Origin of the sequence: Arthrobacter sp. fls2-241-R2A-200 (assembly GCF_030209745.1) — a bacterium.
In the GTDB taxonomy this organism is placed as follows: Bacteria; Actinomycetota; Actinomycetes; order Actinomycetales; family Micrococcaceae; genus Arthrobacter.
Genome location: NZ_JARVRJ010000011.1, coordinates 172,200 through 213,097, shown reverse-complemented (window position 1 = coordinate 213,097; position 40,898 = coordinate 172,200). Strand labels below are relative to the sequence as shown.

At 61.6% G+C, this 40,898-nt stretch carries 35 protein-coding genes and 1 tRNA gene; 25 read left to right on the top strand and 11 right to left on the bottom strand.

The window, feature by feature from the left end:
* Positions 1-275 precede the first annotated feature (275 nt).
* Positions 276-349, top strand: a tRNA-Met gene (locus tag QRN42_RS14185).
* 151 nt (positions 350-500) lie between these two features.
* Positions 501-1,295 carry a GntR family transcriptional regulator gene (locus QRN42_RS14180; RefSeq protein WP_284979782.1) on the top strand — a complete coding sequence of 265 codons (795 nt, stop codon included), beginning with the start codon at positions 501-503 and terminating at the stop codon, positions 1,293-1,295.
* A gap of 103 nt (positions 1,296-1,398) precedes the next feature.
* Here QRN42_RS14180 and QRN42_RS14175 read toward each other — a convergent pair whose 3' ends face one another.
* Together QRN42_RS14175 and QRN42_RS14170 are read right to left on the bottom strand one after the other, a co-directional pair.
* Complete coding sequence (locus tag QRN42_RS14175; protein WP_284979781.1) at positions 1,399-2,187, bottom strand: PspA/IM30 family protein; 789 nt, start codon at positions 2,185-2,187, stop codon at positions 1,399-1,401.
* A 96-nt stretch (positions 2,188-2,283) separates the two neighbouring features.
* The gene (locus QRN42_RS14170; RefSeq protein ID WP_284979780.1) at positions 2,284-4,350 is read right to left on the bottom strand and encodes a TPM domain-containing protein; all 2,067 of its coding nucleotides are present in this window, start codon (positions 4,348-4,350) and stop codon (positions 2,284-2,286) included.
* A gap of 333 nt (positions 4,351-4,683) precedes the next feature.
* On the opposite strand from QRN42_RS14170, the gene QRN42_RS14165 reads away from it, so the two are divergent.
* The 6 genes from QRN42_RS14165 to QRN42_RS14140 all read left to right on the top strand — a co-directional run bounded on the left by QRN42_RS14165 (position 4,684) and on the right by QRN42_RS14140 (position 11,274).
* Positions 4,684-6,414, top strand: coding sequence for a S1C family serine protease (locus QRN42_RS14165; RefSeq protein WP_284979779.1), 1,731 nt, complete (start codon positions 4,684-4,686; stop codon positions 6,412-6,414).
* Between the two features lie 284 nt (positions 6,415-6,698).
* Positions 6,699-7,502, top strand: a complete 804-nt coding sequence (locus QRN42_RS14160; RefSeq protein ID WP_284979777.1) for an electron transfer flavoprotein subunit beta/FixA family protein — start codon at positions 6,699-6,701, stop codon at positions 7,500-7,502.
* 13 nt (positions 7,503-7,515) lie between these two features.
* On the top strand, positions 7,516-8,469 hold the full coding sequence (locus QRN42_RS14155; RefSeq protein ID WP_284979776.1) for an electron transfer flavoprotein subunit alpha/FixB family protein: 954 nt from the start codon (positions 7,516-7,518) through the stop codon (positions 8,467-8,469).
* 5 nt (positions 8,470-8,474) lie between these two features.
* Entirely contained in the window at positions 8,475-9,254 is a 780-nt protein-coding gene (locus tag QRN42_RS14150; RefSeq protein WP_284979775.1) for a PIG-L deacetylase family protein, read from the top strand.
* Positions 9,255-9,328: 74 nt separating this feature from the next.
* A complete protein-coding gene (locus tag QRN42_RS14145; protein WP_284979774.1) occupies positions 9,329-9,874 on the top strand; it encodes a gluconokinase in 546 nt (181 codons plus the stop codon).
* Positions 9,871-11,274: a GntT/GntP/DsdX family permease gene (locus QRN42_RS14140; protein ID WP_284979773.1), complete on the top strand. Its 1,404-nt coding sequence runs from the start codon at positions 9,871-9,873 to the stop codon at positions 11,272-11,274. The genes QRN42_RS14145 and QRN42_RS14140 overlap by 4 nt, the downstream gene beginning before the upstream one ends.
* A 122-nt stretch (positions 11,275-11,396) precedes the next feature.
* On the opposite strand, the gene QRN42_RS14135 is transcribed toward QRN42_RS14140, so the two are convergent.
* From QRN42_RS14135 to QRN42_RS14120, 4 genes are all read right to left on the bottom strand, one after another.
* The gene (locus QRN42_RS14135) at positions 11,397-12,224 is read right to left on the bottom strand and encodes an anti-sigma factor (RefSeq protein ID WP_284979772.1); all 828 of its coding nucleotides are present in this window, start codon (positions 12,222-12,224) and stop codon (positions 11,397-11,399) included.
* Position 12,225: 1 nt separating this feature from the next.
* Positions 12,226-12,831 carry an ECF RNA polymerase sigma factor SigK gene (gene sigK / locus QRN42_RS14130; protein ID WP_284979797.1) on the bottom strand — a complete coding sequence of 202 codons (606 nt, stop codon included), beginning with the start codon at positions 12,829-12,831 and terminating at the stop codon, positions 12,226-12,228.
* A gap of 207 nt (positions 12,832-13,038) precedes the next feature.
* Positions 13,039-13,506 carry a tRNA (cytidine(34)-2'-O)-methyltransferase gene (locus QRN42_RS14125; RefSeq protein ID WP_284979771.1) on the bottom strand — a complete coding sequence of 156 codons (468 nt, stop codon included), beginning with the start codon at positions 13,504-13,506 and terminating at the stop codon, positions 13,039-13,041.
* Between the two features lie 72 nt (positions 13,507-13,578).
* Positions 13,579-14,532, bottom strand: coding sequence for a J domain-containing protein (locus QRN42_RS14120; protein WP_284979770.1), 954 nt, complete (start codon positions 14,530-14,532; stop codon positions 13,579-13,581).
* 151 nt (positions 14,533-14,683) lie between these two features.
* On the opposite strand from QRN42_RS14120, the gene QRN42_RS14115 reads away from it, so the two are divergent.
* Together QRN42_RS14115 and QRN42_RS14110 are read left to right on the top strand one after the other, a co-directional pair.
* Entirely contained in the window at positions 14,684-15,403 is a 720-nt protein-coding gene (locus QRN42_RS14115) for a helix-turn-helix transcriptional regulator (protein ID WP_284979769.1), read from the top strand.
* Between the two features lie 9 nt (positions 15,404-15,412).
* Complete coding sequence (locus QRN42_RS14110) at positions 15,413-16,642, top strand: cysteine desulfurase family protein (protein ID WP_284979768.1); 1,230 nt, start codon at positions 15,413-15,415, stop codon at positions 16,640-16,642.
* A 34-nt stretch (positions 16,643-16,676) separates the two neighbouring features.
* On the opposite strand, the gene QRN42_RS14105 is transcribed toward QRN42_RS14110, so the two are convergent.
* Positions 16,677-17,912 carry an NAD(P)/FAD-dependent oxidoreductase gene (locus tag QRN42_RS14105; RefSeq protein WP_284979767.1) on the bottom strand — a complete coding sequence of 412 codons (1,236 nt, stop codon included), beginning with the start codon at positions 17,910-17,912 and terminating at the stop codon, positions 16,677-16,679.
* A 170-nt stretch (positions 17,913-18,082) separates the two neighbouring features.
* Between QRN42_RS14105 and mnmA the strand changes: the two genes are divergently transcribed.
* From mnmA to QRN42_RS14080, 5 genes are all read left to right on the top strand, one after another.
* Positions 18,083-19,222 carry a tRNA 2-thiouridine(34) synthase MnmA gene (gene mnmA, locus QRN42_RS14100; protein ID WP_284979766.1) on the top strand — a complete coding sequence of 380 codons (1,140 nt, stop codon included), beginning with the start codon at positions 18,083-18,085 and terminating at the stop codon, positions 19,220-19,222.
* A gap of 176 nt (positions 19,223-19,398) precedes the next feature.
* Positions 19,399-21,027, top strand: coding sequence for an ABC transporter substrate-binding protein (locus tag QRN42_RS14095; protein ID WP_284979765.1), 1,629 nt, complete (start codon positions 19,399-19,401; stop codon positions 21,025-21,027).
* A gap of 125 nt (positions 21,028-21,152) precedes the next feature.
* Positions 21,153-22,244: an ABC transporter permease gene (locus QRN42_RS14090; protein WP_284979764.1), complete on the top strand. Its 1,092-nt coding sequence runs from the start codon at positions 21,153-21,155 to the stop codon at positions 22,242-22,244.
* Positions 22,245-23,252: an ABC transporter permease gene (locus tag QRN42_RS14085; protein ID WP_284979763.1), complete on the top strand. Its 1,008-nt coding sequence runs from the start codon at positions 22,245-22,247 to the stop codon at positions 23,250-23,252.
* Positions 23,252-24,958: a dipeptide ABC transporter ATP-binding protein gene (locus QRN42_RS14080; RefSeq protein ID WP_284979762.1), complete on the top strand. Its 1,707-nt coding sequence runs from the start codon at positions 23,252-23,254 to the stop codon at positions 24,956-24,958. Before QRN42_RS14085 ends, QRN42_RS14080 begins: the two co-directional genes overlap by 1 nt.
* A 91-nt stretch (positions 24,959-25,049) precedes the next feature.
* Here QRN42_RS14080 and QRN42_RS14075 read toward each other — a convergent pair whose 3' ends face one another.
* Positions 25,050-25,706, bottom strand: coding sequence for an NADPH-dependent F420 reductase (locus QRN42_RS14075; RefSeq protein WP_284979761.1), 657 nt, complete (start codon positions 25,704-25,706; stop codon positions 25,050-25,052).
* A 130-nt stretch (positions 25,707-25,836) separates the two neighbouring features.
* On the opposite strand from QRN42_RS14075, the gene QRN42_RS14070 reads away from it, so the two are divergent.
* Positions 25,837-26,226 carry a chorismate mutase gene (locus QRN42_RS14070; protein ID WP_284979760.1) on the top strand — a complete coding sequence of 130 codons (390 nt, stop codon included), beginning with the start codon at positions 25,837-25,839 and terminating at the stop codon, positions 26,224-26,226.
* Positions 26,227-26,229: 3 nt separating this feature from the next.
* The gene (locus QRN42_RS14065; RefSeq protein ID WP_284979759.1) at positions 26,230-27,264 is read left to right on the top strand and encodes a uroporphyrinogen decarboxylase/cobalamine-independent methonine synthase family protein; all 1,035 of its coding nucleotides are present in this window, start codon (positions 26,230-26,232) and stop codon (positions 27,262-27,264) included.
* Here the strand turns inward: QRN42_RS14065 and QRN42_RS14060 are convergent.
* Entirely contained in the window at positions 27,261-27,986 is a 726-nt protein-coding gene (locus tag QRN42_RS14060; protein ID WP_284979758.1) for a DUF4166 domain-containing protein, read from the bottom strand. The two genes, QRN42_RS14065 and QRN42_RS14060, sit on opposite strands and share 4 nt — an antisense overlap.
* Before the next feature lie 279 nt (positions 27,987-28,265).
* Between QRN42_RS14060 and mtrA the strand changes: the two genes are divergently transcribed.
* From mtrA to secA, 7 genes are all read left to right on the top strand, one after another.
* Entirely contained in the window at positions 28,266-28,940 is a 675-nt protein-coding gene (gene mtrA / locus QRN42_RS14055; protein WP_284977137.1) for an MtrAB system response regulator MtrA, read from the top strand.
* 97 nt (positions 28,941-29,037) lie between these two features.
* A complete protein-coding gene (mtrB, locus tag QRN42_RS14050; RefSeq protein WP_502869508.1) occupies positions 29,038-30,891 on the top strand; it encodes an MtrAB system histidine kinase MtrB in 1,854 nt (617 codons plus the stop codon).
* 23 nt (positions 30,892-30,914) lie between these two features.
* Positions 30,915-32,597, top strand: a complete 1,683-nt coding sequence (locus QRN42_RS14045) for an LpqB family beta-propeller domain-containing protein (protein WP_284979795.1) — start codon at positions 30,915-30,917, stop codon at positions 32,595-32,597.
* Between the two features lie 80 nt (positions 32,598-32,677).
* Positions 32,678-33,691: a ComF family protein gene (locus QRN42_RS18035; protein ID WP_350224884.1), complete on the top strand. Its 1,014-nt coding sequence runs from the start codon at positions 32,678-32,680 to the stop codon at positions 33,689-33,691.
* A gap of 162 nt (positions 33,692-33,853) precedes the next feature.
* Positions 33,854-34,585: a ribosome hibernation-promoting factor, HPF/YfiA family gene (gene hpf, locus QRN42_RS14035; RefSeq protein WP_284979756.1), complete on the top strand. Its 732-nt coding sequence runs from the start codon at positions 33,854-33,856 to the stop codon at positions 34,583-34,585.
* Positions 34,586-34,612: 27 nt separating this feature from the next.
* On the top strand, positions 34,613-35,851 hold the full coding sequence (locus QRN42_RS14030) for a winged helix-turn-helix domain-containing protein (protein ID WP_284979755.1): 1,239 nt from the start codon (positions 34,613-34,615) through the stop codon (positions 35,849-35,851).
* Positions 35,852-35,986: 135 nt separating this feature from the next.
* Positions 35,987-38,728, top strand: a complete 2,742-nt coding sequence (gene secA, locus QRN42_RS14025) for a preprotein translocase subunit SecA (RefSeq protein WP_284979754.1) — start codon at positions 35,987-35,989, stop codon at positions 38,726-38,728.
* Between the two features lie 99 nt (positions 38,729-38,827).
* On the opposite strand, the gene QRN42_RS14020 is transcribed toward secA, so the two are convergent.
* Both QRN42_RS14020 and QRN42_RS14015 read right to left on the bottom strand, forming a co-directional pair.
* A complete protein-coding gene (locus QRN42_RS14020) occupies positions 38,828-39,244 on the bottom strand; it encodes an Rv3235 family protein (protein ID WP_284979753.1) in 417 nt (138 codons plus the stop codon).
* Between the two features lie 163 nt (positions 39,245-39,407).
* On the bottom strand, positions 39,408-40,124 hold the full coding sequence (locus QRN42_RS14015) for a LysM peptidoglycan-binding domain-containing protein (protein ID WP_284979752.1): 717 nt from the start codon (positions 40,122-40,124) through the stop codon (positions 39,408-39,410).
* Positions 40,125-40,320: 196 nt separating this feature from the next.
* Here QRN42_RS14015 and QRN42_RS14010 point away from each other — a divergent pair, with 196 nt between their 5' ends.
* Positions 40,321-40,893, top strand: a complete 573-nt coding sequence (locus QRN42_RS14010) for a hypothetical protein (RefSeq protein WP_284979751.1) — start codon at positions 40,321-40,323, stop codon at positions 40,891-40,893.
* Positions 40,894-40,898: the final 5 nt, after the last annotated feature.

The following is a 40,898-nucleotide window of genomic DNA, read 5'->3' as shown; positions in this document are numbered from 1 at the left end:
TCGCTGGGCTCATAACCCAGAGGTCACAGGTTCAAATCCTGTCCCCGCAACTGAAGAAAAGGTCCGGATCACATTGGTGATCCGGACCTTTTTGTTTGCCCTCGTTCGACGTGATGCCCTTGTCGCCGTGCTTCACGAACAAGTGCGGAAACCGCGACGCCGGAGGTCGCTTTGAGTCGGCAGGGGAGGCCCTTGGCGCGTTCGAGTGATCTCGAGCACCTTGCCCGCATATCGTCACTTGCGCCTCCCAGGGTGGGGTAGAGTAGTTCTTGCGACGCGGGGTGGAGCAGTTCGGTAGCTCGCTGGGCTCATAACCCAGAGGTCACAGGTTCAAATCCTGTCCCCGCAACTGAAAAGAAGGTCCGGATCACATTGCTGATCCGGACCTTCTCGTTTATCTAATCCCGGCTCCTTCTTTGCATCGATAGTGACCGCCAACCCAAAGCGCAGTGCTAGCATCGAACGCGGATTGGCGGCGCGCAGAATTGATGGGATCCAACATGGTCAGCGAAGACTACGAACTCGGCAACGGCCGGCAAGTCCTCCAGAGAGACGGCCCCATAGCTGTGTATCAGCAGGTGGCGGATGTCCTCATGGAACAGGTGAACCGTTTGGAGCCAGGCGCACGGCTTCCTACTGAAGAATCGCTGATGGATCTGTATGGGGTCAGCCGCACCACCGTCCGCAAGGCAATCGAGGGCCTGGTGGTAAAGGGCCTTGTAGTGCGTAGGCAAGGCAAGGGCACCTTTGTCATGGCCCAGCGCCCCGTGCGCATGCTCAACCGACTGGCGCCTTTCATGGAAACCTTCACCGCGGCCGGAATGAAGACCGTGAAGGGTCTCATTGAGTACAAGTGGATGGAGAAGGACCGGACGGTTCCTGCCAAGCTGGTGTCCGATGACAATCTGGTCTTGGTGATCCGCCGATCCTATTCGAGCGCGGGGTGGCCGTATGCCATTGCGGAGATCTTCATACCCTCGCACATCGGCCGGCACATCAGCCTCGCCGATGCAGAGCGGAACTCCATCTACCAGGTCATTCAAGATCGGACCCGCAAGCCCCTGCAGCGGGCCGAAATCACGGTGACAATGCAAGCACCTCCGGACCACTTGGCAGACGCCCTCAATGTTCGTGCATTCCCGGTGGTGCCTCGTCTGGAGCGAACCACCCTGGGCGCCCATGGCGAAGTCTTGGAGTGCACGGTGACGTACTTTCATCCAAAAGGGTTCGAGATCAGGGCCGAAGTGGCCACAGATACAAGCACCGGTCCGTCCGCTACGAGCGCTCCGGCTTAGACTACGAGCGCTCCCGCTTAGACAGGAGATGGTCGGACCCGAACAGGATCCGACCATCTCCTTCCTGCAGTGCGGGAATGCCTACGCAATTCCCCAAGCTGCCCTACAGCTTATCGAAGTCGGCTTCGTCGATGGTCGCCTCGGAGGCGGCGGGGGCGCCGGCAGAAATCGCGGGCTTGGAGCCGCCAGACTTCAATGCGGCCAGGCGGGCCTCGATCTCGGTCTGCTCTCCAAGATCCTCCAGCTGGTTGAATTGCGCGTCGAGGCTGGAGCTGGCCAGCTCCTGCTGGCCGAGTACCTTTGCCTCTTCGCGACGGATCTTCTCCTCGAAACGACCCACTTCGCTGGTGGGGTCCATGATGTCGATGCTCTTGAGGGCATCGTGGACCTGATTCTGTGCCGCGACCGTCTTGGAACGGGCCACCAGCTCGTTGCGCTTGGCAGTGAGCTGGTTCAACTTGTTCTTCATCTGGTCAAGGCCGGTTTTGAGCTTGTCCACAACCTCGGACTGGGAAGCGATGCTGGGCTCTGCGGTGCGCGCTTCAGACTCAGCGGCCATCTGGCGTTGAATGGCCACCTTGGCGAGGTTATCGAACTTCTCGGCGTCTACTGGGTTTCCAGCGGAGCGGTACTCGTCCGCTTTCCTGGACGCAGCCAATGCCTTGTTGCCCCAGTCTTGGGCGTTCTTGATGTCCTCGTTGTAGTCCGCTTGGAGCATACGGAGGTTACCGATAGTCTGCGCGACCGCCGACTCGGCTTCGGCAATGTTGTTTGTATAGTCGCGAACCATCTGATCCAGCATCTTCTGGGGGTCCTCAGCCTGATCGAGCAATGCGTTGATGTTCGCCTTTGCGAGCTGAGAGATCCGGCCGAAAATGGACTGCTTAACCATGGTGTTGCCTTTCGTCCTGCTCAGTTTTTTTACTGAAGTCAGTGATCAGTTGTTGTACCGCGTCGAGGTGGGCGAAGGACCCACGTGGTCTGTTGGTTAGAAGCTGCCGGAGTCACCGCCGCCGAAGTCTCCGCCGCCGCCGCCGAAGTCGCCACCCCCGCCGAAATCTCCGCCGCCGCCGAAGTCTCCGCCACCGCCGCCGAAGAAGCCTCCGCCGTCGTTGTGACCGCCGCCCCAGCCGCCACTTCCACCATTGAGGATGGAGTTAATGAGGATGCCGCCGAGGATCGCTCCGCCTAGACCACCACCACCACCGCCAAACATCCCTCCGCGGCCATAACCTTGGCCGGCGTAGCCGAAGTGGTCTACGTCTGCCTGGGCCAGTTGTGCCGCTTGCGCCGCTAATGAGTGCGCTTGTTGGGCATAGGTCAATGCGGTCACGGGGTCGTTGCGCGAGATGGACAGCGCGTAGTCGACGTTGCGTTGTGCCTCAGCAAGACGCGTGCGAGCTTCAGTGCCGACACCTCCACGCCGGGCCGCGATGTAGTCGGACGTCGCGCTGATCTGCGACTGCGCAGCCATGATGGTTTGTTGCATGGCGGCCTGCGCGCGCCGTGCCTGCTCTTGCTGGTCCCGGATGCCGGACAGCGCCTGATCCAAAGCCTGATGCGCCGAGGACACGCGCGCGAGGGTCGCAATGGGATCGATCTTGCCACCTTGAATCTCGGCCTGGACCTGGGCCAATGCAGCCTCGACGCCAGCAACAGGGCCGGCCAGTTCAGGGTGTTGCCCCGACTGAATCATTGCCCGGGCTTGAGCCAAGTCCTGGCTTGCCTCTGCCACGGCACCTTCGAGGGAGTTCCTTGCCTCATCGAGGCTCGCCGCTGTCTTGGAGATCGCATCGATCAGGACTGTGGTTTGATGCAGGCCCTGCTCTGCTGCACGGACGGCGACGGCGGCCAGGCTGTTCTCACCCGACGCCAGCTTCTCTTGGGCGGTCGCGGCAGCGTGCTGCACAAAGGCCAGACGCTCTTTGGCCTGCAGGATGTTATCCGAAACTTGGGTCAAAGCCGACTCTGCGTATTTGGTACGCAGGTTCTCAAGGGATTGCTCTGTACCGGCGATCCTGGCCTCGGCGTCCCTGGCGCCGCTCGTCACGGCGGCGAGGGCTTGAGGAGCGTTCTTCTCCAACTCCCGCAGGGAGTCAAAGTCTGCCTTCTGGTCACGCAGCGAGCTGAGGGCGGCTTCCGAACGACGGATGATTTCACCGAGCCAGCTACGTTGCTGCTCTTCTGTGTCCGGGATGTGGTCATCAAGCTGTTGCTGCAGCTTGAAAGACTCCGTCATGTGGTCTTTTGCCTCTTGGAGGGCTTTGGTGAAATTGACGACGGAGGCATCACCGTATTGGGCCTGGGCGAAGCCCAGTTCCTGCTCGCTGGACTTGATGGCATCATCGGCTTCGATCAGGAGGGAGCCGCTCTTTTGGCGCAGCTCAGGAATGCTGAGGCCGGCAAGCGGATCGAGTTGTTGCCCTTGGGGGCCGTAGCCGGCACCGGTTGCTGCGCCGTTCTTCTTGCGTCGGTTGCGCGAGTAGAGATACGTACCCGCACCGCCCGCGGCAACGACGCCGACGCCGACCAACACACCGACGCTTCCGTTTCCGCTGGGCACGCTTCCGCTTCCACCGCCGGCCGCATCGCCAATGGCTGCCGCTGTATCAATGGCCGCCTGGGCATAGTCCCTCTTGCCACCGCCCAGGTTTGCAGCAATAGCGTTCTGGGTGATGTTGGACCGCTTGGGATAAATGGCGCTGGCGGAGTTCGGCGCAAAATAATATTGGCCCGAGGTGGAAATGGCCAGAATGACGTCGGCCGGTCCCATGCCCTTCTTTGAGGCAACGGCCTGGCCCCACGCTTGCGGGGATGACGGGTTGTCGAAGGAGTTAACAGTTACAACATACAAGTTGTACTTGTGGTCCTTCAGGGTCTTTTGGATGGCGTCCTGGACCTCGGCCTTGCGGCCGCCCAGAACGTTGGCATTGTCAACGATGTTCTGGCCGGTTGGAATTGTCACCGGATCCTCTGCCCAGGCCGCAGCCGTTGGCAGTGCCAACATTCCAGCCAAGCCAATGACGGCGAGTACGCGTGTAATTATCGACCGCATGTGCAACCCTTCAGCACGTCTGCGACTGGGACAAGGCGTACCAATCGTCACAGAATGCTCAGCGCCCCCACGCATGGTGTGTAAAGCCGCAGGTCGCTGTGGCAATTCCTCTTGATTCTATGGTGCACCTCCGGGAGCGTCCACAGCGGTGAATATGCCACCAGCGAAACACTGGAGAGAAGTTGATGACTGGCTCGTTACTGCGGTTTGTTGCCATCGATCCCGTAGCGCCGAGACCTCGTACATGACTTCCAGCAAGCTCCCAGCGAACGTCCGCTTATGATCCAGTAATTGGGTACATAGTTATGGAAGACGAGGATGAAAGGAAGTCCCATGACGGAGAACCCAGCGCAGGGCAATGCACCAGAGAACCGCGAGGCGTCTGAGCCGCGGGACGTAGAAGGAACCGCGAACAGCGGTGCCGCTACGTCCCAGTCCGCCTGGAACTCCGGGCAGCAACAGGGTGGGCACGACGGAACCCATGCCGCCACCCCATTGCCGGCATTCCAGCCCCCGACCACCCAGATGCATCAAGCTGGCGGCGCAACACCGTATCCGGGTCCGGACCAGCAAAGCGGCCAGCCCCAGAACCCAGGGCAGCCCCAGAACCCGAGCCAACCCCAGAATCCGGGCCAGCCCCAAGCTCCCGGCCAGTTCCAAGGCCCCGCCCAGCCACAAGGCCCCTACGGCGCACATCAGGGTCCCGACCAGCGCCCGGCCTACCAGCAGCAGCAACCGTTCTACGGTGCTGCCAATCCGACCACCGGCCACACCGCCCCTCAGTTCCAGAACACCGGGCAGTACGGCGCCCAGCATGGTGGCATGCAGCAAGGCCACGGGCATTCCTCCGGGACGGCTCCCAAGCGCAAGCCGGCCTTCGGCGTCGGGACCCTGGTGGCGAGCATGCTCGCCGCAGGGCTCATTGGCGGCGGCGTGGTGGCAGGGGGCAATGCCCTGTGGGAGCACCCGGCACCCGCTGCCGCCACCGGTGCGCAGTCCAGCACGGTGATCGTCAATAACAAGGACGACGTCAATGCCATCACGGCCGCTGCAGCCAAGGCGTCGCCGAGCGTGGTGACCATCAAGGCCACCAGCGGTAGCCAAGGAGGTACGGGTTCCGGCATCGTTCTTGACGACAAAGGACACATCCTGACCAACACCCACGTAGTGACATTGGATGGCGCGGCCTCCAACGCAGCCATTGAAGTTCGGACGAGCGACGGGAAGGTGCTCAAGGGCACTGTGGTGGGCACCGATCCGTTGTCGGACCTGGCTGTTATCAAAGTCGACGGCTCCGGTTTGGTACCCGCCGCACTGGGTGACTCATCGAAGGTCAACGTGGGGGACACCGCCGTCGCAATCGGTGCACCGTTGGGCCTCACCGGAACGGTAACCGACGGCATCGTCTCCACCTTGAACCGGACCATCAGCGTGGCCTCTTCGGCAGCGCCGCAGAACGGAACCGATAACTCCCAGGGAGGCGGCCAAGGTTTCCAGTTCGCGCCCCCGAATGGTAGCCAAAGCCAGACGACGGCGGGCGCTGCTTCGATCTCCATCAACGTGATCCAGACAGATGCGGCCATCAACCCGGGCAACTCCGGTGGTGCGTTGGTGAACAGCAAGGGCGAGATCATCGGCGTCAACGTGGCGATCGCTTCGGCTGGAAGCGATACGTCAGGATCTTCTTCGAGCGGCAACATTGGCGTGGGATTCAGCATTCCGATCAACAACGCCAAGCGGGTGGCTCAGGAGATCATCGACACCGGCAAGGCCAGCCACGCCCAGTTCGGTGTGTCGGTGCGGGCGAAGACCTCCACCGGAAGTGATTCGGGCTTCTCCGTCGGGGCCGAAGTGGCGGCAGTCACCTCGGGTTCTGCTGCGGCGAAGGCCGGGATCAAAGTGGGCGACGTCGTGACCAAGTTCGGCGATTACGCCATCAGCGACCCCGATCAACTGACGGCGGCAGTTCGCGAACAACCGGCCGGTTCCAAGGTCAAGGTGACCATTCAGCGCGGGGGGCAGTCCCAGGACCTCGACGTCACTTTGGACGCCGCACAGCAGTAAGGGCTCCTGAACAAGGAGACACATGTAAAGCACGACGGCGGGCCGCACCTCTTCGGGGGCGCGGCCCGCGGTGGTATCACGGTGCCCTCTACCGGGCCATGCCGGGAGCGCCGTCATGGCCCCGGTCAAGCACTTGGCTAAACGGTCCTTAATGCGGAGAGTGGATTTCCCGTGGCAATATGCTTAGCTAGGACGAGCCCACGCGCTGGGCAGTACATGGCCACGCTGCTGCGGTTGGCCGTCCACAAGCATGGAAGGCTGCTTCGAAGACAGTGGAAGAGACATTGAAGATTGTCGTTCTGGTCAAGCACGTCCCTGACGCGCAGTTTGACCGGCACATTAATGGGCCCGGAAACACGACTGACCGCGCCGAAAGCATTTTGTCCGAACTCGATGAATACGCTCTTGAGGCTGCACTGCAGTTAGCGGAAGAGCGTGGCGGCCCCAAGGCGGGCAATGAGGTCATTGCCCTGACCATGGGTCCCGCCAGCGCTGTTAACGCGGTCAAGAAGTCGCTCCAGATAGGGGCTTCCTCCGGGGTGCACCTCAGTGATGATGCGTTGGCCGGATCGGATGCGGCCGCTACGTCCTTGGCGCTGGCGGCAGCGGTACGCCACTTGTCTGCTGATGGGCGCCCCGTGGACCTGGTGCTGACGGGGATGGCTTCGACGGATGGTGAAACTTCGCTGGTTCCGGCTCAGCTGGCCGAGCGGCTGTCTTATCCGCAACTGACTTTCGCCTCCAGTTTGGAAGTTTCCGGCAGCACCGTGGTGGGCCGCCGTGACGCCGGATCCTTCTCCGAGACCGTCGAGGCCCAGTTGCCGGCAGTTGTTTCGGTGACTGATCAGATCAACGAGCCGCGGTACCCGAACTTCAAGGGCATCCTTGCTGCCAAGAAGAAGAAGATCGCGACGCTGACCTTGGCCGACGTCGGACTGGACCCTTCGCAGGTGGGCCATTCGGGTTCCTGGACTGTCGTCGAGTCCGCGGACCCCCGTCCGCCGCGCACGGCAGGGACCATCATCACCGACGAAGGCGACGCCGGCATCAAGCTGGTCGACTTCCTGGCCGCACAAAAGCTGCTCTAAGGGGACTCTCATCATGGCAAATGCACTTGTATTCATAGACACCCCGGGGGCCGTTCTTAAGAAGAGCAGCCTCGAGCTCCTGACGATCGCCCGCTCGCTGGGGGAGACGGCCGTCGCCGTTGCCGGCGAGCTGTCCGACGACGTCGCCAAGCAGTTGGGTGCCTACGGCGCCTCAACCGTTTACCTTCCCTCGGGCGGTGACCTCGGCGAGTACTTGGTTGGTCCAAAGGCCGCCTATTTGGCTGCAGCTACGACAGCCTCCGGTGCAACCGCGGTCCTTCTGGACAATTCGCCGGAGGGTAAGGAGATCGCCGGGCGCCTTAGTATCAAGCTGAACGCAGGCGTGATCACGGACGTGGTGGGCGTCGAGGCAGACGGAACGGCGCACAAGTCCGTCCTTGCCGGCTCGTACACCACCACGGCCAAGGCAACCACCCCGGTGGCTATCCTTTCGGTCAAGGCCAATAACGTGGAACCCGAGCCTGCTGCTGTCGCCGTTTCCCCCGGGACCGCCACCATTGAGGTTCCAGCCGATTCCCTGGACGGTGCCGCACGCATCACGGCCAGGACCGAGAAGCCTGTCAGTGGGCGCCCGGACCTGAGCGAAGCAAGGATCGTCGTTGCAGGCGGCCGCGGCGTGGACGGCGACTTTGGGCCGGTTGAGGAATTGGCGGATGCCCTAGGCGCGGCAGTGGGTGCTTCCCGCGCAGCAACCGACGCCGGCTGGATCGGGCATGATGCCCAGGTGGGCCAGACTGGCGTGACCGTCTCGCCGCAGCTCTACATCTCCGCCGGCATCTCCGGTGCCATCCAGCAGAAGGCCGGCATGCAAACGGCGAAAGTCATCGTCGCCATCAATAAAGACCCGGAGTCGCCCGTCTTCGAGATCGCCGATTACGGCATCATCGGCGACCTCTTTGACGTCCTGCCCCAGGCAACAGCCGAGATCAAGAAGCGGAAAGGCTGATTCATTTGCCTCTTGACGTTCAGTCAGCAACGAGCCCGTTCGATGCCTCCAAGGAGCGCGTCGAGCGGGTCCTTTGCTTTACGGCCCACCCTGACGACATTGACTTTGGAGCCGCCGGAACCATCGCTGCTTGGACAGCGGCCGGCGTGGAGGTGAGCTACTGCATCATGACCGACGGCGACGCCGGTGGTTTCGATCCCGTGGACCGTGAGCGCATTATCGAGCTCCGCGAAGAGGAACAGAGGAGGGCAGCAGCGCTGGTAGGCGTCCACGATATCCACTATCTTCACGAGCGCGACGGATACCTCGAGCCCTCCCACGGTGTCATCAAGCAAGTGGTGGCCCTTATCCGCAAGATCCGTCCTGACATTGTCCTCACCATGCATCCCGAGCGGAATTGGGACCGAATCCAAAAGAGCCACCCCGACCATCTGGCCGCTGGTGAGGCTGTGACCCGAGCCGTGTACCCCGCCGTCGAGAATCCCTTTGCCTATCCTGAGTTGGCTGACGCTGGACTGGAGGCCTACAAGCTTCCCTGGCTATGGTTCATCTCCAGCCCGGAGGCTCTGGAGAACCATGCCGTGGATGTCACCGAGCACGTCGACGCCAAGGTGGAGGCCATTCGTGTCCACGCCAGCCAGCACCCCGACGTCGAGCGCATGGAACGCGTGGTGCGGGACATGCTGGGGGCAAACGGCCAGCGCGCAGGATTGCCGGCAGGGTCCAGTGCTGAGTACTTCCACGTGGTTGCTGTCAACGGCAGCGCGACGATTGCCGGCTTCTGAAATTGCCGATATGTAACCTGTGTCATATGCTGAATCTCGGTTAAATCATATTTATTCAGGAGAGGCAGTGTTTGATGGCGAAGACTGCGCAACAACCCGTTCTGGTGATCATGGGAGTTTCCGGTTCGGGCAAGTCGACCGTGGCCGGTGTACTGGCCGGCAAGCTGGGGTGGGACCTTGCAGAAGGAGACGACCTTCACCCAGAAGCCAACGTGGCAAAGATGCAATCCGGGCAGGCACTCAGCGATGAGGACCGTTGGCCTTGGCTTGAGATCATTTCCCGCTGGATCAAGGAACACACTGAGGCCGGAAAGCCCGCGATCATCACGTGCTCAGCACTAAAGAAGAAATATCGCGACGTGCTTCGTGGCGAGAACGTTGTGTTCGTTTTCCTGGAGGGCAGCCGGGACAAGATTTCCGATCGCTTGGCGTCCAGGCACGGCCATTTCATGCCGCCCTCCCTCCTTGAGTCGCAGTTTGATGCCCTCGAGGAACCCACGGAAGAAGAAAATTACATGTCATTGTGTGTTTCTGCGTCACCTTCGGAAGAAGCGGACCAGGTCATTAAGCACCTCGGGCTCAGTCCCGTCGGTCACAGCCCAGAGGAATCGGCATCATGAGTTTTATGCAAGCAGCAACCAAGGCTGAAGCCTGGACGGGCCACGATACGCAACTCCTTGTTGTGGCGGCGATCGGTATCGCGCTCATTGTGGTGCTCATTGCCAAACTGAAGTTCCATCCCTTCCTGGCGCTGGTCCTCGGGTCGGCCTTCGTAGGCCTGGCCTCCAATGTGGAATTGGCCAAGGTCGTCAGTAACTTCGAGGACGGAGTAGGCGGTGTCCTCAAAGAAGTCGGACTCCTCATCGCCCTAGGAGCGATGCTCGGGAAGCTGTTGGCAGATTCGGGCGGTGCCAACCGTGTTGTGGACAGTTTGCTGGCCAAGGCCACTGGCAACAAAGTGGTGTGGATGATCACGCTCGTGGCAGTCATCATCGGCTTGCCCATGTTCTTTGAAATCGGGTTGGTCCTTCTGCTTCCGGTGATTGTCCTTGTGACGCAGAGGTCCCAGATGAAGCTGATGCGGATTGCCATCCCTGCACTGGCTGGGCTGTCCGTGCTGCACGGCCTTGTTCCGCCCCACCCCGGTCCATTGATCGCAATCAGTGCCGTCAAGGCTGACTTGGGAACAACCTTGGGGCTCGGCATCTTGGTGGCCGTTCCAACCGTCATCATTTGTGGACCGCTGTTCTCCCGGCTTGCCGCGCGTTGGGTCCCCGTTGATGCTCCGGCAGTAGCCGGCGGCATCGATACCAAGCACACGGCGGACCTTAGCGACGTCAAGCGCCAGCCCTCGTTCCCGGTGACGCTCCTGACGATCATTTTCCCTGTTGTGCTGATGCTCTTGAAGGCGCTCGGCGACATCATTTGGCCCGACGCCGGCTCGGCCCCCGCCATTCGGACCTTCTTCGACTTCGTCGGCCAGCCCCTGGTTGCCATGACGCTGGCAGTGCTCTTGGCCATGGTGACGTTTGGATACGCGGTCGGTTTCAAGGGCAGCTCGATCACCACAAGGCTCGGTCAGAGCCTTGGCCCCATTGCCGGGATTCTGTTGATCGTTGGTGCAGGTGGCGGCTTCAAACAAACACTGATCGGCGCAGGCGTCGGCGACGCAGTCAAGAAGTGGGCTGAAGGTGCCAACATGTCCGTGCTGGTGCTCGGCTTCATCGTGGCCGTTGCCCTTCGCTTGGCCACAGGCTCGGCCACGGTCGCCACCGTGACAGCGGCTGGTATCGTTGCGCCGCTCGCGAGCAGCCTTAGCCCAACTCACGCTGCCCTGCTGGCCTTGGCCGTCGGCGCTGGCTCGTTGTTCCTCTCGCATGTCAACGACGCCGGATTCTGGCTGGTCAAGGAACTCTTTGGGCTGACCGTGGGGCAGACGTTCAAAACGTGGTCAGTCATGGAAACGCTGATCTCCCTGGTCGGGTTCGCGTTCGTGATGCTGCTCTCGCTCGTCATTTAGCCGAGCGACCTGCCTAGGCGAAGCCAAACAAAAGTACGACGGCGGCCGCGCACCGAAAGGTGACGGCCGCCGTCGGGCGTTAAGCCTGCCGCTGGTGGCGGGGTGGCAATCGGTGAAACCGGTTAGGCGGCCAGCGTGACCACCAGGACCGGCGGCTGGGTTGGTTGTTTCGAGCCCCCGGCGGGCTCCACGGTGATGGCCACCGAAGAAGCGGAGGACAGTCCCTTGACTACGGCCGGTTTGGTGAGGCCCTCGGCGTCCATGGTGCCTTGCGAAACCGGTGCAGAACCGTCCTTGGGGAGAGTCCAGAGCTGGTAGACCTTGCCGACCGGTGCAGGGGCCACCCCCTTCATTTGGACTACGAAGGAATCCTTGGTTGAGGATTCAGAGACCGTGGCCGTGCCCCCGCCTGGCACTGGAGCGGACTTCGCTTGGACATCCTGTGCCTGCAGGACTTGGTTAACGGGGTCGCTCTGGGTGGAGACATAGGTACCCACGCCGATTCCACCGAGCGCAATTACCGCCGCTGCGGCTGCGCCAACAATCCAGCGGCGAGCAGTGGCCGGGCTCCGTTTTTCGGCACGCTTGGCACGGGCAGCCGCGAGGTCGGCAACCACCGGTTCCCGCCCCTGGATGGAGGGGGCAGGAGTTTCGACGGCGGCATCGGCAGCAATGCGCTCCACGATGTTATTGAAGAGGCTGGCCGGCGGTTCTTCTTCCGGAGCGAAGCTGACGGCCAGGGCTTCACGCGCCTGACGGACCCGCTCATGGAACTCGGGGGCATCCGGCGCGTCCTTGATGTAAGCGTCGATCATGTCCCGCTCTTGGTCAGTCAGAGCGTCGAGGGCATATATTTCTGCCAATTCGAGGACCCTGCCCTCGGAGAGGTCGGTAGCGATGTCATTGGCAAACATTCGTCGCATAAAGCTTCCGCCCGCGTTGTCGGTCATTTCAGCTCACCCCCAAGCAGGTCTTCAGCCGCAGGAGTCCATCGCGGATGCGGGACTTAATGGTGGGAACGGCGGCGCCCAGGCGCTCAGCGACTTCCCGATAGGTCAGGCCGCCGTAGTACGCGAGGCGGACCGATTCCCGCTGCGTGTCAGTCAGGGTGCCAAGGCATCTGCTGACGGCCTCGGCTTCCAATGCTGTATCGGCCTCTTCGACAACTAAGTCCCGATCCCTGTCCTGGCTTGCCGCTCCGTATTTCGCTTCCCGGTCCGTCGCGGCCTGGACTGCCCGCACGCGGTCTATGGCGCGCCGATGGGCGATTGTCATGAGCCAGGCCAATGGACTGCCGGCGGCGCGATCGAAGCGCGCAGCACCTTGCCAGACTTGGAGGTACACCTCTTGGGTGGCGTCCTCGCTGAGGTCGGGATCCACAAGAACCCGCTTCGCCATGCCAAATACTCGCCTGGAGGTGAGGCGGTAGAACTCGGCGAAAGCCCGTTGATCGCCTGTAGCCACCAGCCCGAGCAACTCCGTCAACTGGTTGTTGAGGTCCGCGGCTGGGTTGGGGGCCTCAAAGACTGCGGGGCCGGGATTGTTGGGGGTGTCCATCACTGTCCAGCATATGTCGTCGGCATCGAAAGCGGCAGCATGCCTACTTTGTGTTGCGGGCGGCTGGGGCATTGTGGTCGCTGCGGCACGCAGGCTGGCTGTTGCGGCCCTGACCTTCAATGCGCTCACATCGGCTCCCTCATTGACCAGCGATGGACGGTGTATCCATGCATAGGGTATTCGGTGCGGCGGCGCTGTTGGATGGGCCTAGATCTGCGCTCCGGAAAACCCGTTTTGCCGCCATGCCTCGAAAACTGCGATGGAGGCCGCGTTAGCCAGGTTCAAGGATCGCAGGGTGGGCCGCATGGGCAGCCGCACCCGGGCCGTGACGTGGGGGTCCTCTTTCAACCACGAGGGGAGCCCGACGGACTCCGGTCCAAACATCAGGACGTCTCCGGGCCGATAGCTGATGTCGGTGTAAGAAGTGTCTCCATCGGAGGTAAAAGCGAAGACCCGCTCAGGCTCCAGTGCTTTCCACGCGGCGTCGATGTCAGGATGCACGGTGACGACGGCGAGGTCGTGGTAATCAAGCCCGGCCCGCCGGAGCTTGGCATCGGAAAAGTCGAACCCGAGCGGTTCCACCAGATGGAGCTCCGCTCCGGTGATGGCGGCCAATCGAATGGCGTTCCCCGTGTTGCCGGGAATTTCTGGAGTGTGGAAGAGGATGCGGAACACCGTCCTATCCTAGCGAGCTACGGAGGTGCACGCCGACTCATCGTTGCCCGGCTGGTCCTTCGGAGTGCGTGACTAGTGCATTCCGCGCAGCAACCTGGCAAGGACCGGGACCACCACGGTGTTGGGTGCAGGACCCGAACTGAGGAACTGCTTCAGCCCGCGGGCCAACCCGGCTCCGTTGACCACTTCCACCGCCGCGGGACTGGACGAACCTTTGCCGTGCCAATCGATAACGGGTTGGTGGAGATTGCCGTCCGGGCTGTGCAACACCACCCAGCCTGTCACGTTCAGTTCCGGAAAGATGTCCTGCATATGCCGAACGGTGCTGGCCAATTGCGGGGGTGCGACGGACCTGCTGCCATTCCTCAGCGAGATACCGTCCCAGGCGTAGGCGCCCTTGGGCAGCAACATGGAGTCGACCAAGGCCAGCCGGTAACCCGAGAGGACTGCATGGTCGATGTGGCTGTTGTCCGCTGGTGCGCGCAGACCATTGATGAGCCGGGCGGCAGGGATGGCGAAGAGAACCTGCCGACTGATCAGCTGTACCGTCCGCATCTCGCGCTGGATCCGTGCCTCCGCGCCGAACAGGCCACGCTTGCGCGGCAGCCCGTGAACCTGTGTCGCCGCCTCTGACGCCGGTATGAGCGGTACTTCCCGCGGGTCCTCGAACGATGGAACGTAGACCGGGGGATCACCAGCTGTGCTGCCCGTCCTGCCAGGAGTTTGATCGCGCCGGACATGGGCCGTGGTGCTAGGTCCCGGAGCCCGAGCGCCTTGGTAATCCCCGGGGCGTGACTGATGGTGTTGAAAGTCTCCGGCGCCATACCTGCGGTCATAGTCAGCGCGCCGTTCGGGGTCGATCAGTGTTTCGTACGCAAGGGTTACCCGCCTGAACATCTCGGCTTCACCGCCGTGATCGGGGTGTGAAACCCGGGCAGCCTTGCGATAGGCCGCTTTGATTTCTTTCTCGGTCGCCGTCACCGGGACCCGGAGGACCTGGTAATGCGAACTGCTGACGTCGGCCAAGCACAGGCCCTTCTCGTTGATGATCGTTCCCCGGCAGGGGCGGTAGTGGCAAGTTTATCCAGCCACCTACTGAACGAAGCATGCATAGGTTGTGGTTCCCGATCGCCGCAAGTAAAGCAGTAGATGTTGTTTTTAGAGATATCCTTGCCCTATGAGCTCCACCCGATCCGCCTGGCGCCAACGGATCTCGGCAATCGCTTCACTGGATGATGAGATGCGGAGGCGTCTCTTCGCCTACCTCCGCCAAGCTCAGGACGCGGTGGGCCGCGATGAGGCCGCCCGCGCTATGGGCATTCCGCGCAGCACGGCGTCTTTTCACTTGGATCGCTTGGTGCGGGCAGGGCTGGCCGTTGTCGAGTTCAGGAAGCAAGCTGACAAGGGTGGCCCGGGCTCGGGGCGGCCTGCCAAGTTCTACCGCCCGGCGTTGAACGAGGTAGTGGCGTCAGTGCCCGAGCGCCAGTATGACGTGGCGGGAGACCTGTTGGCCGCCGTCGTGGCACGTTCGTTGCCCGGACGGGTTCCCGTGGGTGAGGCGCTGCTGGAGGTTGCGGAGGAGAAGGGCCGGGAGTTCGGCCGGCCGGGGGATGTGGCGGGCGCCCTAGCGGACTTGGGTTATGAACCTGCCCCGCAGGAAGACGGCGGATATCGCCTCCTCAATTGCCCCTTCCATCAGCTCTCCCAGGACCACCCGGATGTGGTTTGTGCCATGAACGCTGCCTTACTGAAGGGGACGGCGACAGCATCCGGGTTGGCTTCGGGCGTTGTCCGCCCCGATCCCGGCCCGGGCCATTGCTGTGCACGGATCGATGCGCCCGGTCATCGTCCCGAGGATGCGCACAATTCCGCGGTACCGGATCACCGGGATCGGTAGAATTACAGGGTGCCTGTATACCTTGACCACGCTGCCACCACCCCGATGTCGCCTGAAGCTCTTGCCGTCATGACACGCGAATTGGCGCGGACCGGCAATCCGTCGTCATTGCACGGGGCCGGCCGTCGCGCCCGTCGGGCGGTGGAAGACGCCCGCGAAACATTGGCCGCGGCAGCAGGTGCCCACCCCTCGGAAGTTATTTTCACCTCGGGCGGGACAGAGGCCGACAATTTGGCGGTCAAGGGCCTCTACTGGGCCCGCCACGACGAAGACCCCCGCCGGACCCGCATCCTCTGCTCCGCCGTCGAACATCACGCCGTCATGGACACCGTTGAATGGTTGGAGCGGCATGAAGGCGCCGAAGCCGTATGGCTTCCAGTGGACCACAGCGGCACTGTGGCGCTGGAGACCGTACAACGTGAAATCGACAAGGACCCGGACTCGATCGCGCTCATAACCGTCATGTGGGCCAATAACGAAGTCGGGACCATCCAGCCCATCCCGGACATCGTCGAAATGGCCAAACCGCACGGGATTCCGGTGCATTCGGACGCGGTACAGGCGTTTGGGTCCGTTGCCGTCGACTTCCGGGCTTCAGGACTGGCCGCCATGTCGGTCTCCGGGCACAAACTGGGTGGGCCAGTGGGGGTCGGCGCGCTCTTCTTGGGGAGGGCCGTGAAGTTGACGCCCGTGCAACACGGCGGCGGCCAGGAGCGCGACGTCCGGTCCGGAACGCTGGATACACCGGCGATCGCTGCTTTCGCGGCTGCTGCGGCCGCGGCAACAGCGCATCTGGGGGAGGAACGCGAGCGCATCAGCGCGCTCCGGGACCGCCTGATCCGAGGCGTCGAAGAAGCCGTACCGGACGCTGTTCTCAGGGGCGCCGCAGGAAATGGTCGCCTGCCAGGAAATGCACACTTCACGTTCCCGGGGTGTGAAGGTGATTCCCTGCTCTTCCTGCTGGACTTGGCAGGTGTGGAATCCTCAACGGGCTCAGCATGCACCGCCGGTGTGCCGCGGCCCTCGCATGTACTTCTCGCCATGGGCCTGGATGAGGATACTGCCCGGGGAGCCCAGCGTTTCACCTTGGGTCACAGCTCCACCGAGGCAGACGTGGACGCGCTCCTCACGGCACTTCCCGGCGCGTGTGCCAAGGCCAGGCAGGCGGGCATGGCCGGTCACGAATCAACCATTCAAACGGCGGCAACCCTCGCACGGCAGGGTGTTGCGCCCTCGTAGGACGCGGGACGAGCCGTTTCGGCGAGTCTGGCCGCTACCGCGGCAGTAAGTCTTCCAAGGCGGTCCCGGCATCGATAAGGCGGGCACGGTCCACCTGCACGCGCCCCGCGATCAACGCCTTGATGGGCTTTTGCACTCGGCTTTGGTTGACGCTCATCCCTGCGACCACCTGCCCCTCCCTGACCCAGAAAGCGATAAAGCTCCCCTCCTCCAGCGAACCCCTGATCAGGGGAACCAAGCCGGAGGACAGCGCCGGGAATCCCGAGTATTCCATGCTGGTGCTGAATTGGTCGGTGTAAAAATAGGGCACGACATCCAGGACGGCATCTTGTCCGAGCATCGACCGAGCCGCCACTTTGCCGCCGTTGAGGGCATTGGCCCAGTGCTCGCTGCGTTGGTGCTCACCCGTGAAGGGATGGAGGGCGTTGGCGACGTCTCCTGCCGCGAAGACGTCAGGGGCGCTGGTTCTCAGGCTCGCGTCCGCCAAGATTCCATTGCGGAGCGTCAAACCGCCGGTCTCGGCGAGCGCCGTGTCGGGGACGACTCCGACGGCGATCACAACGACGTCCGCTGGCAGTATTTCACCGGTGTTCGTGCGCACGGCTGTTACCCGGCCGTCGGTGCCTTCAATCGCGGCAGCGCTCGCCGGTAGCCGGAAGCTGACCCCTTGGGCCGTGTGTAGTTGCTGGAAATACTTGCCCAACTCCGGGCCGATCGCCGCGCTCAGGGGAATGTCTTCGAGGCCTAGGAGCGTCACGTTGTTTTCGTAAGTACGTGCCGCCGCGGCCAGCTCCATGCCGATCCAGCCGGACCCGATCATGAGCACGTTCCGGCCTCCGCCCTTGATGAGCGATTGCAGTTTCAGGCTGTCGTCAAAGGTGCGGAAGGTCATGGCACCGTCGAGTTCGGACCCGGGTAGCGGGAGGTGGCGGGGCTGGGAGCCGGTGGCCAGGAGTAGTTTCGAATACGGGAGGACGCGCCCATCCGCCGTCGTCACTCGGTGCGCTGCGGTATCGATGCCCGCGGCTCGGCTGCCGAGGAGAAGTTCGACGTCGTGCTCCGAGTACCAGCCTTCTGGAACTACGGGCACAGCGTCCTCGTTCGCCTTCCCAAGGAGAAACTCCTTCGATAGGGGAGGTCGAAGGTAGGGGATGCGCTCTTCAGCGCCCAAGAGGAGGATTCCGCCGTCGTAGCCGTCCGCGCGCAGGGTCTTGGCCGCGGTGGCGCCGGCAAGCCCTCCGCCAACGATGACCATTGGTTCCTGTGTCATGTCAGCTCGATTCTAAAACCAGTAGTTTTGACTTTAGAAGCCGCGCCCGCCTCCGTCAAGGGATTTAGCGCGGGTGTGGTAGAGCGAGCTAGAATGGATGGTCGCTTGCGTCTCGATTTAGACCGATGCGACCCGATATCTACCCATCTTGAAATAACACGAAAGACAGCATGCGAGTACTTGCAGCAATGAGCGGCGGAGTGGACTCCGCCGTAGCCGCCGCCCGGGCCGTTGAGGCAGGGCACGACGTCGTCGGGGTCCACCTTGCGTTGTCGCGGATGCCCGGAACCCTGCGCACAGGGAGCCGGGGTTGCTGCACCATCGAAGACTCCCGCGATGCGTGGCGTGCCTGTGACGTGCTCGGCATACCGTACTACGTCTGGGATTTCTCTGAGCGCTTCAAAGAAGACGTCGTCCAGGACTTCATCGACGAATACGCTGCTGGCCGGACGCCCAACCCCTGCATGCGTTGCAACGAACGGATTAAGTTTGCCGCGTTGTTGGAGAAGGCCATCGCGCTGGGCTTCGATGCCGTGTGCACAGGGCACTACGCCAAGGTGATCGAAGACTCCGATGGAAACCGTGAATTGCACCGCGCGGCCGACTGGGCCAAGGACCAGAGCTACGTTCTCGGTGTACTGACCCACGAGCAACTCAAGCACTCCATGTTCCCGCTGGCCGAGACGCCCTCCAAGGCGGAAGTTCGGGCGGAAGCTGAGCGGCGGGGACTTTCTGTGGCCAATAAGCCTGACAGCCACGACATCTGCTTCATCTCCGATGGTGACACCCGTGGCTGGCTGGCCGAGAAGATCGACATGACCACCGGAGACATCGTCGACGAAACCGGCGCCAAGGTGGGCGAACACCCCGGGGCCAACGCTTTCACGGTGGGCCAGCGGCGCGGCCTGAAGTTGGGGACGCCGGCAGCGGACGGTAAGCCGCGATTCGTCCTGGAGATCCGCCCCAAGGAAAACAAGGTGGTGGTGGGCCCCGAAGCGCTCCTGGCCATCGATGAACTCCGCGGGATCAAGGTTTCCTGGGCAGGGCTCCCTATCCCCGAGGTTGAAACAGGCGCCGATTTCGAGTGCTATGCCCAGGTCCGGGCACATGGGGACCCGGTCCCCGCTGTTGCTCGAGTGGAACGTGTCCCCGCTGCATCAGGTGTGGACAGGCCGGAGCTTGTGGTCACCCTGACCGATCCCTTGCGCGGTGTGGCTCCCGGCCAGACTGTTGTCCTGTACCAGGGCACCCGCGTTCTTGGACAGGCAACCATCGATGCTGCACGCTCCCTCCAGAGGCAGGTCCTCTAGCGTCACCAGCCTGCCACAGTCGCGCAAAGCTACCCGTAGGTAAATTTTGTGTCTCGAATCACCAAAACTGGTCTTGGGCGCCGGTGAAGTCTGATTGAATCGTGGAATCAAGAGTGCGCCCCGTCACAAACATCTCTGTGCGGTGCGCCGATTCCATTGAACAGAAAGTTCACCAAATGGCACTGAACAAGAAGGCTCTGCACGGCGTTATCGCGCTCGCGGGCATCTCCGCGCTTGGTTTAACGGCGTGCACCGGGCCCGCTGGAGGCGGTTCGTCCTCTGGCCCCGCCGCTTCGGGCCCCGTTGCCTACGGCACCACCGACAAAGTCACGTCCCTGGATCCCGCCGGATCGTACGACAACGGTTCATTCATGGTCATGAACCAGGTTTACTCGTTCCTCCTGAACTCCAAGCCGGGAGGCGCCGATCCCGTACCCGACCTTGCCGAGTCGGCGTCGTTCACTTCCCCCACCGAGTACACGGTGAAGCTGAAGTCCGGCCTCAAGTGGGCAAACGGACATACCTTGGACTCCAAGGACGTCAAATTCTCTTTTGATCGCCAGAAGACCATCAATGATCCAGCCGGTCCCTCGTCGCTGCTGACCAATATCGACAGTGTGTCGGCACCCGACGCCACCACGGTGGTCTTCAAGCTGAAGAAGGCCAACGACCAAACCTTCGCCCAGATCCTCAGCAGCCCGGCAGCGCCCATCGTTGATGATGAGGTTTTCCCGGCAACTAAAGTCCTCTCGGACGATGAGATCATCAAGGCGAATGCTTTCTACGGGCAGTACACCATCGATAGCTACAAGAAGAATGAGCTCATCAGCTTCAAGGCGTTCCCGGACTACAAGGGCGTACTGGGCAAGCCTGCAAATGATGCCGCCACGATCAAGTACTACGCCAGCCCCACCAACCTCAAACTGGACATTCAGCAGGGCAACATCGACGTCGCCTTCCGCAGCCTCAGTGCAACTGACGTGGATGACCTGAGGAAAGACAACAAGGTTAAGGTAGTCACGGGTCCCGGCGGTGAAATCCGCTACATGACCTTCAACTTCGACACCATGCCGTTCGGAGCCAAGGCCGCGGGAGCCGATCCCGCCAAGGCACTCGCTGTCAGGCAGGCCGTGGCCAACCTGGTGGACCGGCAGGCGATCGCTGATCAGGTGTACAAGGGAACCTACCTCCCGCTGTATTCCAACGTTCCCAATGGGTTCCTTGGCGCCAACCAGTCGTTCAAGGACGCATACGGTGACGCCGGGAACCCCAGCGTAGACAAGGCCAAGAAGGTCCTCGCCGACGCCGGTATCAAAGACCCGGTATCGCTGAACCTGCAGTACAACCCGGACCACTACGGTGGATCCTCGGGCGACGAATACGCGATGATCAAAGAACAACTGGAAAAGTCCGGACTGTTCAAGGTCAACCTGCAGTCCACCGAATGGGTCACCTACAGCAAGGCGAGCCGGGCGGACGAATACCCGGTCTTCCAGTTCGGGTGGTTCCCCGACTTCAGCGACGCAGATAACTACCTGACACCGTTCTTCCCGGAAGGCGGCTTCCTCAAGAACCACTACAACAACCCGGCGGTGAACGATCTCATCGCCAAGCAGCTGACCGAAGCTGACAAGACCAAGCGCGAGGCGGACATCAAGGACGTCCAAAACGCATTGGCGAAGGATATCTCCACCCTGCCGTTGCTCCAGGGCGCACAGGTGGCGGTCACAGGAAGCGGCGTCAGCGGCGTCGACAAGACGCTGGATGCTTCGTTCAAGTTCCGTCTCGGAACCGTTTCCAAGTAACCACCCCTCCCAGAAGGGAAAGAAGGCGGGACACTGATCCGGTGTCCCGCCTCCTTTGCTGACCACGTAGTGGCACGCAAGACACAGTCCCGCGCAATCCACGGGGCAGGAAATGCAGGTAACCAATGACAACTCTCATCGAAGTACCCGAGGCCGAACCCGGGCTCGTTGCTCCCAAGAGCAAGTCCAAGTCAGGCGGGGGCCTTGGCAAATACATCGTGATCAGGTTCTTCCTGATCATTCCCACCGTTTTTATCCTCGTCACGTTGGTCTTCTTCCTGATGCGGGTCATCGGAGACCCCATCACAGCGGCCCAAGGCGGCCGGCTTCCTCCCGACGTGCTGGCCCAAAGAATTCACGACGCCGGTTACGACCGGCCTGTCCTGGTCCAGTACTTCGAGTACCTTGGCCAGCTCATCACGGGCAACTTTGGCACCACGATCACGGACCGTCGGCCCGTCGTCGAAGTTTTGACCACCTTCGGTGCTGCAACGTTGGAGCTATCGATCAACGCACTGATCGTCGCGCTCGCCGTGGGTATCCCTTGCGGGCTGATTGCGGCCCAGCACCGGGACAAGGTCTCCGATGCGCTACTGCGATTTTTCGCGATTCTTTGCTACGCGACACCGGTGTTCTTCTCAGGCCTCCTCCTTAAGCTGACCTTTTCCGTGTGGCTTGGATGGTTCCCTGTTGCCGGCCGCTCATCGACGCGAACAGAACTGACCATGGGAAGCCTCTCGGCGCCGTCAGGAATTTATTGGCTTGATGCGCTGCGCAGCGGAAACATGACCGCGTTGGGGGATGTAGCCGCTCACGCAGTCCTTCCCGCCGTTGCCCTCGGACTGCTGACGGCAGGGGTGTTCCTCCGGCTGGTCCGAACCAACGTCATCGGCACACTGGGCAAGGACTATGTCGAGGCCGGGCGTTCCAGGGGCGTGAGCGAATTCCGACTTGTGACCAAGCATGCCTACAAGCCGGCGCTCATCCCCATCATCACCGTCATGGGGCTACAGATCGCCCTAATGCTCGGTGGCGCCATCCTGACGGAGACCACGTTCGAATGGAAGGGACTGGGCTACCAGCTGGTTCAATACCTCAACGCCCGCGACTTCGTGGCTGTGCAAGGCATCGTGGTCCTCCTCGCCATCATTGTGGCCGTCACCAACTTCATCGTGGACATCATCGCCGCGCTGATCGACCCGCGAGTGAGGTACTAAATGAGCTCCGAAGCAGTGATCCGCACCAAACAGCCCCTATCCTCCCGGCTGCCCGTGGTGTCCCATCTTAAGAAGAGCGTCGGGCTCCAGCGCGGAATGCTGGTGGTGGGCGTCGTGCTGAGCGGATTGTTCCTCCTTACCAGCATTTTCGCGCCACTCCTGGCGCCTTACGGATACTCCCAACTCAGTGACGCGTCAGGTTCATTCCCCACCCAGCAAGCGCCTGGTGCGCAGCATCTGTTGGGCACCACCGTGGGCGGCTACGACGTCTTGTCCCGTGTCTTGTGGGGTTCCCAAACGGCGGTTACGGTCATCGTCGTTTCAGTGACGATGTCCCTCTTCCTCGGCGTGGCGCTCGGACTCCTCAGCGGCTATTTCGGAGGCTGGCTTGACCGGATTCTCGTGGTGGTCGCAGATGCCATCTACGCATTTCCAACGCTGTTGTTGGCGATCGTGATCTCCATCGTGATCAGCAAGGGACAATCCAGTTTCTGGGGTGGCATCTTCTCATGTGCCTTCTCGATCACCGTAGTGTTCGTTCCCCAATACTTCCGTGTCATCCGCGCAGAGACCATCAGGCTCAAGGCGGAGCCGTTCGTCGAATCGGCCAAGGTACTGGGCGCATCCAGCATGCGCATCATCGGTCGCCACATTTTCAAGAACGCCACCCGCACCCTGCCGCTCATGTTCACCCTCAACGCCTCCGAGGCGATTTTGACCCTCGCGGGGCTGGGCTTCCTTGGCTTCGGCATCGAACCGACCTCGGCTGCGGAGTGGGGCTTCGACCTCAACAAGGCCCTGGCTGACACATCGTCGGGGATCTGGTGGACGGGCCTGTTTCCCGGCATCGCCATTGTCCTGACGGTCCTCGGCCTGACCTTGGTAGGCGAGAGCATCAATGATCTCAACGACCCGCGGATCCGTGGGCGCAAGCGTGCCGGTGGCACCACAAAGTCACCGCGAAGAGCGTCCGGGACACCCACCACAACCGCTGAGGCAGGCAAGTGATGACAACCACCCCAACGAACACTCCGGACCGGGCCCGCACCGTGCCGTCGGTGCTGGCCATCGACCGGCTGCAAGTCACTTTCGCCACTGACGGCGGTGACGTCCACGCAGTCAAGGACGTCAGCCTCGATGTCAAGGCCGGGGAGGTAGTCGCCATTGTGGGGGAGTCCGGCTCGGGCAAGACAGTAACGGCCAAGACCATACTGGGTTTGCTCCCTGAAACAGCGGTCAGCTCGGGCGCCGTCGTCATCAACGGCAATAACGTGATCAGCGTCAGCAAATCGACACTGCGAAAGATCCGTGGGCGTGATGTGGCCATGGTCTTCCAGGAACCTTCCACCGCGCTGAACCCCGTCTTCACGGTCGGGTGGCAGATCGCCGAGGGGATCCGGGCGCACGCGAAGGACGGACATCGCGTCACAGCTAAGGCTGCGAAAGAGAGGGCCGTTGAGGCGCTCCGCAAGGTCGGGATCCCGGACCCCGAAACCCGGGTCAACTACTACCCGCACCAGTTCTCCGGTGGCCAGAAGCAGCGGGTGGTCATTGCTGCCGCCCTTGCGCTGAATCCGGGACTGATCGTCGCCGACGAACCCACCACAGCCTTGGATGTCACAGTCCAGGCGGAGATCCTCCAGCTGTTGCGGGACCTCCGGGATAACTACGGCACCTCGATCGTGCTCATCACCCACAACATGGGCGTAGTGGCCGATCTCGCCGACCGCGTGGTGGTGATGTACCAGGGGGACGTGGTGGAGGAGGCATCCTCGAGGATCCTGTTCGCCGAGCCAAAGCAGGAGTACACACGCAACCTCTTGGCCGCCGTACCGCACTTGGGCAGGAACTCAGCCTCCGAGGGGGCTCGAAGCCGCTTGCACCAGGACGGCAAGGTCCTGGTTGAAGCCAAGAACCTCACCATTGAGTACCCGGGGCGATTCGGCAGGAACGGGTTCAAAGCCGTCGACAACGTCAGTTTCACCATTTCGGAAAATGAGGTTTTTGGGCTCGTCGGTGAATCCGGATCGGGGAAGTCAACCATCGGACGCGCGATTGCCGGGCTTAACCGGACAACCGGCGGCAGCCTGAAGGTCCTTGGCTACGAGATGCTGGACTTTAAGGAGCGGACCTTCCGTCCCTTGCGGAAGGAGATCGGCTTTGTCTTCCAAGACCCGGCAGCCTCGTTCAATCCCCACCTCACCATCGGTGAATGCGTGGCAGAACCTCTGATCATCCACGGCAAGCCCACCGCGGCTGAGGCGAGGAAAAAAGTGGGGGAGCTGCTCGAGTCAGTCCAGTTGCCGGCGTCGTATTCGGAGCGCTATCCGCACGAACTCTCCGGAGGGCAGCGTCAGCGGGCGTCGCTGGCAAGGTCACTGGCACTGAACCCGCGCTTGTTGATCGCTGATGAACCGACGTCCGCGCTCGACGTCTCGGTGCAAGCCAAAGTCCTGGACCTGTTCAAGGATATCCAGGAACAATTTGGTTTTGCCGCCCTCTTCATCAGCCACGATCTCGCCGTTGTTGACATGCTGGCCCATTGGGTGGGCGTGTTGTACAAGGGTGAACTCGTGGAGCAGGGAATCGGCAACCACGTCATGGGTTCACCCCAGCATGACTACACCAAACGGCTGATCGCCTCCCTCCCGGTGCCGGATCCTGATGAACAGGCACGACGCCGGGAAGCGCACCGAGCGCTCCTAGGACGCTAAGCACGGCGACGTTTGTTCCCTCAAGACCCACGAAGGCCTGTTCCCCTTGGGAGCGGGCCTTCGTGGCGCGGGGAGTGTTGCCTGGAGATCCTTACTCGGACACAATGCCGATGTTGAACATCTTCCCTTCCGGTTGCTTCATGAAAATCCGCAGCCACAGAGGAAGCCACATCTCCATTGCACGGGCTGCGTCCAGCCCGCCCAGGTCACGGATGTTCCCGGTCGGCCAGCCGAATTCCTGCAGCAGGCCAACCACCGTGGACTTGGCGTCGGCGTCGTCACCGGCCACAAAAATGTCATGGGCCCCGGGAAGGCGCCCAGGGTCAACCATCACCGGGGCGCTCACTGTGTTCAGGGATTTCACCACCCGGGCTTCAGGATATTTACGTTGGATGGTTTCCGCGATGCTGTCGGTGTTGCTGACCGTCAGGGACGGCGGGAATCCTCGGGAGAAATCCAGTGGGTTGGAGACATCCAGCAGGACCTTTCCCTGCAGGTTCGCCGGACCGGCCTCCGCCAAGGCGGCCAAACTCACTGTGCCCGGTGTGGCGTTCACCAACAGTTCCGAGTTGCTCGCGGCCTCGCTGAATGATCCTGCACGGGCAAGGGCGCCGGATCGCGCGGCCCACTCGACGCCCGTGGGATTGCCGGACTCCCGGGAACCCATAAAGACCTCATGTCCAAGGGAGACCAACGCGCTACCCAACGTACGGCCCACCATTCCCGTGCCCAGAACAGCGATTTTCATGGTTTCTCCTTTGTCCGATCTGCCGTGGTCCTGCCATTGTGCTCCGATTCCCGGCTCGCGGCATGGGGCAGGCGTTTTGCCGCCAAGTCATACCCGCAGAGAGTCCGCCCAGCGCCCTAGACTGGGTTGCATGACCGAGCAAAACAAAGCCCTCCCTGATGACGACGATTCCTTTAACCCGGCTGCTAGTTCCTTGGCCGGGCATGTGGACCGCGCCGTCATGGACGAGCTGTTGTCCATCCGGTCCAGCATCGACAACATCGATGCCACCCTCGTTTTCCTTCTTGCCGAGCGCTTCAAGGCCACCCAGAAAGTGGGCGTGCTCAAAGCAACACACAAGCTGCCGGCCGGCGACCCTGGACGCGAAGCAGCCCAGATTTCCAGGCTTCGACGCCTCGCCGAGGACGCTCATCTTGACCCCGCGTTCGCAGAGAAGTTCCTCAATTTCATCATCAGTGAAGTGATCCGTCATCACGAAGCCATCGCAGAGGATCACCAAGTATCCAGCCGACAGGCGTAAGCGATGCAGCCAGTGAGTGAAATGCGGGCCAGCGCCACCGCCCTCGGTTCATGGCCGGGTATTGATCCGGTTGAGGCCGCAGAAGTCATCCGCGGCGAGTTGGGGGACCCCCATGCCCCCTTCCTGGCCGAACTTCCCGGCCGTGGAGTAGGCTCTGACCCCATTGGCAGGACGGGGTCAATGTTGGTGGACATGGCCATCGATGTCCAGCCGCACGGTTGGCGGCTGGTGGACAACCCCGGACGGGACGCACAGAGAGCGCGATCGGCGCTGGCAACAGACCTCAATATCCTCGCCGATACTGCCGGCGCCGAAGATTCTCGAGCCAGCGAACTGAAGATACAGCTGGTGGGACCCCTGACCATCGCAGCAAACCTCTACCTGCATAACGGCGAACGCGCGTTGCTGGACTACGGGGCAAGGAGGGACATAGCTGAGTCCCTGGCCGTTGGAGTGGCGGACCACATACGCCGCGTGTCCGGCGCCGTACCGGGAGCGGAAGTGGTGGTTCAGATTGATGAACCCGATGTTGCCGCAGTCATGGCCGGAACCATCCCCACCGCCAGTGGTTACAGGACGTTGCGATCTGTCCCGGGCGATGAAGTCTCGGGTGCGTGGCGTTTGGTCATCGACGCTCTCAAGGCGGCCGGCGTCGTCGAGGTCGTCATTTCGGTGCCCGAGATCGAGGCGCCCATCGAGCGCATCATCGGGGCAGGGGCCGACGGCGTCGCCGTACCACTGCGGGCCCTGACTAGCCGGCAGTGGGAACAGCTGGCTGCGGCAGTGGAAAGCGGTAAGCGGCTCTGGGCTGGGGCATTGCCCACGTCCGACGCCCAAGCGGAGCTGCCCAGGACCGCCGAGATCGTTGCCAGCATTGAGAGGCCGTGGCGTCAACTGGGCCTCCCGCTGTCAGGCTTGGCCGCTCTCCGGGTCACGCCGTCATCCGGGCTGGCGCACCTGACACCGGCGCGCGCCAAGGCTGTGCTGGCGAAGTTGACACAGGTGGCAGATGGGTTGGACCAGCTCGCGCGAGGTTAAACCCGCCTCTCCCATCGGTCAGGTTCCGCATACCGGGGCAACGTGGTTCCGGGAGCAACCCCCGGCAAGTAAGGCACCAGCCGGTAGCTGAAGCGCCCCGCATAGACCAGGACAAGGCCCACCTGCGGTTGAATGACTTTCACTTGGATGCGGTGCATGCCTTCAGCCCCGTCCCACCACTGCTCAGCGTATGCGCGCGCATCTACCGGTGCGGGCAGGGGGATCCGGAGCGGGCCCAAGAACAGCCGGCTCGCTTGCGAGACGCCGCGCAGCTTTCCGTCGGCGGTGGCACTGACATTGAGGTCGGTGACCATCCGTCGGTACCTGCCCACATGGTCAACCAAACGGGCCCTGGCGTGTGGATCGCCTCCGGAGGGAGACGGAACAATCGCGCTGGTGGTGTCATGGAACAAGCGGGTGCCTGAGGGGAAGTAGATTTCCCGCCGAGCCGTGAGCGCCTGACGGCCGAACGGGTCCACGTGGGCATGGTTCTCGATTCGGAAAGGGATTTCCTCGCCGTATTCGGGAAAGAACGCCTCTTCTTTTCCGGTGAGGGCGAGTAAGGGCCTGAGCCACTTCTGCCGGCAGCCAACAACGTCAAAGATGCCTTCTCCGACGCCGTACCGGCCCGAGCCCGCAGCCAGCGAGAAGTAGTCCTGCACCTCGGGGGCCAGTTTCGCGAAGTCGCTGCCAAGGGCAAGTTGGTAGATCGGAGTGTTCATGGCGTGTCCTCCCTTTGAACTGCGACAGCTGGATTGCGGCAACTGAACTGCGACAACTGAACTGCGACAACTGAACTGCACTCAGAGAAGCCTCAGCCTACCGTCACGGGGACTCCCTACATAGCAAAGCGAGCTGGTCTGACCCACTCCACCACAGGCGAAAATACCCGACGGCGGTATCCTCGCCCGTGGTGCAGTACGGTGGAAGTGTCCTTGGGGCGCCATGCCGTGCCCCGCGCCCAAGAGGACATAGACTTGGTGATAAGGGAATATATAACTATGAAGGCACGCATCCTGGTAGTAGATGACGACGAAGCACTCGCGGAGATGATCGGCATCGTCTTGCGCAATGATGGCTTCGAGCCCGTATTCTGCGCAGACGGCGGCCAAGCTCTTGAGGTGTTCCGTTCCTCCAAGCCGGACCTGGTGCTCCTGGACCTGATGCTGCCCGGTTCCGACGGCATTGAAGTATGCCGGCAAATCCGTGGTGAATCGGACGTCCCCATCGTGATGCTGACCGCAAAGTCGGACACCTCCGACGTCGTGCGTGGCTTGGAATCGGGAGCCGACGATTACGTGCCCAAGCCGTTCAAGCCCGCCGAACTGGTGGCCCGCGTCCGCGCGCGCCTGCGGCCGGGGGAGCAAAAGGCTCCGGAAACCTTGCGGATCGCTGATGTGACCATCGACGTCGCCGGCCACCTGGTCACCAGGGCAGGGGAACGAATCTCCTTGACCCCGCTTGAGTTCGACCTCCTCGTGGCATTGGCCCGAAAGCCATGGCAGGTCTTCACCCGCGAATTACTTCTTGAGCAGGTTTGGGGTTACCGGCATGCCGCGGACACCCGCTTGGTCAACGTCCATGTCCAGCGCCTGCGGTCAAAGATTGAACGCGATCCGGAAGCGCCCGAGGTTGTTTTGACGGTGCGTGGTGTCGGATATAAAGCAGGTTCCTGACCTACCGGCTGGCAAGTCCAGCCCGTCGGACCCGGAGCTCAGCTCCAGCACCCCCCAGCACGAGGGCCACCAGCAGGGCGCGCCCGGGGTGCCGGAGATGGTGTCCGCCCCTGAGGCTCCCGCCGCTCCACCCCGAAACCTCCGGTGGCTCCTGAACCGCGCCCGGATCTGGACCCGGCGCAGCCTGATCCTGGTCCTCCGGGTGTCCCGCTTGGTGGCCTTGGGCGTCCGGCAGCTCAGGCCTGCCCTGCGCTTCTTGTGGCGCTCGTTGGTGCGGCGCTGGCGGCGTTCCTTGGAGTTCCGCACGGTCCTCACCACCCTGTTGCTTGCTGTCACGTCGTTTGCCATTGTCGGTGCCTACCTTTCCAACCAGATAGCCAACAACCTGTTCCAAGAACGGTTGTCACAGGCGGAATCCGAGACCCGCTACAACGTCAAACAAGTCCAAGACACGTTCGACGGCGCACAGGTCACCGATCAGTCGAGCGTCATCACCCTTGTCTATGACACTTTGAATGCTGTGGAGGGGCGTGGGTCCGTTGTTCAGCGGCGCTACGTGTTCGAGGCCATGCCGGAGCAAACCAAGCCCCGCAACCGTTGGGTTGAATCGCGGGCCTCGGACCAGCTGACGGTGCGCGTGATCCCTCCGGAACTTCGAAAGGCCGTGCAGGAGGGTGGCAAGCAGCAATTTTGGGCGTCAACGCAGTTTCCGGTCGGCAACGAGGACCACCCAGGCATCGCCGTCGGGAACAAGGTCACGTTCAACGGCACCGTCTATGAGCTGTACCTGATCTACGACCTCGACACTGCCCAAAAAACCCTGGACGAAATCCAAAGCGTGTTGTGGGCAGGCGGGGCCGTGCTCGTGCTGATGATCGCTGCCATTGCCTGGTACGTGACGCGGAACGTGGTCAGCCCGGTTAGCCACGCCGCAGTGGTCTCGGAAAAGCTCGCCGCGGGCCAGCTGCAGGAGCGCATGGTGGTTAAGGGTGAGGATGAAGTGGCGCGGTTGGGCGCCTCGTTCAATCACATGGCCGCCAGCCTCCAAGAGCAGATCACGCAGCTGGCCACCTTGTCCCAGATGCAGCAACGATTCGTCTCCGACGTATCCCACGAATTGCGCACCCCGCTAACTACGGTGCGAATGGCCGCTGAGGTCCTCTTCGATGCGCGCGAGGACTTCGATCCCATCAACAAGAGGTCCGCGGAACTGCTCTACCACCAGGTGGAACGTTTCCAGTCTCTGCTTTCAGACCTACTGGAAATTTCACGCTTCGACGCCGGTGCCGCTGTCCTCGACGCAGAACCGCAGGATATTTTCCAAGTCATCACGCACGTCATGGAGGGTGCTGCGCCGGTGGCCGCAGAATACGGCTCGGAGGTCCGGTTGAGTTCGCGGCAGAAGCACATCATTGTGGAAATGGACTCCCGCCGCATAGACCGTATCCTGCGAAACCTGCTGCTCAATGCGCTGGAGCACGGTGAAGGAAAGCCGGTCCAGATATCTGTAGCGGCAAACGCGGATGCTGTGGCCGTTTCCGTCAGGGACCACGGCATCGGTATGACTGCGGCTGAAGCTGCGCGGGTCTTTGATCGCTTCTGGCGTGCCGATCCAGCCCGAGCCCGAACCACGGGCGGCAGCGGCTTAGGGCTTTCCATCGCGGCTGAGGACACCAAACTTCACAACGGTTGGTTACAGGCATGGGGTCGTAAAGGCGCGGGCTCCAACTTCAGGTTGACGTTGCCGCTACAACAGGGCGGCGTCATCGCAAAGTCACCCTTGCTGCTCGAGCCTGCGGACATCGAACTCCCTGGAACGACGCCGGAACGCCAGATGCTCGTGTGGGGCAGCGGGTCGGGCAGCCTTGGACAAGTGGCCGGCACTGCCGGCCGGATGGCAACGGACCTTCACCCTAAGGACCTCAACACAGAGATAGGGGAGGAGAAGTGAGAACCGTTCGCCCCAGGGTTTTCATGGCCATCCTGGCGGTCCTGATGCTTTTCCTTGCTTCGTGCGCCCAGATCCCGCGGTCCGGGCCTGTGGGCAAGAGCAAAGACGAAAGTGCCGGAAATGCCAACGCGCCGGTGTTCTTTCCTGCCGCGCCACGTCCAGGGTCCACCCCCGAGGCCATTATCGAAGATTTCTACATGGCCGGCAGCGGCTATGAAGACGACTATCCCGTGGCACGGCAGTATCTGACCCAGGCCCAATCGGTGACGTGGAAGCCAGACGCACGGGCCATCGTTTTCCGGCAAGCGAAGGTGGTCAAAACCGCCGTCGAGAACGACTTCGTGTACGAGCTTGATCTGGCCTACTCGGTGGACGCCGACGGAATTGCCACGCAATTCCCTCCAGGGACCAAGGAGTCAATCCCCGTCTCCGTTGAACAGGTGGACGGACAGTGGCGTATCTCCAAAGTGCCGGACGGGACTGCGATTCCGGAGGAAACCTTCAAAGTTATCTACGGCGCCTTCCCGATCTACTTCTACGACCCCACCTTTACCTACGCGGTGCCGGACTTCAGATGGTTCATCAAGAAAAAAACCGTCAAATCGATGACGAGCGCCCTGCTGGCAGGCCCGGCACCCTACCTGCGCGGCGCCGTCGTAAGCGCTTTCCCTGCCGGAATCAAGCTGGCGCGGGAGTCGGTCCCGGTCGTGTCCGGGGCGGCGCAAGTGGACTTGTCCGCAAAAGAACTCATCGATGCTTCAGCTGAAGACCGGCAGCGCATGCAGAACCAGCTCGCTTTGACGTTCAGGAGCCAACCTGACGTGATCAACGTTGAGCTGCGCGCGGATCAAGACCTCGTTCGCGTTGACGACAACGGTTCCGTGCTGCCGCCCGTGCTGGACAAGAACGTCCCCGCACATGAGATCGCCGTCAGCAATGGAGATTTGGCGCGTTACGAGAACAACCGGGTCTCGCCCCTTCCGGACATGCAGTCCGTGGCTGCGTTGGGGCCTCGGTTGCCGGCGGAGTCGCCGGTCTCGCAGACGGTAGCGTTCCTCAATGGCGACAGGACTACCCTGTATTCCATGGAGCCGGGGCAGCCGGCACGTCTACTGACCACCCGGAGTACCCTCACCCGCCCGTCCTTTAGTCCTCGCGATTGGGTTTGGACGGCTGGCCCGGGTGCGAGCGGTGCCACGGAAGTGGTGGCGTTTCAGCCCACCAAGGTCGCACCAGGGGCCGCAGTTCCGAGCGTCACGCTGACGCCACCTTGGCTTTCCGGTAGGACCGTAACGGAGTTCAGGATTTCCCGGGAGGGCACAAGGGCCCTCGTTATCTCCAAAGCAAATGGCAAATCGGCCGTTCAAATCACGGGCATTGTCCGCAATCCCGATGGGGCCCCCAAGGACCTCACCACCCCGATCACCCTGCTAAGCAACACATCGCCTGACCAAGGAACCTGGGTGGACGGTTCCACCGTGGCGGTCATGGCCGCTTCTGCTACCACCGCTGTTGTTCCGGAGCTGTTATCGCTGGCATCCGGTGATCCACAGGAGTTGCCACCGTGGGACGGCTTGACCAGCCTCAGTGCCGGTAACGGGCCGGACCAGATTTTCGGGCAGTCACAGGCTGGGATCTTCCAGAGGGTCGGCAACGGTTGGGAACTCCAGCTGAAAGGGCCAACGGAGCCAGCCTTCCCGGGTTGATCCGTCTCCCCCCCGGGTTATTGTCCACATACGGAGATCAGCGGATTTACGATCCGGCCCTCGAGGCGCAGGCTGTTGGCATGAACCCGGCAATCTCAACTACGCCTCCCGGGGTCTCCGCTGCCCCAACTGGTCCACATGCAAGACCGGCGGCACGCCGGTTGGACCCCGACCTTTATGGTGACGATCCCGGAAGAGCACGACGTCGAGGCAGTCACCGCCGGCGCTGGGCGCGCCTTGTAAACGCAGCCCTCGGCGCAGCCCTGGATCTCCTCCACGTCTTGGTTCCTGTCGACTGCGTCTGCTGCGGCGCGGAGGATGCCGTGCTCTGCAGCGCGTGCGCAAGGCATGTCCGGAACCTATGCCGACGACCATTCAGGGCGGAGCAGGAATCGCCGGTCTTAGTCAACGTCGATGGCACGTCCAGGCTCGGGGTGGTTGCGGCAGGGCCGTATCGCGATGAGCTCGCGCAAGGCTTGCTGTCTTTCAAGCGGCTCGGACAGTGGCGATTGGCCGGCGTATTGGCCGGTTGCCTTAGCAAGGCGGTGCGTTCGGCAGTGGCCGCGCAGCCCGGTTATTACCTTGTACCCGTTCCCACCAGCGGCAAGGCGTATCGCAAACGTGGATTCAGCCCGGTTCACCTTATTCTCCTCAGCATTCGCATGCGGCACTTACTACCCGATTACCCCACGTTGCCCGCATTGAAAAAGGTGACGAACACCCATGCCGCTAGCACCCCCGCATGGTGGACACGGGGCATTGCAGATATGGCCCTTGCCGGAGCAACCGGCCAATCCGTGCGCAAGCGCGCAACCGGACAGAAGGGGTTGGGCCGGGGCGAACGTGCCCGCCGTGTCAGGGGGACGATTAAAGTTCGCTGGTTGTGGACCGGGCGGCTGGCGGGCAAGAGATGCCTCCTGATCGACGACGTTCTCACCACTGGAGCTACTCTGGCCGAGGCGGCGCGTGCGGTCACGGCGGCTGGTGGGGTTGTCTGCGGTGCAGTTGTCCTCGCAGCCACGAGGCCACCAGCTTACGACTCCACGCTTCCTCCGGCCACTTATTCGGTTCCGAGGGACTCAATCAAAAAATAAGGGTCTAAAGGATGAATAACTGGTGGCAATGAACTAACGTCGGGTGTGGGTACCGTGAACAGATGTACCTGTCGATAGCGGCTCGGAAAGGGGCTCGACTGTCCGCCAGACCAGCCCCCAACAGAGTCGTTGTCGTGTCACCTGAGTTATTTGGAGGGCACTATGGATTTCATGATCAGCGGACGAAATCTGACAGTTTCTGACCGCTTTCGGGAATATGCCGGCGAGAAGATCTCGAAGATTGAATCGCTCGGGGACAAGGTCCAGCGAGTTGACGCGAAGGTTTCCAAGGAAACCAATCCCCGGCAGGCGCCGGGCCAGCTCACCGTGGAAGTGACCGTCCTGGGCCGGGGCCCCGTTATCCGTGCTGAGGCAACCGCCGACGACAAGTTCGCTGCTTTCGATCTCGCGTACAACAAGCTTCTGGAAAGACTTCGTCGCGCCAAGGATCGGAAGAAAGTACATCATGGACGCCACACACCCAAGGCAGTGCGTGAGGCCACCGCAACGCTCGAGCCCGCCAGCACCACCGAGCCGATTTACGTCGAGGCCAGCAACCACCAGGAGGGGTCCTCTTCCGAACCCGATGAGCGTTCCCCCTATGAGATCGAGAACGACATTCCAGCGGGCGACTCGCCGGTCCTTATCCGTCGCAAAGTGTTTCCCGCAGCATCCCTGACGCTTGACGACGCCGTAGACAACATGGAACTCGTCGGCCACAATTTCTATCTGTTCATGGATAAGGAAACGAACGCACCCTCTGTGGTCTACAGGCGCAGTGGCTGGACCTACGGCGTGATTACGCTTGACTCCACCTGCGAGCCCGGTGAGGAAGCGGTCGAGGAAAAGATTCACGCTTACCGATCCGACGACCAAGCCGCAACCGCAAAATAAGGCAACCGCACACACGAAAGGGCTTCAATGGGCACACCGGTGAGCCTGTCCCAGGCTCGGCGGATAGCCTTGGCAGCCCAGGGATTAGCAAGAGTTCGGCCTACTGGCCCCGCAACCGCACGGGCAGTGGGCCGAACCTTTGCCCAACTCCACCTCGTCCAGATCGATTCCGTGAACGTACTGGCGAGGAGCCATTACCTGCCCTTTTTCTCCCGGTTGGGGGAGTACGATGCCGGGATTCTCCAGACCATGGCCAGCCGGAAGCCCCGCAGGATGATGGAGTACTGGGCGCACGAGGCGAGTTTCATTCGGCCGGAACATTTTCCCGACCTGCTCGTATGGCAGAATCGATCGTGGGTGGGGGCCCATCACTTGGAACCCGCACTCCGACGGGACCTTGAGGAGCGTATCTTGGCGGTACTCGCCGTGGAAAGCCCTATGACTGCCTCCGAGCTCACTCAAAAACTGGGGCACGTGCCGGAAGCGGAGCGCGTCAATTGGGGCTGGAACTGGAACATCGTCAAGCGCGTCTTGGAGCACCTCTTCGAAGAGGGGCGCGTCTCTGCGGCCTCGCGGACACCGCAATTCGAACGAAAATATACGCTGACGTCAAGAGTTGTTCCGGAGGCGCTTTCGGATTTCGCCGGCGGGAACGCCGTCTTGGACCGGGACGCTTCACTCGATCGGCTGATGGAGGCAGCGGCGAGGGCCCACGGCATCGGAACCGTTCGATGCTTCTCCGACTACTTCCGGACCCCGCTCAAGGCCGGATCTGAATCGGTGCAACGTTTAGTGCAGGCCGGTCGACTGATACCAACGCCGGTCAATGGCTGGAACCGGGAAACATACATGCATGTGGAAGCGGCAAGGCCGCGGAAGGCCACAGGAAGGGCATTATTGAGCCCCTTCGATTCCCTGGTTTTTGAACGGCGGCGGCTTGAGGAGTTGTTCGGCTTCCATTACCGGCTCGAAATCTATACTCCTTCAGCCAAACGCAGGTTCGGTTACTACGTATTGCCCTTCCTTCTCGGGGAAAACATCGTCGCCCGGGTGGACCTGAAAGCCGAGAGGTCCGAAGGTCGCCTCTTGGTTCGCTCCGCGTTCGCTGAGCAGGGCGCGCCGGGGGACACCGCCGTCGAACTTGCAGCCGAACTGACGTTGATGGCGCGGTGGTTGGGGTTGTCCGACGTCGTGGTTTGGCCGGTGGGCGACCTCGCGCCGTCGCTGTCAGAAGCGGTAGCCCGCCAAGACGCATACGTTGTGTGAGGCTTCCTGCATCGGTGTCAGGAGGACGTGCCGTTCCTCAGTCCGCTCAGAGGGAAACCCGGCAACGTGGTGGTGGTCTCTCCCGTAGACTGAAACAGCCAGAATTCGGCAGCATGAGACTGGGAGCAATTTCACGTGGCATCAATAATCGAAAAACTTCTCCGCACGGGTGACAAAAAAACACTCAAGCAACTGCGGAACTATGCCGATTCCATCAATGCCCTGGAAGAGTCTTTCAAGTCGTTCACGGACGCCGAACTGCGCGAGGAAACGGACCGCCTCCGCGCCCGTCACCAAGACGGCGAAACTTTGGAAGCGCTTCTACCTGAAGCTTTCGCAACGGTGCGCGAGGCCTCTGCCCGCACGTTGGGCCTGCGGCATTTTGACGTCCAGCTCATGGGTGGCGCAGCGCTTCACCTGGGCAACATCGCCGAGATGAAGACCGGTGAAGGCAAGACCCTCGTAGCAACTGCCCCGGCTTACCTTAATGCCCTCACCGGCAAGGGCGTCCACGTTGTCACGGTGAACGACTACTTGGCCGAGTACCAGTCCGAGCTCATGGGCCGTGTTTACCGCTTCTTGGGCCTGACCAGCGGTTGCATCTTGTCCAACCAAGACCCGGCGTTGCGCCGTGAGCAGTATGCAGCGGACATCACTTACGGTACGAACAACGAATTCGGGTTCGACTATCTCCGCGACAACATGGCATGGGATGCCAGTGAGCTTGTACAGCGGGGCCACAACTTTGCCATCGTGGATGAGGTGGACTCCATCCTCATCGATGAAGCCCGAACCCCATTGATCATTTCCGGGCCTGCGCAAGGTGACACCAACCGCTGGTTCAGCGAGTTTGCCAAGGTGGTCCTTCGTCTCAAGCCCGAGGTTGACTACGAAGTTGACGAGAAGAAGCGCACGGTCGGTGTATTGGAGGCGGGCATCGAGAAGGTCGAGGACTACCTTGGTATCCAAAACCTTTATGAATCCGCAAATACTCCCCTCATTGGCTTCCTCAACAACGCCATCAAGGCCAAGGAACTGTTCAAGCGCGACAAGGACTACGTCATCCTTGACGGTGAGGTGCTGATTGTCGACGAACACACAGGCCGAATTCTCGCCGGACGGCGCTACAACGAAGGCATGCACCAAGCCATTGAGGCTAAAGAAAACGTCGAGATCAAGGCCGAAAACCAGACGCTTGCCACGGTGACCCTGCAGAACTACTTCCGCATGTACTCCAAGCTTGCCGGCATGACCGGTACGGCGGAAACAGAAGCCGCAGAGTTCATGAGCACCTACAAGCTCGGTGTTGTTGCCATACCCACCAACCGCGATATGCAGCGAATCGATCAATCGGACCTTGTTTTCAAGAACGAAGTGGTTAAGTTCGACGCCGTGGTGAAGGACATCGCCGAGCGACACGAAAAAGGCCAGCCCGTTCTTGTGGGCACTACCAGCGTGGAGAAGAGCGAGTATCTTTCCAAGCTGCTGTCCAAGGAAGGCATCCGACACGAGGTTTTGAACGCGAAGAACCACGCGCGTGAAGCATCCATCGTCGCCCAGGCGGGACGTAAAGGTGCAGTCACGGTGGCAACCAACATGGCTGGCCGCGGCACGGACATCATGTTGGGCGGCAACGCTGAGTTCACGGCCATCGCTGAGCTGGCCAAGCGTGGTTTGGATCCGGAGGAAAACTCCGAGGAGTACGAGGCCGCATGGCCTGAGGCCCTCTCTGCTGCGAAACAGGCTGTCAAGGACGAGCACGAGGAAGTGCTGGACCTTGGCGGACTCTACGTCCTCGGTACGGAGCGCCACGAGTCGCGTCGCATCGATAACCAGTTGCGGGGACGTTCCGGGCGTCAGGGTGACCCAGGAGAATCCCGGTTCTACCTCTCTCTGACCGATGACCTCATGCGGTTGTTCAACTCCGGTGCTGCTGAACGCCTCATGAACAGCTCCGTGCCGGACGACGTCGCTCTGGAGTCCAAGCTGGTTTCCCGGGCGATTGCCTCGGCCCAGGGCCAGGTGGAGAGCCGCAACGCTGAGCAGCGCAAGAACGTTCTGAAGTACGATGACGTTCTTAACCGCCAGCGCGAGGCGATCTACGGAGACAGGCGTCGGATTCTTGAAGGGGATGACCTGCACGAAAAGGTTCAATTCTTCCTTGAAGACACCATCAATGCGCTCATTGATGCCGCGACGGCCGAAGGCAATGGCGACGACTGGGACTTCAACCAGCTGTGGTCCACTTTGAAGACGCTGTACCCTGCGACCGTCACTGCGCAGGACATCGTCGAGGAGGCCGGGGGCAAGGCGAATGTCACCGCCGAGTTCCTGAAGGATGAGATCCTGTCTGACGCGAGGCTTGTTTACCAGGCCAGGGAAGAAGCCATCGGTTCCGAAAGCATGCGCGAGCTGGAGCGACGCGTCGTCTTGTCCGTGATTGGGCGCAAGTGGCAGGAACACCTGTATGAGATGGACTACCTGAAAGAGGGAATTGGCCTCCGGGCCATGGCCCAGCGTGACCCGTTGGTTGAATACCAGCGAGAAGGTTTCGTGATGTTCCAGAGCATGATGGAAGCGATCCGCGAGGAGAGCATCGGGTTCCTCTACAACCTCGAAGTCGAGGTCACTCCCGCCGAAGATGTGGTGGTAGCTGCCAGCTCGGCGGCCGGTGGACACACCGAACATCACGATCCGCAGATCAAGGCCGCAGGCTTGCAGGCGCCCGAAAAGCCCGCCCAGTTGCAGTACACCGCACCAGCGGAGGACGGCGGAACGCAGACACGCATTGAGAGCCGTTCGTCCGGCCGCTCAGGGAACCCTGCGAAGGCAGCGAGCCAGGAGCAGCGGAAACCTGCAAAAAGGAAGCGGCGCTAAGTAGGTCAAGTACTTCCCTATATGCGCCCGACCCTATAGGCGCACGACGGAACAACCCCGGACAATTTGTCCGGGGTTGTTCCGTTTGGCGGCTAGCGGTCAGCCTATCTCCAGGGCGGTGACCCGCCACGTACCGTCCATGCGTTCCAGTCGCATGGCGACGGCGCGGGTCCGTTGCTCTTCTGCTACCACGATGCTGGCTTCACAGATAAGTTCAGATATATTGCATGCTCGCACGGAACGGACGGTGGGGCTTGCATGCAGGGTATTGCGCCCGCGATTGAGTTTCATGTGCTCACGTGTAAGGGCGGCACGATGTTGGAGCGACAAGTACGTATTCGGGTCAAGTGATCGCGACAGTTGTTGCACGGGCCGCGTTCCGGCCAGAACCTCCATGGCTGCCTGCGCAATGGTTCGGGCCACCAAGCGGACGTCGATGTCTTGCCCCGGGGAGCCGGAAACGGCGGCTGTACGTTTTATTCGCGAACGGTTAGCAGTTGCTGTGGTCACGGTCATACCTCTGGAATCACAACTTGAGCCGGACGCGGGGGTTCGCCTAGCTCGGTGGCTTCTGCTGGGAATGACTCTGGGATTGTTTTCGGGGATTGGACCTGGCCCCTGAGCGGGCTTGGTCCGGTGAGTCGGAAGATAGCGACGCTGTTGGCGCCTTGCTAAACGGTCAACCGTATGCGGGCGGCCGAAGTACTTGGCCTGGCAGCAGCACCGCCGGGTTGTCGCCGATGGTGGTGCGGTTGGCCGCGTACCATCTGGGCCAGGCCCGGGCGATGTCCACATCCGAGGCCATGGGTCCAAGCCTCGCAGCGACGATCGACCAAAGGGAGTCGCCGGCCTTGACGATCACCTCAAGGTCGTCCGTCGGGGCTCCGGACCGAGAGGCCTGTTTGCCTAAAAGACCAGGGTCAACCAAGGGTGCTTGAGGTTTCCAGCGTGGGTCATGAGCGTCGCTGGCAGAATCCACGGTTGCTGTGTCTGCCAGCTGTTCGTACGGGCCCGTGGCCCACGGCAGGGCAGGGGACTGGACCGGGTTCGAATGGCCCGCCTGCCATCCGGGATTTGGTGGGGCGGAGGATGCGTGAGCCGCCCCACCTCCGAGGAGGTCAAGGCTCATAAGGGCGACCGTGAGTCTCAGCATGAAGTTCGGGCTGAATTTGGCCACCACGGACGCGCCGTTGAGTCGTCCTGCCCGTTGTAAAGCTGAGGACACCAGTGCCAGCGACAAGGAAATGATCCACCAAGCCATGATCGCGGTGCCGGCACCGTACGCTGCAAAACCAAGCGCCCTGGAGAAATCCAGTTGCTGCTTATGGCTGACGGTGCTGAGCAATTGACCGAGGAGGACTTGTCCGACAAGGATCAAGAGTATTGCCAGGGCCAAGATGGACAGCGTAAGTGCTACATCGGTTTTTCTCTTACGCGCCATCCCGAAGCCCCCAAGCTTACATTTGATGAATTTTGATGCACTTTACTGCAATTGAGATCATTCTGACCACACCCGAGGTAGTTTGTCCAATCCTTACGCGTGCTGGGTGCAAAGGCTGGCGCACCTCCATCCTTGCACCTAGTCTGGCTTCATGAGATGGGACTCTCTCTTTGCGGATCTGGAATCACAGATGTGGGCTGACCGTGCACTGGCCATCGAGGAAGAGATTACTGACCGAGCGAGGGTGGAGGCCGCCGGAATTGAACTGGCCGACCGCCTGCGCGGCGCGGTCCTCTCGGAGGTAACGGTCGCCTTGAACGACGGCGGCGTTATCGCAGGGCGATTAGGGCACGTTGGAAGTGGTTGGCTGGTGCTGACCGAGGGCACCCGCCAGTGGCTCGTGCCGACGACGGCGGTCAGTTCCTACCGCGGGCTGGGGCGTCTCGCGCGTAAGCCACAAGCGCGCTTCGTTCAGCCGCTGGGGATAGGAAGCGCACTCAGAGTCTTGGCACAGAACCGAACGGACCTCACTATTCACCTGGCTGTGGCCGGAAGCGCTGGCCAACAAATCCACGGTGTCATCGACAGGGTTGGCCAAGACCATTTCGATGTTGCTGCCTATCCCGGCGGAGACGCACGGCGCTCCGGTAGGGTGATCTCCCTTGCCACAGTCCCTTTTGGAGCGCTCTCCGCCATCTCTTCCCGAGGTAATCAGCAGTTTTAGGCCGA

What these genes read in the sequence shown, in the direction of transcription:
- QRN42_RS14030 (WP_284979755.1), top strand. Translation starts at nt 34,613, where the DNA reads ATGGGCACACCGGTGAGCCTGTCCCAGGCTCGGCGGATAGCCTTGGCA.
- QRN42_RS14155 (WP_284979776.1), top strand. Translation starts at nt 7,516, where the DNA reads ATGGCAAATGCACTTGTATTCATAGACACCCCGGGGGCCGTTCTTAAG.
- QRN42_RS14070 (WP_284979760.1), top strand. Translation starts at nt 25,837, where the DNA reads ATGACCGAGCAAAACAAAGCCCTCCCTGATGACGACGATTCCTTTAAC.
- QRN42_RS14010 (WP_284979751.1), top strand. Translation starts at nt 40,321, where the DNA reads ATGAGATGGGACTCTCTCTTTGCGGATCTGGAATCACAGATGTGGGCT.
- mtrB (WP_502869508.1), top strand. Translation starts at nt 29,038, where the DNA reads ATGGTGTCCGCCCCTGAGGCTCCCGCCGCTCCACCCCGAAACCTCCGG.
- mtrA (WP_284977137.1), top strand. Translation starts at nt 28,266, where the DNA reads ATGAAGGCACGCATCCTGGTAGTAGATGACGACGAAGCACTCGCGGAG.
- QRN42_RS14115 (WP_284979769.1), top strand. Translation starts at nt 14,684, where the DNA reads ATGAGCTCCACCCGATCCGCCTGGCGCCAACGGATCTCGGCAATCGCT.
- QRN42_RS14135 (WP_284979772.1), bottom strand. Translation starts at nt 12,224, where the DNA reads ATGACCGACAACGCGGGCGGAAGCTTTATGCGACGAATGTTTGCCAAT.
- QRN42_RS14175 (WP_284979781.1), bottom strand. Translation starts at nt 2,187, where the DNA reads ATGGTTAAGCAGTCCATTTTCGGCCGGATCTCTCAGCTCGCAAAGGCG.
- mnmA (WP_284979766.1), top strand. Translation starts at nt 18,083, where the DNA reads ATGCGAGTACTTGCAGCAATGAGCGGCGGAGTGGACTCCGCCGTAGCC.
- QRN42_RS14085 (WP_284979763.1), top strand. Translation starts at nt 22,245, where the DNA reads ATGAGCTCCGAAGCAGTGATCCGCACCAAACAGCCCCTATCCTCCCGG.
- QRN42_RS14140 (WP_284979773.1), top strand. Translation starts at nt 9,871, where the DNA reads ATGAGTTTTATGCAAGCAGCAACCAAGGCTGAAGCCTGGACGGGCCAC.
- QRN42_RS18035 (WP_350224884.1), top strand. Translation starts at nt 32,678, where the DNA reads ATGAACCCGGCAATCTCAACTACGCCTCCCGGGGTCTCCGCTGCCCCA.
- QRN42_RS14170 (WP_284979780.1), bottom strand. Translation starts at nt 4,350, where the DNA reads ATGCGGTCGATAATTACACGCGTACTCGCCGTCATTGGCTTGGCTGGA.
- QRN42_RS14145 (WP_284979774.1), top strand. Translation starts at nt 9,329, where the DNA reads ATGGCGAAGACTGCGCAACAACCCGTTCTGGTGATCATGGGAGTTTCC.
- QRN42_RS14180 (WP_284979782.1), top strand. Translation starts at nt 501, where the DNA reads ATGGTCAGCGAAGACTACGAACTCGGCAACGGCCGGCAAGTCCTCCAG.
- QRN42_RS14105 (WP_284979767.1), bottom strand. Translation starts at nt 17,912, where the DNA reads ATGACACAGGAACCAATGGTCATCGTTGGCGGAGGGCTTGCCGGCGCC.
- QRN42_RS14020 (WP_284979753.1), bottom strand. Translation starts at nt 39,244, where the DNA reads ATGACCGTGACCACAGCAACTGCTAACCGTTCGCGAATAAAACGTACA.
- QRN42_RS14075 (WP_284979761.1), bottom strand. Translation starts at nt 25,706, where the DNA reads ATGAAAATCGCTGTTCTGGGCACGGGAATGGTGGGCCGTACGTTGGGT.
- QRN42_RS14165 (WP_284979779.1), top strand. Translation starts at nt 4,684, where the DNA reads ATGACGGAGAACCCAGCGCAGGGCAATGCACCAGAGAACCGCGAGGCG.
- QRN42_RS14080 (WP_284979762.1), top strand. Translation starts at nt 23,252, where the DNA reads ATGACAACCACCCCAACGAACACTCCGGACCGGGCCCGCACCGTGCCG.
- hpf (WP_284979756.1), top strand. Translation starts at nt 33,854, where the DNA reads ATGGATTTCATGATCAGCGGACGAAATCTGACAGTTTCTGACCGCTTT.
- QRN42_RS14060 (WP_284979758.1), bottom strand. Translation starts at nt 27,986, where the DNA reads ATGAACACTCCGATCTACCAACTTGCCCTTGGCAGCGACTTCGCGAAA.
- QRN42_RS14045 (WP_284979795.1), top strand. Translation starts at nt 30,915, where the DNA reads ATGGCCATCCTGGCGGTCCTGATGCTTTTCCTTGCTTCGTGCGCCCAG.
- sigK (WP_284979797.1), bottom strand. Translation starts at nt 12,831, where the DNA reads ATGGACACCCCCAACAATCCCGGCCCCGCAGTCTTTGAGGCCCCCAAC.
- QRN42_RS14095 (WP_284979765.1), top strand. Translation starts at nt 19,399, where the DNA reads ATGGCACTGAACAAGAAGGCTCTGCACGGCGTTATCGCGCTCGCGGGC.
- QRN42_RS14065 (WP_284979759.1), top strand. Translation starts at nt 26,230, where the DNA reads ATGCAGCCAGTGAGTGAAATGCGGGCCAGCGCCACCGCCCTCGGTTCA.
- QRN42_RS14090 (WP_284979764.1), top strand. Translation starts at nt 21,153, where the DNA reads ATGACAACTCTCATCGAAGTACCCGAGGCCGAACCCGGGCTCGTTGCT.